Below are 44,622 nucleotides of genomic sequence, written 5' to 3'. Positions count from 1 at the left end.
ATGGTGCATCCGGGAGGATTCGAACCTCCGACCGCTCGGTTCGTAGCCGAGTACTCTATCCAGCTGAGCTACGGATGCAAATGGCGGTGAGGCGGGGATTCGAACCCCGGATGCAGCTTTTGACCGCATACTCCCTTAGCAGGGGAGCGCCTTCAGCCTCTCGGCCACCTCACCAACAACGCCTCTTGCGAGTGCTTCGAAGAACTTGTTTCTGCTCATCGTCGCTGCGTGGCGCACATATTACTTTCTGGGACTTATAAGTCAAACAATTTTTCCAGTGCTTTTATCGTTTGCACATTTCACGCGCAATTAGTCTGCAAAAACGGCAAAAAGAGTGTTTTATCAACAGATAAATTGGCATTTTCTCCAGACGATGAACAAACAGAAAAATCGTAGAGAAAGGGAATAAGAGGATAGAAGTAGAGAAACAGGAGAGAAACAGGAGAGAAATGAACAACAGGAGAGAAAAAGAAACCAACTAAATCAGGTTGCGCCTCACCTGAAAGGTGAGACGCGAAAACCTTAGTAACTGGACTGCTGGGATTTTTCAGCCTGGATACGCTGGTAGATCTCTTCACGATGGACAGATACTTCTTTCGGGGCGTTGACGCCAATGCGCACCTGGTTGCCCTTCACCCCTAAAACTGTCACGGTGACCTCATCGCCTATCATGAGGGTCTCACCAACTCGACGAGTCAGAATCAGCATTCTTTGCTCCTTGAAAGATTAAAAGAGTCGGGTCTCTCTGTATCCCGGCATTATCCATCATATAACGCCAAAAAGTAAGCGATGACAAACACCTAAGTGTAAGCAGTCACGGCATCACATTCTGTTAAACCTAAGTTTAGCCGATATACACAACTTCAACCTGACTTTATCATTGTCGATAGCATTGATTCGCATGCCGTAACCCAGGGCTACAGCATGCGCTAATGCTTATAGTTATTACAGTTTCGCGCTGACCCAGCCTTTCACACTGGCTAACGCTGCAGGCAGAGCCGCGGCATCCGTACCACCGGCTTGCGCCATGTCCGGACGACCACCACCCTTGCCGCCTACCTGCTGAGCGACCATCCCAATCAGCTCCCCTGCTTTCACGCGGTCTGTCACATCCTTAGACACGCCCGCAATCAGAGAAACCTTACCTTCTACTACCGTTGCCAGAACGACAACCGTAGATCCCAGTTGATTTTTCAGATCATCAACCATAGTACGCAACATTTTAGGTTCAACGTCCGTCAGCTCACTAACCAGCAGCTTCACGCCGTTGATATCAATCGCTTTACTGGAGAGATTTGCACTTTCCTGCGCCGCGGCCTGTTCCTTCAATTGCTGCAATTCTTTCTCGAGTTGACGTGTACGTTCCAGTACCGAACGCACTTTGTCACCCAGATTCTGGCTATCACCTTTTAGCAGTTGTGCAATATCGCTTAAGCGATCGCTCTCAGCATGCACGGTATTGATAGCGCCTTCACCGGTTACGGCTTCAATACGACGAACGCCCGCAGCAGTGCCGGATTCAGACACAATACGGAACAGACCGATATCACCGGTACGACTGGCGTGAGTACCGCCACACAATTCGGTTGAGAAATCGCCCATGCTCAGAACGCGTACATGGTCATCATACTTCTCACCAAACAGCGCCATTGCTCCTTTGGCTTTTGCCGTCTCAAGATCCATGACATTCGTTTCAATCGGCAGGTTGCGACGAATTTGCGCATTCACCAGATCTTCAACAGCACGAATTTCCGCCGGTTTCATCGCTTCAGTGTGAGAGAAGTCAAAACGCAGAACTTTATCGTTAACCAGTGAGCCTTTCTGTGACACGTGCGTGCCCAGAATCTGGCGTAACGCCGCATGCATCAGGTGTGTTGCGGAGTGGTTCAGACGAATACGCGCACGACGCGCTTCATCCACATCAGCCTGTACCGCATCGCCCACTTTCAGTGAACCCGCTGACAGCTTGCCAATGTGACCAATTGCCTGGCCATACTTTTGCGTGTCGCCCACTGCGAACGTAAAGCCAGCGCCTTTCAGCTCGCCTTTATCGCCAACCTGGCCACCGGATTCCGCATAGAACGGCGTCTGGTCCAGAACAACGACGGCATCCTGACCTGCGTTAATCGCATCTACCGCTTTACCATCCACAAACAGGGCGGTCACTTTGCCGTTCAGTTCCAGATGATCGTAGCCTTTAAATTCAGATGCACCATCAACGCGAATCATCGCGTTGTAATCTGCACCAAAACCGCTGGCTTCACGTGCACGACGGCGCTGCTCTTCCATCGCGGCTTCAAAACCAGCTTCGTCAACTTTGATGTTGCGCTCACGGCAAACGTCCGCCGTCAGGTCAACCGGGAAGCCGTAGGTGTCATACAGGCGGAATGCGGTTTCACCATCCAGCGTATCACCAGACAGTTTAGCCAGTTCTTCATCCAGCAGTGCCAGACCACGCTCCAGCGTACGAGCAAACTGCTCTTCTTCCGTCTTCAGAACCTGCTCAACCAGCGCCTGCTGACGTTTCAGCTCTTCACCCGCAGAGCCCATCACCTCTACCAGCGGACCAACCAGCTTGTAGAAGAAGGTATCTTTCGCACCGAGCATGTTGCCATGGCGTACCGCGCGACGAATGATACGACGCAGCACATAACCACGGTTTTCATTCGACGGAACAACGCCATCGGCGATCAGGAATGCGCAGGAACGAATATGGTCGGCTATTACGCGCAGTGATTTGTTGCTTAGATCGGTTGCACCGGTCACTTTCGCCACGGACTCAATCAGCGAGCGGAACAGGTCAATCTCGTAGTTGGAGTTAACATGCTGCAGCACTGCCGCAATACGCTCCAGCCCCATCCCCGTATCCACGGACGGTTTAGGCAGCGGTTCCATAGTACCGTCAGCCTGACGGTTGAACTGCATGAAGACGATGTTCCAGATCTCAATATAGCGATCGCCATCTTCTTCAGCACTTCCCGGAGGGCCTCCCCAAATGTGGTCGCCGTGATCGTAGAAAATTTCGGTACACGGACCACACGGACCGGTGTCGCCCATCTGCCAGAAGTTATCGGAAGCATATGCCGCACCTTTGTTATCACCAATACGGATGATACGTTCGCGCGGAATCCCGACTTCTTTTTCCCAGATTTCATAGGCTTCATCGTCAGTTTCATAGACGGTTACCCACAGACGCTCTTTCGGCAGGGCAAACCAGTTTTCACCGGTCAGCAGTTCCCATGCATATTGAATAGCATCGTGTTTAAAGTAGTCGCCGAAGCTGAAGTTACCCAGCATTTCGAAGAAGGTATGGTGACGTGCAGTGTAACCGACGTTTTCCAGGTCATTGTGTTTACCGCCCGCGCGTACGCAACGCTGCGAGGTGGTTGCGCGGGAATAATTACGCTTATCGAGGCCAAGGAATACATCCTTGAACTGGTTCATCCCGGCGTTGGTAAACAACAAAGTAGGGTCATTGTTTGGTACCAGGGAGCTGCTGGCAACTACCTGATGTCCTTTACTATGGAAAAAATCGAGAAACGCCTGACGGATCTCAGCGGTGCTCTTGCTCATAATTATCCTGAAGAAATCAAGCTAACGAAATGTCATTACCAGCATCGGCACGCGATCTGCGCCTCTGGCAATCGAAAAGTGGGAATAAGATAAGTTTTCTTTACTGGGAAGTAAAATCCCGTATGCGCTCAATCGTCAAAATTTCGCCATATCGCCTGAATATCTTCCATCAGATAACCACGATAGAGCAAAAAACGCTGAACCTTTACCTTTTCTGAAAAAGCCACAGGCAAAGGCTCACCGTATTTTCTGATTGCCTGTTCTCGCGCAAGCTGCGCCCAGTCAATTTCACATTCACGCATTGCGCGCTCAATGGATTCACGTTGGATCCCTTTTTGCCCCAGCTCCTGGCGCACACGCGCGGGGCCATAGCCTTTGCGGCTGCGGCTGGCGATAAACTGCCGAACGAATCGGTCATCATCCAGGTAGCGACTTTCAATACACCAGGCAATAACCTTGTCGTAATCCTCAGGCGTAGCATCAATTTCTTCCGGTCCATTTTTCCCCATGACCGGAGCAGCCAGTTTTCGTCTTAGCTCCTGCTCACTGTGATCGCGCATGGCAAGAATACGAACAGCGCGGTCAAGTAGTCGGGACCAGGCGGAACGGCGAGGAGTTGAATCTGTCATAGTGAGCCTTCAGAAATGGAAAAGGGCTGCATGATATGCAGCCCTTCTATGTGCGATAACGTCAGATTATCAGAAATCTTCGTTCGTTTCTTTTACATCTTCACCGCTGTCATCAACAGAGAAGTCTGGTTTTGAATCCGGGTTATTGAGCAGTAACTCGCGTACTTTCTTCTCAATTTCCTTCGCAGTTGCCGGGTTTTCCTTCAGCCAGTTAGTGGCATTCGCTTTACCCTGACCAATTTTCTCACCGTTGTAGCTGTACCATGCACCGGCTTTTTCAATCAGCTTCTCTTTAACGCCCAGATCAACCAGTTCGCCGTAGAAGTTGATACCCTCACCGTACAGGATCTGGAATTCAGCTTGTTTAAATGGCGCTGCAATTTTGTTTTTCACGACCTTAACGCGGGTTTCACTACCCACCACGTTATCGCCCTCTTTTACCGCGCCAATACGACGGATATCCAGACGGACAGAGGCGTAGAATTTCAGTGCGTTACCACCGGTGGTAGTTTCCGGGTTACCGAACATGACGCCAATTTTCATACGGATCTGGTTGATAAAAATCAGCAGCGTATTGGACTGTTTCAGGTTACCTGCCAGCTTACGCATTGCCTGGCTCATCATACGCGCCGCGAGGCCCATGTGAGAGTCACCGATCTCGCCTTCGATTTCAGCTTTTGGTGTCAGTGCAGCAACGGAATCGACAACGATAACATCGACTGCACCGGAACGCGCCAGCGCGTCACAGATTTCCAGCGCTTGTTCACCGGTATCCGGCTGAGAACAAAGCAGGTTGTCGATATCAACACCAAGTTTACGAGCATAGACAGGATCAAGCGCGTGCTCTGCATCGATGAACGCACAAGTTTTACCTTCACGCTGTGCGGCAGCAATAACCTGCAGTGTCAGGGTCGTTTTACCGGAGGATTCTGGCCCGTAGATTTCGACGATACGCCCCATCGGCAAACCGCCCGCACCCAATGCGATATCCAGAGAAAGCGAACCGGTGGAGATGGTTTCTACGTCCATAGAACGGTCTTCACCCAGGCGCATGATGGAGCCTTTACCGAATTGCTTTTCGATCTGGCCCAGCGCTGCCGCCAACGCTTTCTGTTTGTTTTCGTCGATAGCCATTAATTACTCCTGTCATGCCGCTTTCGGGTTAAACCGCGAAACGTGAAAGATGATGTTCTGTTGTCGCAATTATACTGTATGCTCATACAGTATCAAGTATTTTGTAGAAATTGTTGCCACAGGGTCTGTAACGCATAGGCGGTCGCCTGCCGACGTACTGCATCGCGGTTACCACTGAAGCATTCCCGACGGGTAACCCCCTCGCCGCTTGCGCTGGCAAAAGCAAACCACACGGTGCCGACGGGCTTATCTTCACTCCCGCCATCTGGCCCTGCAATACCGCTGATCGAGACAGCGAAATGCGCACGAGCAGCTTTCAGCGCACCAATCGCCATTTCGACGACTACCGGTTCACTCACCGCGCCATGCTGTACCAGCGTTTCTTCTCGCACACCGATCATCTGTGATTTAGCTTCATTACTGTAAGTCACAAACCCGCGTTCAAACCAGGCGGAGCTTCCGGCAATATCGGTAATGGCTTTCGCTACCCAACCGCCGGTACAGGATTCTGCGGTAGTCACCGTCGCACCGCGCGCTTTCAACGCCAGCCCAACCCGCTCACTTAACTGCATCAGTTCACTGTCAGTCATTTCAGCCTCTGTCAGTAAAAAAAATATGCCGGACAAGATAGCACTTTCATAACAAAGATGGGGATGAGGAGAGTAATTTACGAGGGGGATTCAGAAAATAGATAAGCTGACTTAAAAATAGAGCCGGATACGATGCCTGCACATCGTATCCGGCAAGAATGATTATTGCACCCGTGCCAGCGCCACCGCCTGACCTAACTGCCAGACAGCCATCGCGTAATGCGTGCTGTGGTTATAGCGGGTAATGGTGTAGAAGTTCGGCAGTCCATACCAGTACTGATAACCGGTGCCGATATCCAGACGCAGCAAACTGACCTGCTGGTGATTCCCTAACGGCTGCTGCGGCGTCAGACCTGCAGCAGCAAGCTGAGAAATGCTGTACTGGGTTTTAAAACCGTTCGCCAGCCCCGGTGCCTGGCCGTTTGCCGGGACAGCCACCATATCTCCTTTCACCCAGCCGTGGCCTTTGAAGTAATTTGCCACGCTACCGATGGCATCAACCGGATCCCACAGATTGATATGCCCATCGCCATTAAAATCGACAGCATATTCTTTGTAAGAGGACGGCATGAACTGCCCGTACCCCATTGCACCAGCGAAGGAACCTTTCAGATCCAGCGGGTCATCGCTTTCATCCCGTGCCATCAGCAGGAAAGTTTCCAGTTCACCGGAAAAGTATTCTGCCCGGCGCGGATAGTTAAATGACAGGGTCGCCAGCGCATCCAGAATACGCGTTTTACCCATCACGCGGCCCCAGCGAGTTTCCACCCCAATAATACCTACGATAATTTCCGGCGGCACGCCGTAAACCTGCCATGCACGCTTCAGAGCATCTTCATGCTGATTCCAGAATGCCACGCCGTTTTGCACGTTATCCGGGGTAATGAACTGCTTGCGATAGCGCAGCCAGGCTCCGTTAGGTCCGGCTGGCGGCTGAGTAGTCGGTGCCTGGCGGTCCATCAGACGCAGAACATAATCCAGACGCTTGGCCTGCGACAGGATCTCCTGCAACTGTTGACGGTCAAAACCGTGCTTGCTCACCATCTTCTCGATGAACTGCTGTGCGTTCGGATTATTGGCAAAGTCACCACCCGACAGCATGACATTGTGTTGCGGCTCAAGCAGGAAGCCGCCGGATGGCGTTCCCGTGGTCGTTTGAGTCTCTGAAGGTTTCGGTTTGCTGCTACAGGCAGCAAGCAACACACAAAGGGGAAGTAATGCTACATAACGACGCTTGAACATGGGACATCCATTAAACAGATTCAGCCTGGGAGAAGTATGGTAAAGCATCCCCCGCCAAACAAGGAAGCAGTCCTCACAGAATAAATACCATTCCCACTCATCTCATCAATCCCCTTTCTACAAACTTTCAAAATAAAATATTTATCTTTCATTTTGCGATCAAAATAACACTTTAAATTCTTTCATTGTGATTAAAATAAATCACCTTTTGGAAAGGTAACTAACCCCTACAGGAGAGAATAATGATCGAAACCATCACCCTGGGCGCAGAGTGGTTCATTGGGCTGTTCCAGAAAGGCGGGGAAGTATTCACCAGTATGGTGACCGGTATTCTTCCGCTCTTGATTAGTCTGCTGGTCATCATGAACGCGCTGATTAACTTCATTGGCCAGCAGCGCATTGAGCGATTTGCTCAGCGCTGTGCCGGAAATCCGTTATCCCGCTATCTGCTGCTACCTTGCATCGGTACTTTTGTATTTTGTAACCCCATGACCCTGAGCCTGGGTCGTTTTATGCCTGAAAGATACAAACCCAGCTACTACGCTGCAGCTTCTTATAGCTGCCACTCAATGAACGGATTATTCCCTCATATCAACCCCGGTGAGCTGTTTGTCTATCTGGGCATTGCCAGCGGCCTGACTACGCTTGGTCTCCCTCTCGGCCCGCTCGCGGTGAGCTATTTGCTGGTCGGTCTGGTCACGAACTTTTTCCGCGGCTGGGTAACCGACCTCACCACCTCCATCTTTGAGAAAAAAATGGGCATCCAACTTGAACAGAAAGTCCGTCTGTCTGGAGCGACATCATGATGCGTATTCGTATTGAAAAAGGCACTGGCGGTTGGGGTGGCCCACTCGAACTGGAGGCGACGCCTGGGAAGAAAATTGTCTATATCACTGCCGGAACACGCCCCGCGATTGTCGACAAATTGGCACAGTTAACCGGCTGGCAGGCGGTAGATGGGTTTAAAGAAGGCGAGCCACCTGAAGAGGAAATTGGTGCCGCGATCATTGACTGCGGCGGCACACTGCGCTGCGGGATCTATCCGAAGCGGCGCATACCAACGCTGAACATTCATGCCACGGGTAAATCCGGTCCGCTGGCCCAGTACATTGTCGAAGATATCTATGTCTCTGGCGTAAAAGAAGAAAACATTACCGTTGTCGGTGAAACATCTGCCGCACCTCAGTCCACAAACACCACTGCGGGCCGCGATTACGACACCAGCAAAAAGATTACCGAGCAGAGCGATGGCCTGCTGGCGAAAGTGGGTATGGGGATGGGATCCGCCGTAGCAGTGCTGTTCCAGTCCGGACGAGACACGATTGATACCGTGTTGAAAACCATTCTGCCCTTTATGGCATTCGTCTCGGCGCTGATCGGCATCATCATGGCTTCCGGTCTGGGCGACTGGATAGCTCACGGCCTCGCACCGCTGGCCAGCCATCCGTTAGGGCTGGTAACGCTGGCGCTGATCTGTTCTTTCCCACTGTTGTCCCCTTTCCTCGGCCCTGGCGCCGTAATCGCCCAGGTTATCGGGGTACTGATAGGTGTACAGATTGGTCTGGGTAATATCCCGCCACATCTGGCACTGCCTGCCTTATTCGCAATTAACGCCCAGGCGGCCTGCGACTTTATCCCGGTGGGTTTATCGCTGGCGGAAGCCCGTCAGGATACCGTGCGCGTTGGCGTGCCATCGGTGCTGGTGAGCCGCTTCCTGACCGGCGCCCCAACCGTACTCATTGCCTGGTTTGTTTCCGGCTTTATTTACCAATAAGAGGTTCCGAAGATGACCGTGATTTATCAGACCACCATCACCCGTATTGGCCAGAGCGCGCCGGATGCACTTTGCGATCAAATGCTGATTACCTTTCGTGAAGGCGCACCTGCGGATATCGAAGAATTTTGCTTCATTCATTGCCATGGAGAGCTGAACGGCTCTCTGCAAGCCGGCGTCCAGTTCGAGCTGGGACAGCATCACTATCCGGTCACGGCCGTTGGCAGCGTTGCGGAACAAAACTTACGTGAGCTGGGGCATATCACCCTGCGTTTTGACGGACTGAGTGAAGCGGAATTCCCCGGCACTGTACACGTTGCGGGACCAGTACCAGACGGTATCGCACCGGGCTGTATTTTGAAGTTTGTTGCTTAAGATTGAAGGAGATAAAAATGAATCAAGTTGCCGTTGTCATTGGTGGAGGCCAGACTCTGGGTGCATTCCTTTGCCGTGGGCTTGCTACAGAAGGATACCGCGTTGCGGTGGTGGATATTCAAAGCGATAAAGCAGCGAATGTGGCACAGGAGATTAATGCGGAGTTTGGTGAGGGTACCGCTTACGGCTTTGGTGCCGACGCCACCAGCGAACAGAGCGTACTGGCGTTATCACGCGGAGTGGATGAAATATTCGGCCGCGCTGATCTGCTGGTTTACAGCGCGGGCATCGCCAAAGCAGCGTTCATCAGTGACTTTGAGCTTGGAGATTTTGATCGCTCTTTACAGGTGAACCTGGTCGGTTACTTCCTTTGTGCACGTGAATTCTCACGTCTGATGATCCGTGACGGCATTCAGGGCCGTATTATCCAGATCAACTCGAAATCAGGCAAAGTAGGCAGTAAACATAACTCCGGTTACAGCGCCGCTAAATTTGGCGGCGTGGGTTTAACCCAGTCGCTGGCGCTGGATCTGGCGGAATATGGTATTACCGTACATTCACTGATGCTTGGTAACTTGTTGAAATCACCAATGTTCCAGTCTTTATTACCGCAATATGCGACCAAACTCGGCCTCAAGCCGGATGAAGTGGAGCAGTATTACATTGATAAGGTTCCCCTCAAACGCGGCTGCGATTATCAGGATGTGCTGAATATGCTGCTGTTTTATGCCAGCCCGAAAGCGTCTTACTGCACCGGACAGTCCATTAATGTGACCGGCGGTCAGGTGATGTTTTAATGTTGAATTGCCGGATGGCGGTTCCACCATATCCGTCCTACGCCCTCCCTGTAGGCCGGGTAAGCCCAGCGCCACCCGGCACATAAGCAAGGAGCAATAACATGGTTTCTGCACTGATAACCGTCGCCGCCATCGCCTGGTGCCTGCAGCTGGCGCTGGGGGGTTGGCAAATATCCCGTTTTAATCGCGCGTTCGATAAGCTCTGTCAGCAGGGACGAGTCGGCGTAGGTCGTTCCGGCGGGCGCTTTAAACCGCGTGTAGTTGTCGCCATTGCGCTGGATGAGCAACAACGGGTAACCGATACTTTATTTATGAAAGGACTTACCGTATTCGCTAAGCCAATAAAAATTGCCACGATAATGGGTAAACATCTTGATGAATTACAGCCTGATGTGATCTTTCCCCATGATCCGCTCTCGCAGAATGCACTATCATTGGCGCTTAAACTGAAACATGGATAATTTCGTTGTGAATGCTAATAGCTTGCGAAATTATCATTTCGCAACCTATACAGGGTGATCATGCCTATGAAACCTCGTCAGCGTCAGGCTGCAATACTGGAGCATCTGCAAAAACAGGGGAAATGCTCGGTTGAAGAACTGGCACAATACTTTGACACTACCGGCACGACCATTCGCAAAGACCTGGTCATTCTGGAAAATGCCGGAACCGTCATTCGTACCTATGGCGGTGTAGTATTAAACAAAGACGAATCCGACCCGCCTATCGATCACAAAACGCTAATCAACACGCATAAGAAAGAGCAAATTGCCGAAGCCGCCGTACGATATATTCACGATGGCGACTCTATCATTCTTGATGCAGGCAGCACCGTTTTACAGATGGTGCCAATGCTCACCCGCTTTAGCAATATCACCGTCATGACCAACAGTCTGCACATTGTTAACGCCCTTTCGGAGCTGGACAATGAGCAAACCATCCTGATGCCAGGCGGTACGTTTCGCAAAAAATCTGCGTCATTTCACGGTCAGTTGGCAGAAAACGCCTTTGAGCAGTTCAGCTTTGATAAACTCTTCATGGGTACCGATGGCATTGACCTTAATGCCGGAGTGACCACCTTTAATGAGGTCTACACCGTCAGTAAAGCGATGTGCAATGCCGCTCGCGAAGTGATTCTGATGGCGGACTCATCAAAATTCGGGCGTAAAAGCCCCAATGTTGTGTGCAGTCTGGAAAGCGTCGACAAGCTGATTACCGATGCAGGCATCGATCCTGTATTTCGTCAGGCGCTGGAAGCAAAAGGGATTGAAGTGATCATAACCGGAGAAACCAATGAGTGATGCACTACTGAACGCGGGCCGTCAGACGTTAATGCTGGAACTACAGGAAGCCAGCCGACTGCCAGAACGTCTGGGCGATGATTTTGTCCGCGCCGCCAATACCATTATCCACTGCGAAGGCAAAGTCATTGTTTCCGGTATTGGCAAGTCTGGTCATATTGGCAAAAAAATCGCGGCGACTCTCGCCAGCACCGGCACCCCGGCCTTTTTTGTGCATCCTGCGGAAGCGCTGCACGGCGACTTAGGGATGATTGAAAGTCGCGATGTGATGCTGTTCATCTCTTACTCCGGTGGTGCAAAAGAGTTGGATCTCATTATTCCGCGCCTGGAGGACAAATCCGTCGCCCTGCTGGCGATGACAGGAAAACCGACCTCACCGTTGGGCCTGGCGGCAAAAGCCGTACTGGATATTTCGGTGGAGCGCGAAGCCTGCCCGATGCGCCTGGCGCCGACATCCAGCACCGTCAACACCCTGATGATGGGCGATGCGCTGGCAATTGCCGTGATGCAGGCGCGTGGTTTTAACGAAGAAGATTTTGCCCGTTCCCATCCGGCCGGTGCGTTGGGTGCACGTTTGTTAAATAAGGTGCACCACCTGATGCGTCGCGACGATGCCGTACCACAGGTCACGCTCACCACCAGCGTCATGGATGCCATGCTGGAACTGAGCCGTACCGGTCTGGGCCTGGTGGCGGTCTGCGACGAACAAGCGTTAGTGAAAGGCGTATTTACCGACGGTGACCTGCGCCGCTGGCTGGTCGGTGGCGGCGCGCTCACTACTCAGGTTAGCGAAGCGATGACCCCCAATGGCATTACGCTGCAGGCGCAAAGCCGCGCAATTGATGCCAAAGAGATCCTGATGAAGCGCAAAATTACCGCCGCACCGGTGGTGGACGAAAACGGCAAACTCACCGGCGCTATCAACCTGCAGGATTTCTACCAGGCAGGAATTATCTAATCCTTCAGTCCCAGACGTTTCGCCAACCGGTGCAGGTTGGCGACGTCGGTTTCCAGCGCTCGCGCGCTTGCCGCCCAGCTGTGGTTATTCTGCGCCAGTGCCCGGCGGATCATCTCCCGCTGAAATGATTCTGTTGCCTCACGCAGGTTATGAGCCTGCGGCATCTCTGCGATGACTTCGGCCTGCGGCGAATGAACATCTTCCTGTAAAGCAAAATGCTGTGCTTCCAGTACCACTTCATCCCCTGCCCTTGTCGCCCTTGCCAGCACCACTGCACGATGAATAGCATGCTCGAGTTCACGGACGTTTCCGGGCCAGCCGTAGTTCAGCAGATGAGTTCGTGCCCCAGGGCTGAGCACCACACGAGAAAGCCCCAGTCTTAGCCGACACTGTTCGCAAAAATACCCTGCCAGCAACACGACATCGTCACCGCGCTCACGCAGCGGCGGTACGGAAAGCGGGAAGACGCTCAGGCGATGGAACAAATCGGCACGGAAATTTCCGGCCAGTACTTCTTCACGTAAATCACGGTTAGTGGCCGCCAGCACACGGACATCCACACGCAGACTGCGATCGTCCCCGACGCGTTGAATATCCCCATACTGCAACACGCGCAGCAGCTTGGCCTGTAGCGCCAGTGACAGCTCGCCAATCTCATCCAGAAACAGCGTGCCGTTGTCTGCCATTTCAAACTTGCCGCTACGATTGCTGATGGCTCCGGTAAATGCCCCCTTCACGTGACCAAACAGCTCGCTTTCCGCCACACTTTCCGGCAACGCGGCACAGTTCAGATACACCAGCGGATTCACCGCTCGCGGTGAGCCTTCATGGATGGCTTTCGCCACCAGCTCTTTGCCTGTCCCCGTTTCACCGCTGATAAGCACGTTGAGATCAGAGCCTGCCACAATCTCAATTTCTTTTTTCAACTGCATCATATTGGGCGACAGGCCAATCATCTGCGTTTCAGTGACCTGCTCAAAGGCAGTCGACGAACCCGGCAGCATATTCTGGCTTTCCAGTTGTTCAATCAACAATGCATTGCTCAGCGCGCCCGCCGCCAGAGCGGCAATCAGGCGTAGTTCTTCATCGCTGAACACATCGAACTGGTCAGGTTCCATACCATCAAGCGTCAGCGCGCCTATCAGATTTTGTCCGGCAAACAGCGGCAACCCGATGCAGGCATGAACCTTCAGGCTTTCCTGACCCGGAATCAGCCCGTCGTATGGGTCGGGTAAATCGCTGTCGGCAGGAAAGCGCACGACATCGCCTGCACGGGCGATCGCTTCCAGGCGCGGATGGCCCTCCAGCGTAAAACGCCTGCCGAGGACATCCTGTGCCAGCCCGTCAATTGCCAGGGGAATGAACTGTCGGGACTCGTAGCGCAGCAGCGCCGAAGCATCACACTCCAACACCTGGCGCAGGGTGGTAATCAGACGTTGAAAACGATCCTGATGCCCAATACCGCTTTGTAATTCAATGGCGATGCCCGCCAGGACATCAACTGAAAAGCTCATGACTACCTCATTGTCATTTTGACAATTCATATTGTCATATTGACAATAAATTAAATAGTCATTTTGACTACCATTTTTGGGGTATGAAAATTAAAACTTTATAAATCAAATAAATAAAAACTGGCACGCAATCTGCAATAAGCAAAACATCTTTTTTGAAAAACGCTGAATTAATTGAGGTTGCTATGTCTATTCTGGTTAAAAATAACATTCATTGGGTTGGCCAACGTGACTGGGAAGTTCGTGATTTCCATGGAACCGAATACAAAACGCTGCGCGGCAGCAGCTACAACAGCTATCTCATCCGTGAAGAAAAAAATGTCCTGATCGATACAGTAGACCACAAGTTTAGCCGTGAATTCGTGCAAAATCTGCGCAGTGAAATTGACCTGGCGGATATTGACTACATCATCATTAACCATGCAGAAGAAGATCATGCCGGTGCGCTGACCGAACTGATGTCCTGCATTCCGGATACCCCAATTTACTGCACCAATAACGCCATTGATTCCATTACCGGACATCATCATCACCCGGAATGGAACTTCAACGTGGTTAAAACCGGTGACTCACTGGATATTGGTAACGGTAAGCAGTTGATCTTCGTAGAAACCCCGATGCTGCACTGGCCTGACAGCATGATGACCTACATGACCGGCGACGCCGTCCTGTTCAGTAACGACGCCTTCGGTCAGCATTACTGTGACGAACGTCTGTTTAACGACGAAGTGGACCAGACTGAACTGTTTGAACAGTGCCAACGCTACTATGCCAACATCCTGACGCCATTCAGCCGTCTGGTGACACCGAAAATCACCGAGATCCTCGGCTTTAATTTGCCGGTCGATATGATTGCCACCTCTCACGGTGTGGTATGGCGTGACAACCCAACACAGATCGTTGAACTGTATCTGAAATGGGCGGCAGATTATCAGGAAGATCGCATCACGATTTTCTACGACACCATGTCCAACAACACTCGCATGATGGCAGATGCTATTGCGCAAGGGATCAACGAAGTTGACCCGAATGTGGCGGTCAAAATCTTTAACGTCGCCCGTAGCGATAAGAACGAAATCCTGACCAACGTCTTCCGCTCCAAAGGCGTGCTGGTCGGTACATCTACCATGAACAACGTGATGATGCCGAAAATCGCGGGTCTGGTTGAAGAGATGACAGGTCTGCGTTTTCGTAACAAACGCGCCAGCGCCTTTGGTTCACACGGCTGGAGCGGCGGCGCGGTAGACCGTCTGTCTACCCGTCTGCAGGACGCTGGTTTCGAAATGTCTCTGAGCCTGAAAGCGAAATGGCGTCCGGACCTGGATGCGCTGGAACTGTGCCGTCAGCACGGTCGTGAAATTGCACGTCAGTGGGCGCTTGCTCCGCTGCCGGAAACCAATGTGAAAGCAACAACTAAAGAAGAAGAGTGCGCCTGTGCCGCCGCCGCTGCCGCCGATCTCGGACCTTGCATGCAGTGCAGCGTCTGCCAGTGGATCTACGATCCCGCTAAAGGCGAACCTTTACAAGATGTCGCACCGGGTACTCCGTGGAGCGACGTGCCGGATAACTTCCTGTGCCCGGAATGTTCATTAGGTAAAGATGTCTTCGACGTACTGGCAACGGAGGCAAAATGAGCCACGGAATTGTCATCATTGGTTCGGGCTTCGCCGCCCGCCAGTTAGTCAAAAATATCCGTAAACAGGATGCTACAGTCCCGCTGACGCTGATTGCCGCTGACAGCATGGACGAGTACAACAAACCCGATCTCAGCCACGTTATCAGCCAGGCACAACGTGCCGATGACCTCACCCGCCAGTCGGCGGGGGAGTTCGCCGAACAGTTTACATTACGCTTATTCCCGCACACCTGGGTTACCGATATTGATGCCGACGCCCACGTAGTGAAAAGCCAGGACAAACAGTGGCAGTATGACAAACTGGTGCTGGCAACCGGGGCGTCAGCCTTTGTACCTCCGGTTACCGGACGTGAGTTAATGCTTACTCTTAACAGCCAACAGGAGTATCGCGCCTGTGAAACACAACTTCGTGACGCCCGGCGTGTTCTGATTGTCGGCGGTGGCTTAATTGGCAGCGAACTGGCAATGGATTTCTGTCGCGCCGGTAAAGCGGTGACGCTTATCGATAACGCCGCCAGTATTCTGGCTTCGTTAATGCCGCCGGAAGTGAGCAGCCGCTTGCAGCATCGCCTGACCGACATGGGTGTGCATTTGCTGCTGAAATCGCAATTACTGGAGCTGGAGAAAACCAGCACCGGTATTCGCGCCACGCTCGATCGTCACCGTAGCGTAGAAGTTGATGCGGTGATTGCGGCAACAGGTTTACGTCCTGAAACGGCGCTGGCGCGACGTGCTGGATTAACCATCAGCCGTGGTGTTTGCGTCGACAGCTACCTGCAAACCAGTCATCCGGATATTTACGCCCTTGGCGACTGTGCGGAAATCAATGGTCAGGTGTTGCCGTTCCTGCAACCCATTCAGCTTAGCGCGATGTATCTGGCGAAAAATCTGCTCGGCGGCAACGCCCCGCTGAAACTGCCAGCCATGCTGGTAAAAATCAAAACGCCGGAGCTGCCATTACATCTGGCAGGGGAAACCCAGCGCCGGGATCTGAACTGGCACATTGCAGCGGAAGCACAAGGTATGGTCGCCAGAGGAACGAACAGCGAAGGCCAGTTATGCGCCTTCGTGGTCAGTGAGGACAGAATGAAGGAGGCTTTCGCTCTGTTGAAAACGCTGCCCGTGTAAACAATGTAGTGCCATCGCTTGATTTATTAACCTCACGCACACGGATGTGCGCTGCCACTTGTCGGTATGCCCCGACCTGTTTTTCTTGCCCCGCCAGTCCCGGGGCTTTTTTTATTTTTGTGTAAGCACCCGCGCCGCAGCAATTACGCCTTGTCCCAGCGATAATCCCCCATCTCCTGCCGGTAAACGCTGCGGAAACAGTAACGTAAAATCGGCCAGATAAAATGCCAGCCGCGACGACAGTAACCGGTTATGCATCACACCACCGCTGAATGCCAGCGTATTAATACCGCGAGAGACCGCCTGCTCGCGCATCAGCGTGGCAAACCCACGCGCCAGTGCATCATGGAAGGCCCAGGCGCGTTCCGGCGCTGTCGCCTGCCAGTTCAGCCACTGCTGCCAAAAAACAGCCAAATCGAGTTGATTAGCACTTACTGGAATCTTCACCGGATGCTCAACGCCCGCGCATTGTGAGGCCAGTGCCTCCAGCGTACAGGCGGCCTCACCTTCATAACTCAGCGATTCCGGCGCGCAATGGAGCGCTGCCGCAACGGCATCAAACAACCGCCCGCATGATGACGCCAGCGGAGCATTAATTCCCCGCTCAATGGCACGTGCCAGCACGCTCCAGTTTTGTTGTTGCAGTAACGCCGTTTCCGGGTAACGTTGCCAGTCAGGAACAAAACGCAGACACTGCGCCAACAGATTACGCCACGGCTGTTTAGCCGCGAGATCGCCACCAACCAGCGCTACGGGAGGCAAACCGCCGAGGTGTTCGCACTCACGATAATTGACCAGCAGACACTCACCTCCCCACAACGCACCGTTTTCGCCCATACCGATACCATCCAGCGTCAGGGCAATAACATCCCCTCCATCCAGCGGCCAGCCGTGCTCGGCAAGACTTGCAGCGGCGTGAGCATGATGATGCAGTACCGTTTCGGTTGGCAGGTTCATCTCACTGGCCCACTGGCTGGAAACGTAGCCAGGGTGCGCATCGCAGACGATACGCTGTGGCGTGAAATCATAAATGTTCTGGATCAGGTGCAGCGCATCACGCCACTGGTTTTGAATGCCATCATCGCTGAGATCTCCCAGATGCTGGCTGATAACCGCCTGTTCGCCTCGCACCAGGCAGAAGGTATTTTTCAGATCAGCGCCTAAGCACAGTATGGGTGGCACATCGCGAAAACCTGGCGGTAGCGCCACAGCATCCGGTACGTAACCCCTGGAACGGCGCAGCATTTCCCCGCTATCACGCACGACGGAATCATCCATACGCTGGACGATTTCACGGTTATGCAGCAGAAAACCATCGGCAATCTCGCGCAAATCTTCCAGCGCTTGCGCATTGGTAATCGCAGGTGGTCTGCCGCTGAGGTTGCCGGAGGTCATCACCAGCGGGCCATTCATTTCCTGTAAAAGCAAATGCTGTAGCGGGTTGGCTGGCAGCATAACGCCGACTTCCATCAGCCCTGGCGCAATCCCCTCGCTCAGCGAAACCACATATTGCTTATTCACCAGCACTATTGGCGCTGCGGGGGTGGCCAGTAAACGACGCGCAGACTCTGGTAGTCCATCATCACCAGGCAGCATTACCGCCAGCGGTTTGGCCGGGCGGTGTTTGCGCGTCCTGAGCATCGCCACAGCCTTGTCGTTGCGCGCGTCGCAAACCAGATGGAATCCACCAATCCCTTTGACGGCCACAATGCCACCTGCTTTCAGCAGTGTCACTGCCGACTGCAACGCGTCTTCTTTTTCCGCCCGAACGCCTGCGCTCAACCACTCAAGATGTGGACCGCACGCCGGACAGGCAACCGGCTGTGCATGGAAGCGGCGGTCATAGGGATCGCGGTATTCTTTATCGCACTGGAGACAAAGCGGGAATGACGCCATCACGGTAAATGGACGATCATATGGCATTGCACGAATAATCGTAAAACGCGGGCCGCAGTGGGTACAGTTGATAAAGGGGTAGCGATAGCGGCGTTCGCCGGGCGTATTCATTTCAACAAGACAGGCCGGACAAGTTGCGGCATCGGGCACGATTTGCGTATTCATCGTCCCGCCTGCGCTTTGACGTATCGAGAAATCAGCAGGCTGCTGCGGCCAGGCAAACGGCTCGCTCTCAACGCTGTCAATGCGAGCCAGCGGCGGGCAGTGTTGGTGCAGTTGGGCAATAAATACCGCCGGATCTTCCAGCATTCGCACAACCACACCATCACCGTCGTTACAGACGTCGCCATGCAATTCTAGCCGCTGCGCCAGTTGCCAGACAAAGGGACGAAATCCAACGCCCTGTACCTTACCGCGAATACGTAGCTGTACGCCGGAGTGGCGGTTTATTGTCATGATGAATTCCCGCGGTCATGTTTCCCTGAAATGCCCGTTTGCCGGATAAGCGAAACGCTATCCGGCAAAAATATCGCCTTATTTTACGCGGATTTTCGGGGATCAGAACAGCAAAGATGCGGTGGAATCCAGCGCCGCACGACGGCGTTTTTCTGCACTCAGTTGTTCAAGCTTATTGCGATCCACATAAATCAGGGCGTGAGTCGGGCAAACTTCCATACAGGCGGGGCCAGCTTCGCGATGGTGGCACAGGTCGCACTTGTTGGCTTCGGCTTTCTCTGCACGTACGTTCAGACCCGCGCCGCTGTTGCGAACAACGGGACGAACAACGACTTCCATTGCGCCGTAAGGACAGGCCACTACGCAAGTTTTGCAACCAATGCAGCGTTCCTGCATTACGTGGACAAAACCTTTATCGCGGCTGATTGCACCGTTCGGGCAGACGTTAGCGCACGGCGCATCTTCACACTGACGGCACAGCGTCGCAGTGGAGACGTTAACGCCTTTGATCACGTGAATACGCGGTAAAAAGGTTTCAGGGGTCAGCGATGCGCAGTCCTGGTTATCCTGATGGGATACCACGCAGGCCACTTCACAGGTACGGCAACCAATGCATTTATTGGCGTCTGCAATGATGAAACGGTTCATCAATTTCTCCAGCAATGACAGAATATCAGCCGAAGCATTCACAAATCGTGCCAGATTTTAATTCATTGTTATAAAAGGATTTTTATTTCCCAGTACGTGAAGGATATGTGTCATCGTCACTAGTGACGATGACTAACGACAGCGATCAACGCAAAACTGACGGCGCAACAGAGTCGCGAGGAATCAGCTCACCGGTGAAGATTTTCGGTGGCACAAAGTCCCCGCCGTCCAGCATAAAGATGAGGCGTCCAATCGTCTCCTGGATCATCTCAGTTACCGGTATTTTGACACTGGAAAGTGCCGGGATCGTGTATGGCGCAAGAGCGATATCATCAAAGCCGATAACCGACACCTGCGCAGGAACGTTAACACCCTGCTCGTGTAGTTGCTTCATGGCACCGATTGCCATGTCATCATTACTGGCCACCAGCGCGGTAAAATTCACGTTGCGTGAAAGCAAAGTATCTACCCCTGCAGCACCGCAAGCTGGAGTCCATTTTCCTTTAACAATCAGATCATTATTTAAGGAAATACCATGATGCGCCAGTGCGTCTTTGTAGCCTGAAAGACGCTCCACGCCGGTGGGAGAATCCATTGAACCAGTAATAAAACCAATTTCCTTATGCCCGGCGGCGATAAGCTGCGTTACGGCATTAAAGCTGGTTTGCTTTTGATCGCACCAGACACAGTGGCTGCTGTTTTTGCGCAGTCGTCGGTTAAGCACCATAATCGGCTGCGAGTGCGCATCAATAATATCGTCAATTTCATCGACGCTGAGAAAACGTGGGTAGATCATAATCGCATCACAACGCAGGTCGAGCAGGTACTGAATCGCCTGACGCTCTTCTTCAGCACTGTGTTTACCATCGGCAAGCAAAAGCTGGCGTCCCCTGTCCTCTGCCATCCGTGCGGTGTGAAACAACAATTCGCTAAAATAAACGCCATGATACAGGGTGTTGGTCACCACCAGCCCCAGCGTCTGAGTACTTTTCGCCGCCAGGTTTCGCGCCAGCAAATTGGGGCGATAACCGCTTTCTTCAATGGCCTGAAACACGCGATCTTTGGTCTCCTGGCTGACGTAGCCGTTCCCTGAAAGCACCCGGGAAACCGTCGCTTTCGACACGCCGGCACGCTTCGCCACCTCCAGCATCGTGGTCATATTACTCATCCCTTATCACTCAATGTGACGCAGTGTACTGCACCGTTTGGCTACTGTCCCCGCTGCTCAACCGCAGTACCCCATATCTGGTGATCGTAATCACATTTATAATAACCGATCAAAATTAAATCTTGCTCATATTACAAAAAATAAACATGCTTTTATGAAACCGGTTTCCTAACACTGTTTCACCGACACAGAAATGAGACCAGAGTAAACGGCAAGACATAACGTACCCTACTGATAAAACAGGATTAAATTCGATGTCTAAGAATTATGCAGCGCTGGCGCGCTCCGTTGTGACGGCTCTGGGCGGCGTCGGGAATATCACCGCAGTGACGCACTGCATGACCCGATTACGTTTCGTTCTCAAAGATGACTCACTGGTCGACAGCGCCACACTGAAAACACTCCCTGGCGTACTCGGTGTGGTGCGTAACGACAATCAATGTCAGGTGATCATTGGTAACACCGTTTCGCAAGCGTACCGCGAAGTCGTCAACCTGCTGCCTGGTGATATGCAACCTGCCGAGTCGGAAGTAAAACCTAAGCTGAGCCTGAAGCGTATTGGCGCAGGGATCCTCGATGCGCTGATCGGTACCATGTCGCCGCTGATCCCGGCGATTATTGGTGGATCGATGCTGAAATTGCTGGCGATGATCCTTGAGATGACCGGCATTCTGGAAAAAGGCTCCTCAACGCTGACCATCCTGACGGTGATAGGTGACGGCGCATTCTTCTTCCTGCCGCTGATGGTCGCTGCCTCGGCAGCCATTAAATTCAAAACCAATATGTCGCTGGCCATCGCCATTGCGGGCGTACTGGTGCATCCAAGCTTTATCGAGCTGATGGCTAAGGCCGCACAGGGTGAACACGTTGAGTTTGCGCTGATCCCTGTCACTGCGGTGAAATATACGTATACGGTGATCCCGGCGCTGGTCATGACCTGGTGCCTGTCGTATATCGAGCGTTGGGTGGATCGCATCACTCCGGCGGTGACGAAAAACTTCCTTAAACCGATGCTGATCGTTCTGATCGCCGCCCCACTCGCCATCGTACTCATTGGCCCGATCGGGATCTGGATCGGCAGCGCGATTTCGGCTCTGGTTTACACCATTCACGGTTATCTGGGCTGGCTCTCAGTCGCCATTATGGGTGCGCTGTGGCCGTTGCTGGTAATGACCGGCATGCATCGCGTCTTTACACCAACCATTATTCAGACCATCGCCGAGACCGGTAAAGAAGGCATGGTCATGCCATCTGAAATCGGCGCCAACCTGTCGCTTGGCGGCTCATCTTTAGCTGTGGCATGGAAAACCAAAAACCCTGAGCTGCGCCAGACGGCGCTGGCGGCGGCAGCCTCCGCGATTATGGCGGGCATTTCCGAACCCGCGCTGTACGGTGTGGCAGTACGCCTGAAACGTCCACTGATTGCGAGTCTTATCAGTGGCTTTATCTGTGGAGCCGTTGCCGGAATGGCCGGGCTGGCAAGCCACTCGATGGCAGCACCAGGGCTATTCACCAGTGTACAGTTTTTCGATCCGGCCAATCCAATGACTATCGTCTGGGTATTTGGCGTAATGGCGCTGGCAGTTGTGCTGTCCTTTGTATTAACGCTACTTCTCGGCTTTGAGGATATTCCCGTCGAAGATGCAGCCGCACAGGCCAGAAAAAACCAGGCTGCGCAACCGGGCAATATCAATGGAGCCAGCATCTGACTGGCCATAACTGAGGTTTACTATGTCTGTTTTTCCGCAAGGATTTTTATGGGGCGGCGCACTGGCCGCCAACCAGTCTGAAGGGGCATATCGGGAAGGCGGCAAAGGGCTGACTACCGTGGATATGATCCCACACGGCGCGCACCGGATGCCCGTCAAACTGGGTCAGGAAAAGCGCTTTCAGCTGCGGGATGACGAGTTTTATCCCAGCCATGATGCGATAGATTTCTATCATCGTTATCAGGAAGATATCGCCCTGATGGCGGAAATGGGATTTACGGTTTTTCGCACCTCAATTGCATGGAGCCGCCTCTACCCGAATGGGGACGAACTCACGCCGAATGAAGAAGGTATCGCTTTTTATCGCGCGGTATTCGCTGAATGCAAAAAATACGGTATTGAACCATTAGTTACCCTGTGTCACTTCGATGTACCAATGCACCTGGTGACCGAGTACGGCTCCTGGCGTAACCGCAAAATGGTGGAGTTCTTTACCCGTTACGCCCGTACCTGCTTCGAAGCCTTCGACGGTCTGGTGAAATACTGGCTGACGTTTAATGAAATCAACATCATGTTACACAGCCCTTTCTCAGGCGCGGGACTGGTGTTTGAAGACGGTGAAAATCAGGATCAGGTGAAATATCAGTCCGCGCACCACGAACTGATTGCCAGTGCACTGGCAACCAAAATTGCTCATGAAATCAACCCGCACAACCAGGTTGGTTGCATGCTGGCTGGCGGAAATTTTTATCCTTATTCATGCAAACCGGAAGATGTGTGGACCGCGCTGGAAAAAGACCGCGAAAACCTGTTTTTCATTGATGTCCAGGCGCGCGGGGCTTATCCCGCTTATTCAGCCCGGGTGTTTCGTGAAAAAGGCGTAGTGATAGAGAAAGCCCCGGAAGATGACGAGATCCTGAAAAATACCGTCGATTTTGTCTCTTTCAGCTATTACGCATCACGTTGCGCTTCGGCGGAAATGAATGCCGGCAATACCAGCGCCGCCAACGTAGTGAAATCGCTACGCAATCCCTACATTGAGGCCAGCGAATGGGGCTGGGGCATAGACCCGCTGGGTCTGCGTATCACCATGAACATGATGTATGACCGCTACCAGAAACCGCTATTTCTGGTGGAGAACGGGCTTGGGGCAAAAGATGAGATGGATGCCAGTGGCAACATCAATGATGACTATCGCATAAGCTATTTACGCGAACATATTCGCGCCATGTCTGACGCTATTGAAGATGGCGTACCGCTAATGGGTTATACCACCTGGGGGTGTATCGATCTGGTCTCCGCCTCAACCGGCGAGATGAGCAAACGCTACGGTTTTGTCTATGTGGACCGGGATGATGCAGGTAACGGGACGCTCGCACGGACACGTAAGAAGTCATTCTGGTGGTACAAAAAGGTCATAGCCAGCAATGGGGCAGACCTGGAGTAATCTACCTGCCGGAGGGTTCTGCCACCTTCCGGCATTGCTTTACATCTTCATTTCATTCATTGCATTTCAAATGTGGAATCATCCTTCCAGTTTCAGGTTTGCCCCCGCGCTTTTTTACTGTCATTTTATTCAGTAGTTTTTAATCTTAACCCTCCGCCACAAGGAATGGCTCATGTCTGATGAAAATGGCAAAACAGCAGTGGTTATCACCAAACCCGTACGTCGTTTAAAAGTAGGTTATGTCAGAAAGCGGTACGAGGATCGTCACACCGGGTTCACGCTACGTATCAGCAGGCATGCCTCATTAACGCTGAACGGTGACTGGCTTGAACAGGCAGGGTTCCCTACCGGCACAGCGGTAAATGTTTCGGTAATGCAGGGGAAATTAATTATTGAGCAGGCAACGGAGTAACAACCGGCGCAGGCGAGATAAACAGGCCGGATGCGGCAAACATCCGGCACTGATACGGTTTACTCTTCAGGTGCTTCTAACTCCGAAAATCCACCATGGCCTTCCCACCCGGCTAATCGTTGATAGACGGTTTCAACCGCCTCTTTGATCGGCTGCGTCATCGGGTAATAAAAGCCAACGATGTCCGGCTGAATACCGAGGAAAATCACCTCGCCGACATCCTCTTTCAGTTGATCAACCAGGTAGTTCAGCGGCATGTTGTGCGTGGTCATCATGAACATCTCGGCAATATCATCAGGATCGATAATGCGGATTTCACCAGGATTCAGCCCCATATCGGTAGCATCGACAATCAGCAAACGCGCCGGGCGCAGCTCGCGGATTGCCACAATATCATTCTCCGGGGCACTGCCACCGTCGATAACCACCCAGCTACCTTTAGGTTCCGCAGCACACATTTCCGCCAGCAGCGGACCCGCGCCATCATCCCCCATCATGCTATTACCGACACACAATAAAACGTCAGTCACGGTGTCTCCTCACCATCAGATAGATGGCGCTTTCCTGATGAATATCATGGAGCATACTGAGCATGAGCTTGCTCCATTCCTGCTGCTGTGGAGTTTGTACGGCGCGCGCGTCATCAAACGCACGCGCCAGCATCTGTACATGGTTAAAATCGATGACGATCTCGCCGTACTTCGGCACGCCTTCCATTTTGCGGCGGGCTTCGCTTCCTTCGGCAAGCGTCGCAATCCACGCCAGATACTCATCCCACGGACAGGTTAACGCCGCTTCCAGGCAATCGATGATGCCTAAGTGATGGCCAATCGCCAGGCTGTAATAGACAACCTGCTGCGCCTCGGCGGGCGTCGCATCGTTCTCATCAATAAACTTACGGCTCAGTTGACTGAACACCACCGTTTCACTCATCGGATACGCGCCTCTTCAACTACATGGTTAAGATGAGTAACGATCTCGGTCAGACGCGGATCGTTTTCCGTTTCCAGCCAGCGCGCCACCTGATTTTCGCCCTGCCCTAACTGCGTCATATAATCATCGGCAATCTGGCGACCATAGCGATAACCCGCCAGACGACGCGCTTCACGATCCACCTTCACACGCAGAGGCTGTATCATATCCGGGTGCAGAATTTCAGCTGGTTGTTCGTCCAGTTCACCCGGTGCACGCGCGTGAATTTTCTGCTCCAGCAGGCCCAGCGCCATCGCAAAGCCGTACAGCGTCGCCGCAGGCGTCGGCGGACAACCTGGGATGTAAACATCCACTGGTACGATTTTGTCGGTGCCGCCCCATACGCAGTATAAGTCGTGGAAGATGCCACCACTGTTACCGCAGGCTCCGTAGGAGATACAGATTTTCGGATCTGGCGCTGATTGCCAGGCACGCAGCGCCGGAGAGCGCATCGCGCGGGTTACCGCGCCGGTAAACAACAGGATATCCGCATGGCGCGGTGACGGAACAACTTTGATACCGAAACGTTCGGCATCAAACAGCGGGGACAAGGTAGCAAAAATTTCGATTTCGCAACCGTTGCAGCCACCGCAGTCAACACGATAGACGTAAGCAGAACGCTTGATGCTTTTCAGCAGCGACGCTTTCATGCTGGCAATAGATTCATCTACCGTCATCGGTACCGGAATACCGTTGGCATCACGTGGGCCTAATAAATTGCTCATCAGCTGGCCTCTTTCATATGGCGAGTCAGTTCAATACGGTCAGACGGCACCAGGCATTTCTGGCGTTTACAGTCCGGGCAGGTCTCAAAGCTTTCACGGTGATTTTCCGCACGGCTATCACCGTTATGCTTCAGCAGTGCAATGGCGTAATCAATCTCTTTTTGCACCGCAAAAGGACGGTTACATACGCGGCAATTGCACAGCGCAAAGCGAGACTGCTGCAGGAAATCTTCTTTCTTCCACACCGCCAGCTCATATTCCTGAGACAGTTTGATCGCCGCCGTCGGGCAGACTTCTTCACAACGGCCACAGAAGATGCAGCGACCAAGGTTGAATTGCCAGGCCAGTTCATTGGTGACCAGATCGGTTTCAACCGTCAGCGCGTTTGACGGGCACGCATTCACACAGGCTGCGCAGCCAATACACTGCTGCGGATTATGCTCCGGCTTACCACGGAAGTTTTTATCGACCGCGATCGGCTCCAGCGGATACGACGACGTCGGTGCACCGGTTTTGATGACTTTTTTGATAAAGGTAAACATGGCGATTCCTTATTTCAGCGGCGAGTTTTTACGCTCGATGCTGTAGCGCTCAAGTTCTTTGTACGGCACGACTTTGCTTTTCTTCTTACGCACATCAACCACGGTCATACGGTCAGTACAGGAGTAGCAAGGATCGAGGCTACCGATAATCAGCGGGGCATCGGAAACAGTGTTACCACGCAGCATATAACGCAGCGTCGGCCAGTTAGCGTAGGTGGCCGCACGGCAACGCCAGCGGTACAGTTTCTGGTTGTCGCCGGTCATGCTCCAGTGGATATCATCCCCACGCGGCGCTTCCGCAAAGCCCAGCGCGAAACGGTGTGGAATATAGGTAAAGCCTTCCACCATCAGCGGACCGCCAGGCAGGTTATCCAGACCAAAGTCGATCATATTCAGCGCGGTATAGACTTCATTGATGCGGACTTTCAGACGAGAAATGACGTCACAGCCCTGCTCGCTGTGAACTTCCATCGGCAGCAGGCCGTAACCCACAAACGGGTGATCTGCGCGGGTATCACGCGCGTGACCGCTGGCGCGAACCATCGGGCCAACGTTACTGAAGTCACGGGCAATTTCCGGATCCAGACGGCCAATCCCGACGGTACGCTGTTCCATGTTCGGCGTACTCAACAGCATATCAACCAGTTCCTGCACGTCACGACGCATCTGTTGCGCCAGTTGACGAGTCTGGATCATGTCCTCTTTCAGCAGGTCGCGACGGATCCCTCCGATCAGGTTCAGACCGTAAGTTTTACGCGCACCGGTGAGGATCTCTGCCATTTTCATTGACGTTTCACGTACGCGGAAGAACTGCATAAAGCCGGAGTCGAAACCGGTGAAGTGGCACGCCAGCCCCAGGTTCAGCAGGTGAGAGTGCAGACGCTCAACTTCCAGCAGAATAGCGCGGATCATCTGCGCACGCTCCGGTACTACGATACCCATCGCATTCTCAACGGAGGTGGTGTACGCGGTGCTGTGGGCAAAACCACAGATGCCGCACACGCGATCCGACAGGAAAGTCACTTCGTTATAACCCATGCGGGTTTCTGCCAGTTTTTCCATGCCACGGTGGACATAGAACAAGCGGTAGTCGGCGTCGATAATGTTTTCGCCGTCAACGAACAGACGGAAGTGACCCGGTTCATCGGAGGTCACGTGCAGCGGGCCAATAGGCACTACATTATTTTTCTTGTCGCCCAGTTCGTTGATGAACTCATAGGTTTCAGCATCGGTAGTCGGCGCCGGACGTTGACGGTAATCCATGCTGTCTTTACGCAGCGGATAGAGTTCATCCGGCCAGTCATCCGGTAGCACCAGACGACGTTCGTCCGGCAGCCCCACCGGGATCAAACCGTACATGTCACGCACTTCACGTTCGCCCCAGACGGCAGCCGGTACGCGTGGCGTGACAGACGGGAATTCCAGTTTATTGGCGTCAACTTCTACGCGAACGGTTATCCAGCATTTAGTGCCCTGCTCCATCGACAAGACATAATACACCGCGTAATGGCCGCACAGCTGGCGTTCGTCGTTACCAAACAACACGGACAACCATCCGCCCTGTTTGTAATAAAGGAACTCCACCACTTCCGGCAGGTAGTTTACCTTCACGGTGATGGTCAGCTGATCTTTGGTCTGCCAGGCTTCGTCCAGTACGACGCCAGGGAAAGCCTGGTGCAGTGCAGCAAGGTATTGTTGACCTAATTTTTCTTCAGACATGCTCAAACTCTCTTAAATCACGCCACCAGCAAGGAGACGAACGCTAAAAACGCAAACCCAAAACCGGCCCAGGTCACGCGTGAAGTGGCGCAAAAACGCAGACGCGCCATGCTGTTTTCAAACAGGGCGATGACCAGCACGCCGAGGATCAGCTTGACGACGGCTATCACCAGTGCCAGCAGCAGTCCACCCGCAGTAAAGGTTTCCATCTGTCCCCACGGCAGGAACACGCCGACAAACATTTGCAAAACGACCAGTTGTTTGAGGCTGATACCCCATTTCAGCACCGCAAAACCGCTGCCGCTGTATTCAGTCAGCGGACCTTCCTGTAACTCCTGCTCGGCTTCTGCCAGGTCGAACGGCAGTTTGCCCATTTCGATAAAGGTGGCGAAAGCACAGGCGCACAGCGCCAGAATCAGCGGGATGCTGCGCGCCGCAGGCCAGTGATAAACGGTGTCAGCGATATTGCTGATATGGGTTGAACCGGCAACCTGCGCTGCGACCCACAAACCCAGCAGCAGAATCGGCTCAACCAGTACGCCGAGCATCGCTTCACGGCTGGCGCCGATCGCGGTGAACGGGCTACCGGTATCCAGCCCCGCAATAGAGAAGAAGAAACGGGCGATGGCGAACAAGTAAATTAACGTGATCAAATCACCCAGTTGCGGCAGCGGAGAACCTACCGTCACTACCGGCAATGCGGTAGCGATAGTCAGCATGACGCCGACCATCACAAATGGTGTCAGGCGAAAGACCCAACTGGAATCCGCAGGCGCAATGCTCTGACGCCCCAGCAGTTTGATAATGTCACGGTACTCCTGCAAAACACCCGGACCACGGCGATTGTGCAAACGTGCACGCGCCACGCGGGTAATGCCGGACAGCAGCGGCGCAACGGCAAACAGCACCAGCGCCTGAATTAACGGATATAAAACACTCATTCTCAGGCTCCTCGTGAAACCACAATCACCACCAGCACCGCCAGCTCAATCAATGCCAGGCGACGGAACAGAACCGGTGCAGCCGCATTCTGCCAGCCCGGAACCAGTGACACCGGGTTAAGCCATTTACGCAGTTTCAGTACCGGAGCAAAGGCTTCTTTAACCGGCATAGCAAAGCCATGCGCGGTGATCACCATTGACTGCTCATGATCGTAACCACATACCCAGGCGGAACCGCGCGAACGCGACGGCAGACGGTTGCCTTTGAAAATCGCCATGATAATGAACGGCAGCAGCGGACAGGCAATCAGCAACAGGGTGATCATTGGTTGGGAAACGGTCGTGTTCGCGGTTTCCAGCGGCAGTGGCACAGCTGAAGAGATAAGTGGCAGCAACCATGGTGCGGCAACGCCGCCAATCACACAGCAGACTGCCAGCGCAACCACGCTCACCCCCATCAGGATCGGTGCGCAACAGGCGTTTTCAGCTTCCTTCGTACGCGGTGCGCCAAGGAACGTTACGCCATAGACTTTCGCCATACACATCACAGCCAGCGCGCCGGTAATCGCCAGCCCGACCGCCAGCAACGGACCTAACAGACGGCCGATAAACGCTCCGCTGTTACCCAGCTTGAAGAAGGATTGATAGATAACCCATTCACCGGCAAACCCGTTCAGTGGCGGCAGCGCGGCCATCGCCATCAGACCAACCAGCATCGCCAGGGAAATCACCGGCATGCGCTTACCGATACCGCCCAGTTTTTCGATATCACGATGACCAGTACGGAACCAGATGCTGCCGGCCCCCAGGAACAGGACGCTTTTGAACAGACTGTGGTTCACCAGATGATACAAACCGCCGGTCAGACCAAGTGCAATCAGCGCCGGTTGATTAAGGGAAATGCCGGTCACACCGGCACCCAGCCCCAGCAGAATAATGCCGATGTTTTCCAGCGTGTGGTACGCCAGCAGACGTTGAATGTTGTGCTCCATCAACGCATACAGACCGCCAACAAATGCAGTGATCATCCCCAGTACCAACAGGGTAATGCCCCACCACAGCGGTGCATTACCGCCCAGCAGCGACAGGGACAGAATGCCCAACAGGCCAACCTTCATTACCACGGTAGAGAACAGCGCCGCAGCAGGTGCGCTGGCGTTGGCATGTGCCTGTGGCACCCAACCGTGCAGCGGGATAATCCCGGCCAGCAAACCAAAACCGGCAACGCCCAGCAGCCAGATGTCAGAGCCGAGCGGCAATTCCTGGGTGCGAAGGTCGAGCAGACGCAGTTCGAGCGTGCCGTAGCGTTGCCATACCAGATAGCAAGCGACCGCCAGCAGCAGCGTACCGATACGACCCAGAGCAAACCACAGCTTGCCCTCTTTGCTGCAACCGGTCAGGAACACCGCACACAACGCCATGATTTCAGCCATCACCACCAGCGTACCGAGGTTGCTGGCAACCACTGCACACACGGCCGCAGCCATCAGCAGATTCACCAACAAACCGTTGGCTTTAACCTGTGGATGACGATGCCAGTCGATGTTGTACAGGCTGACAAACAGGCCGCACAGACCCAGTGTGATAAGCCAGATTGCGTTCAGTGGAGTTATTTGCATGCTGTGACCGATAAACGGTATCACGCTGCTGACCGCCAGCGCATTGGTCAGCACGGTGAAACCCGCTGCCGCCGTACACAGGCTGCCGACTGCTCCACCAACGCCGGCAATCCAGCCGCTTAGCGCTTTATGAAATGAAAACAGAAATGCCAGAACCGCCGCAGCCGTAAACCAGGCCACGCCGCTGTTAATCAGTGAAATTGCGCTCATTTTGCATCCCCACTCTGAGCCTGCTGAAACAAGGTGAGATCGCCGAAATCGGTATTAAAAGTCAGCTCACGCTTACGTTTGCTGGCGCGAGCGATATCTGTATTGCTCACCAGGTGCAGGGCTTTCGTCGGGCACATACGTACACAAGCCGGACCTTGTTCATCAAAGCTACACAGGTCGCATTTCACCGCAATGGCACGAATACCTGGAACCCAGTCCAGCAGCGTGCTGACGCGAGCCGGTGCTGGTGGAGCCGGAGGGGCCTTTGAGGTATTCGCGTTCGCCGGGATGTGCAGCGGACGACTGCCGGAAAACTCAATGGCGCCAAACGGACAGGCGATCCCACACAATTTGCAGCTTACGCACAGGCTTTCATTTAGCTGTACGGCGCCGTCGACACGGTTAATCGCATTGACCGGGCAAACGGTGGCACAAGGTGCATCTTCACAATGGTGGCAAAGCTGCGGTGCAGATTCTTTTTCATTTAGCATCACTTTCAGGCGCGGCATTGACTGCAGGCCATGCTGGCGATGCGTCTCTGAGCAGGCGGCTTCACAGGTGTGGCAGCCAATACAAAGAGTGGAGTCAGCAATTACAAAACGATTCACCAGGCATTCCTCAGGTGATAGTCATTTTTGACGAAAACATGTTTATCAAATGTCATTTTCGACATTTTTCGACATGTCCATTCCCTAAAATGTCGTGATACAGCGTAAAAATCTCATCACGACTCAAGCGAGCATCACCCGAGGCTTATGCCGGGTTATGTCCTTCTACCAGTTGGCTTAAATTTACCGGCATATTGTTTTCAACCGCGGTGTACAGGCTGTCGTAGACTCTGGCGATTTTTTCGAGATAGTGCTCCAGCACCTGCTCGCGATCGCGGTTGCTAATGCGGTCATCAACTTTGCCGTCAATGGTCAACTGTGCCTGTGCAATCAGTTGCTTATCATCACCGTCTTTGGTTTCAACGTAGTACTCGATGGTATGGCTGTTAAAGCCGTCCGCCAGCGTGACGTAGATAGTGAAGTGTTCAAAAAGGACAAAGCACAGATCTTTGTCCGGCGCACAGCTCATTGCATGATGCAAACGCGCTTTCGACAGGGTGATCCCCTGTACCAGCGAGTTGCAGTAAATACGCCACTGGTCCTGTAGGCGACGGTGCCGTTCAGCGATGTAATCGGCTTTTTCGCTTATTTCCCAAATAGTCATGTCAGGTTACCCGTTTAGCAGAGACTAACTGCCTTAAGCATATTTCATGCCAACATTAAAATTCTTTATTTTCATTAAGATACAAAAACAAGCATGCATGACGACATGTCATTTCGTCATCGTCGTCATTGTCACGAGAGGAAAAATTCAACCTGGCATGTTTATTGCTTTTGAAACGACAACAACATGGGAGGCGATATGCACGAAATAACCCTCTGCCAACGGGCACTGGAATTGATTGAACAACAGGCCGCACAGCACGGTGCTCACCGGGTAACTGGGGTCTGGCTCAAAATTGGCGCATTTTCTTGCGTAGAAACCAGCGCTCTCGCCTTTTGTTTTGATCTGGTATGCCGTGGCACCCTTGCAGAAGGTTGTAAACTCCACCTCGAAGAACAAGAAGCCGAATGTTGGTGCGAGTCCTGTCAGCAATACGTCACGTTACTGACGCAACGCGTTCGTCGCTGTCCACAATGCAATAGCGACATGCTGAGAATTGTGGCCGATGACGGGTTACAGATTCGACGAATAGAAATAGACCAGACTCCAGCGCCGGATGGCGACGCTTAAGCCTCTTATCCAGTCTACAGAAAGAGCACGTTTGTAGGTCGGAAAAGGCGAGATGCTGTCCGGCAACAGATTTACCGAAAGTGAAAAGATCAGGAGTGAGCGATGTGTACGACATGTGGTTGCGCGGAAGGCAACCTTTATATAGAGGGTGATGAACATAACCCCCACTCAGCGTTTCGCAGCGCGCCATTTGCTCCGGCGGCTCGTCCGGCGCTAAACATTACCGGTGTGAAGACCTCCAGTTTCACGCCGAGCCAGACCGCAGAAGGCGATTTACATTACGGTCACGGCGAAGCAGGTACCCATGCTCCAGGCATGAGCCAGCGCCGTATGCTGGAAGTGGAAATTGACGTGCTGGACAAAAACAACCGTCTGGCCGAGCGCAATCGCGCCCGCTTCGCTGCCCGCCAGCATCTGGTACTCAATCTCGTATCAAGTCCAGGTTCCGGTAAAACGACGCTGCTGACCGAAACACTGATGAAGCTGAAAGACAGCGTGCCGTGCGCGGTCATTGAAGGCGACCAGCAGACGGTCAACGACGCAGCGCGTATTCGCGCCACCGGAACACCAGCAATCCAGGTTAATACGGGTAAAGGCTGCCACCTTGATGCGCAAATGATTGCCGATGCAGCACCACGCCTGCCTTTAGCCGATAACGGTATTTTGTTTATCGAAAACGTCGGTAACCTGGTTTGCCCGGCAAGCTTCGACCTCGGCGAACGTCATAAAGTGGCGGTGCTTTCCGTCACCGAAGGCGAAGACAAGCCGCTGAAATATCCCCATATGTTTGCTGCTGCATCGCTGATGCTGCTCAACAAAGTGGATCTGCTGCCGTATCTCAATTTTGATGTTGAAAAGTGCATCGCCAGCGCCCGGGAAGTGAACCCGGAAATTGAGATAATCCTGATTTCCGCCACCAGCGGCGAAGGGATGGATCAATGGCTGTCGTGGCTGGAGAATCAGCGATGTGCATAGGTGTTCCGGGTCAAATCCGCACCATTGATGGTAACCAGGCTAAGGTCGATGTTTGCGGTATTCAGCGCGACGTCGACCTGACGCTGGTCGGTAGCTGTGATGAAAATGGTCAACCGCGTCTGGGCCAGTGGGTACTGGTCCACGTAGGTTTTGCCATGAGCATCATTAACGAAGCCGAAGCGCGCGACACACTCGAGGCGCTGCAAAATATGTTTGACGTTGAGCCGGATGTCGGCGCGTTACTGTATGGCGAGGAGAAATAATGCGTTTTGTTGACGAATATCGGGCACCGGAACAGGTGATGCAGTTGATAGACCACCTGTGTGAACGTGCCGCTCACCTCCCCTACACCGCTGAACGCCCACTGCGCATTATGGAAGTTTGTGGAGGCCACACCCACGCAATCTTCAAATTCGGCCTTGACCAGTTGCTGCCCGAAAACGTGGAGTTTATTCACGGTCCAGGCTGCCCGGTTTGCGTTCTGCCGATGGGCAGAATTGACAGTTGTGTGGAAATTGCCAGCCATCCGGAAGTGATTTTTTGTACCTTCGGCGACGCCATGCGCGTGCCAGGTAAACAGGGTTCACTGCTGCAAGCCAAAGCACGCGGCGCGGATATCCGCATTGTCTATTCTCCGATGGATGCGCTGAAGCTGGCGCAGGAAAATCCAACCCGTAAGGTCGTGTTCTTTGGTCTGGGTTTTGAAACCACCATGCCGACGACCGCCATCACTCTCCAGCAGGCAAAACAACGCGATGTGCAGAATTTTTACTTTTTCTGCCAGCACATCACGCTTATCCCAACGCTGCGTAGCCTGTTGGAACAACCGGACAACGGTATCGACGCATTTTTGGCACCAGGCCATGTCAGTATGGTTATAGGCACCGATGCCTATAATTTTATCGCCTCTGATTTTCATCGCCCGCTGGTGGTCGCTGGTTTCGAACCGCTTGATCTACTGCAAGGCGTCGTGATGCTAATCGAGCAGAAAATAGCGGCCCACAGCCAGGTGGAGAACCAGTATCGCCGCGTAGTGCCGGATGCCGGTAACACACTGGCGCAACAGGCGATTGCCGACGTGTTCTGCGTCAATGGCGACAGTGAATGGCGCGGTCTGGGCGTTATCGAATCCTCCGGCGTTCACCTGACGCCTGAGTATCAGCGTTTTGATGCAGAAGCGCATTTCAAACCAGCGCCGCAGCAGGTGTATGACGATCCGCGTGCGCGCTGCGGAGAAGTACTGACCGGCAGATGTAAGCCGCATCAGTGCCCATTGTTTGGTAAAACCTGTAACCCGGAGACCGCATTTGGCGCCTTAATGGTCTCCTCCGAAGGCGCATGTGCCGCCTGGTATCAGTATCGTCAGCAGGAGTGTGAAGCATGAACAGCGTACAACTCGCCCACGGTAGCGGCGGTCAGGCTATGCAGCAGTTGATCAACAGTCTGTTTATGGAAGCTTTTGCTAATCCGTGGCTGGCAGAACAGGAAGATCAGGCCCGACTGGACCTGGCGCAACTGGTCGCCGAAGGCGATCGTCTGGCGTTTTCGACCGACAGCTACGTTATCGATCCGCTGTTTTTCCCCGGCGGTAATATTGGCAAGCTGGCAATCTGCGGCACAGCCAACGACGTTGCGGTCAGTGGCGCTATCCCTCGCTACCTCTCCTGCGGTTTTATCCTCGAAGAGGGCCTGCCGATGGAAACGCTGAAAAGCGTCGTCAACAGCATGGCAGCAACAGCTCGCGAAGCGGGAATTGCTATCGTGACCGGCGACACCAAGGTTGTACAGCGTGGCGCAGCGGACAAACTGTTCATTAACACCGCCGGAATGGGCGCGATCCCCGCCAATATTCACTGGGGCGCACAGACTCTGGGCGTGGGCGATGTGCTGCTGGTTAGCGGTACGCTTGGCGATCACGGTGCAACCATCCTTAACCTGCGTGAGCAACTGGGACTGGACGGTGAACTGATCAGCGACTGCGCAGTGTTAACACCGCTGATCCAGACGCTACGCGACATTCCTGGCGTGAAGGCGCTGCGCGATGCCACCCGTGGCGGCGTGAATGCGGTGACGCATGAGTTCGCCGCGGCATGTGGCTATGGCATTGAGTTATCTGAAGCAGCCCTGCCTGTGAAGCCCGCAGTGCGTGGTGTCTGTGAACTTCTGGGTCTGGATGCGCTCAATTTTGCCAACGAAGGAAAACTGGTCATTGCCGTTGAACGTCAGGCCGCTGAAGCCGTACTCGCCGCACTGCGCGCACATCCGTTAGGGTGCGATGCAGCGCTGATTGGCGAAGTGGTCGAACGTAAAGGCGTTCGCCTTGCCGGACTTTACGGCGTGAAACGAACTCTTGATTTACCACACGCAGAGCCGCTGCCGCGGATATGCTGATATATTGCCCGGTACGCTACGCTTACCGGGCCTACAGTCAATGAATTACCCGTAGACCGGATAAGGTGAAACCGCCACCCGGCAATAATTTACAACTTATACCTATAATTCATTTACCGTTTTTGCACCGCGCTACGGTGCTTCCTGGAAAAGCAATATGTCGTATACACCGATGAGCGACCTCGGACAGCAAGGCCTGTTCGATATCACTCGTACATTATTACAGCAGCCCGATCTTCAGTCTCTCAGTGAGGCGCTTTCGCAGTTGGTCAAGCGTTCGGCGCTGGCCGATTGCGCGGCTATTGTGTTATGGCAGGCGCAGACGCAGCGTGCGCGTTATTTCGCGACACGTGAAAATGGTAAACCCATCGATTATGAAGACGAAACGGTGCTGGCTCACGGACCGGTGCGCCGCATTCTGTCTCGTCCCGATGCGCTGCACTGTAACTACCATGAGTTCACAGAAACCTGGCCGCAGTTAGCATCCGGTGCGCTGTACTCAGAATTTGGACATTACTGCCTGCTGCCGCTGGCGGCTGATGGACGGATCTTTGGCGGTTGTGAATTTATCCGCAACGAAGACCGTCCTTGGAGTGAAAAAGAGTACAACCGCCTGCAGACCTTCACCCAGATAGTCGGCGTCGTCGCCGAGCAAATTCAGAGCCGGGTCAGCAATAATGTCGATTACGACCTCTTGTGTCGCGAGCGTGACAACTTCCGTATCCTTGTCGCCATCACCAATGCGGTGCTCTCCCGTCTGGATATTGATGAGCTGGTCAGCGAAGTCGCCAAAGAAATCCACCATTACTTCAATATCGATGACATCAGCATCGTACTGCGCAGCGATCGCAAAAATAAGCTGAGCATATACTCCACTCACTATCTGGATGAACACCATCCGGCGCACGAACAGAGTGAAGTGGATGAAGCAGGTACGCTCTCTGAACGGGTATTCAAAAGCAAAGAGATGCTGCTGATTAACCTGAACGAACGCGATGCCCTTGCACCTTATGAACGCATGCTGTTCGAGACCTGGGGCAACCAGATACAAACCCTGTGCCTGCTACCACTAATGTCAGGCAATACGATGCTTGGCGTCCTCAAGCTGGCGCAGTGTGAAGAGAAAGTCTTCACGACCGCAAACCTCAAACTGTTACGCCAGATTGCCGAGCGCGTGGCGATTGCTGTTGATAACGCTCTCGCCTATCAGGAAATCCACCGCCTGAAAGAACGTCTGGTCGATGAGAACCTGGCACTGACCGAACAGCTCAACAATGTGGACAGCGAGTTTGGTGAAATCATTGGCCGCAGTGAAGCAATGTACAGCGTACTCAAGCAGGTCGAGATGGTGGCGCAAAGCGACAGCACTGTTCTGATTCTGGGTGAGACAGGTACGGGCAAAGAGTTGATCGCCAGAGCGATTCATAATCTGAGTGGACGCAATGCCCGCCGGATGGTGAAGATGAACTGCGCGGCAATGCCTGCCGGGTTGCTGGAAAGCGATCTGTTTGGTCATGAACGCGGTGCGTTTACCGGAGCCAGCACACAGCGCATTGGTCGCTTCGAACTGGCAGATAAAAGCTCGTTATTCCTCGACGAAGTCGGCGACATGCCGCTGGAGCTACAGCCGAAACTGCTGCGCGTCCTCCAGGAGCAGGAGTTTGAACGCCTGGGTAGTAATAAGCTGATCCAGACCGATGTCCGCCTGATCGCCGCCACCAACCGCGATCTAAAAAAAATGGTGGCCGATCGCGAGTTCCGTAACGATCTGTACTATCGACTGAATGTCTTCCCGATCCATCTCCCCCCACTGCGCGAGCGTCCGGAAGATATTCCGCTGCTGGTCAAGGCCTTCACCTTTAAAATTGCCCGTCGGATGGGGCGCAATATTGACAGTATCCCCGCTGAGGCGCTGCGCACTCTGAGCAACATGGAGTGGCCGGGCAACGTGCGTGAACTGGAAAACGTGGTCGAACGCGCGGTTCTGCTGACCCGAGGCAATGTACTGCAACTGTCCCTGCCAGATGTCACTACGCTGCCCCCTTCCACACCGCCAGTGGCGACAGAAGTTGCGCAGGATGGAGAAGATGAATATCAGCTGATTATGCGCGTACTGAAAGAGACTAACGGCGTCGTAGCCGGTCCTAAGGGAGCTGCGCAACGGCTGGGTCTGAAACGCACCACCTTGCTCTCACGTATGAAGCGTTTAGGCATTGATAAGGATGCGTTGGTTTAGCCATTGTGGCTATACTGGGTGATAACTCAACGAAAGGAGGCAGTATGGCGGTATCAGCACGTAATCAATTAACCGGTACAGTAAGTGCAGTTGCAACTGGCGCCGTGAATGATGAAGTTGAACTGACGCTGGCAGGCGGCGCAAAGCTGGTCGCTATTGTGACTCATAGCAGCCAGCAGGCGCTGGGGCTGGCGAAAGGAAAAGAAGCAATTGCCCTGATCAAAGCCCCTTGGGTCACGCTGGCGACAGAAGACTGCGGCCTGAAATTCTCCGCCCGCAACCAGTTTGCCGGTAGCGTTTCACAGGTAACCGAAGGCGCAGTCAACGCCACGGTACATATCAAAACTGACGCTGGTTTTGACATAGTTGCCGTCGTGACTAACGAAAGTCAGCAAGAGATGAAGCTAAGCCAGGGAAGTCGTGTCATTGCGCTGATCAAGGCCTCAGCAATTCTGATTGCCACCAAAGCGTAATTTATTGCCCGACGGAGCTTTGCCTGTCGGGCCAGTATCGCCGCCGCTATCCGGCAAAAAATCTATTTCTTCCGCTGGTATTTTTCGGGTAATTCCGGGACCGGGCGTTTATCGTCAATCAGGTGGCGCACTGTCAGGATCGGATGACGCCAGAGCATTCTTGGTCCAGCCCAGCGCATGATTTGCTTCATCTCTTCACGCTTTGCGGGTTGATAACAGTGCACCGGACACTGTTTGCAAGCCGGTTTTTCCTCACCAAAGACGCACTTATCCAGCCGCTTTTGCGCATAGGCAAACAGCGCATCGTAATGCCCCTGTTCGTTCGAAGCCTGTGGACACTGACTCTCGTACAGCGAGATCATTTTCTGGATCGTCATTTTTTCACGTGCAATACGCTTGCCGGACATAATGCCTCCGTATTTAAGGTGCATATATAATATACCTTAACCATACACAGGACTATTACCTGAAGGTGATACATCCTTAGCATCCTACGCAAATAAGAATTATTTTCATTTATCTATGCCATGTGCTATATAACATAGCAAAGGCTATATTCGACGATAAATTAACCACTTTCTTGTGAGGGATACTATGCCGCACCTGCCCCGTCTGAAGTCGTTTCTCCTTGCCAGCGTTCTTACGGCACTTACACTTTCGCCGGCCTGGGCAAAAGAGAAGTTTAAGGTGATTACCACCTTTACAGTTATTGCCGATATGGCGAGCAACGTGGCGGGTGACGCGGCGGAGGTCAGCTCAATAACTAAACCCGGCGCAGAAATTCATGAATACCAGCCCACTCCAGGGGATATTAAACGGGCGCAGGGCGCGCAGCTTATTCTCTCCAACGGCCTTAACCTGGAACTGTGGTTTGCCCGTTTCTACCAAAACTTATCCGGCGTACCTGAAATAATGGTCTCAGACGGAGTAAAACCGATGGGCATCAGCGAAGGCCCCTATAACGGAAAACCGAATCCACATGCCTGGATGTCGGCAGAGAACGCGCTTATCTACGTAGATAATATTCGCGATGCATTGAGCAAGTACGATCCGGACAATGCCGCCACCTATCAGAAAAACGCCGAGAGCTATAAAACGAAAATTCGTCAGACGCTCGATCCCCTGCGCGCGGCGCTGGCCAAAATCCCTGCCGATAAACGCTGGCTGGTCACCAGTGAAGGCGCCTTCTCCTATCTGGCCCGCGATAACGATCTGAAAGAGCTGTATCTGTGGCCAATCAATGCCGATCAGCAGGGCACGCCGAAACAGGTGCGCAAAGTGATCGACGCGATAAGAGAACATCAGATCCCAACAGTATTCAGTGAAAGCACGGTTTCTGACAAACCTGCGCGTCAGGTGGCACGTGAGTCCGGCGCACATTACGGCGGTGTATTGTACGTCGATTCCCTGAGTGCAGCCGACGGGCCGGTACCAACCTACCTGGATCTGCTGCGCGTCACGACCGAAACCATCGTCAGCGGTATCAACGACGGTCTGAGGAGCCAAAAATGAGTCAATCTGCGATTACCGTGAATCAGGTTACGGTGACGTATCGCAACGGTCACACCGCTCTGCGGGATGCCACTTTTCAGATCCCCGGCGGCTCTATTGCCGCCCTGGTGGGGGTGAATGGTTCAGGAAAATCAACGCTCTTTAAAGCACTTATGGGTTTTGTCCGCCTGGCGCAGGGAGACATATCCATCCTGCAACAGCCAGTCAGCAAAGCGCTGAAGCAGAATCTGATTTCTTATGTTCCGCAATCGGAAGAGGTGGACTGGTCATTTCCGGTGCTGGTGGAAGATGTAGTGATGATGGGGCGCTATGGTCATATGGGCTGGCTGCGTCGGCCAAAAGCACGTGACTATGAATGCGTCGATGCGGCGCTGGCACGGGTCGACATGCTGGAATACCGCCACCGTCAGATCGGCGAACTCTCCGGTGGACAGAAAAAACGTGTCTTTCTGGCAAGGGCTATCGCGCAGGACGGACAGGTCATTTTACTGGATGAACCCTTCACAGGCGTAGACGTAAAAACCGAGGCCCGCATCATCGACCTGCTGCGCGAACTGCGCGATGAGGGGCGAACCATGCTGGTCTCCACTCATAATCTGGGTTCAGTCACCGAGTTTTGTGATTACACCGTGATGATTAAAGGCACTGTACTGGCGAGCGGTCCGACCGAAACGACATTTACCGCGGAGAATCTCGAGCTGGCCTTCAGCGGCGTCTTGCGCCATGTCGCGCTAAGCGGCGGTGAGCAGCATGTTATTACCGACGATGAGCGCCCATTTATTTCGCGACGCACGGTTAACGAGGGGGAATAATCATGAACTGGCTGACAGAACCGTTTGGCTACCAGTACATGCTCAACGCCATGTGGGTCTCCGCGATGGTCGGCGGGCTGTGTGCGTTCCTCTCATGCTATTTGATGCTCAAAGGCTGGTCGTTAATTGGTGATGCGCTGTCGCACTCCATCGTGCCGGGCGTTGCCGGTGCCTGGATGTTAGGGCTTCCTTTCGCGCTCGGCGCATTTCTTTCCGGGGGGCTGGCTGCGGGCAGTATGCTGTTTCTTAACCAGCGTTCGCGCCTGAAAGAAGATGCGATCATTGGACTGATTTTTTCTTCTTTCTTCGGTATCGGGCTGTTTATGGTGTCGCTTAACCCGATGTCAGTAAACATTCAAACCATTATTCTCGGTAACGTACTGGCGATTGCCCCGGAAGATATTTTGCAACTGGCGATTATTGGTGTGATCTCGCTGACCATTTTGCTGCTGAAGTGGAAAGATCTGATGGTGGTGTTTTTCGATGAAAATCACGCGCGCTCGATTGGTCTGAATCCGGGCCGTCTGAAGCTACTGTTCTTCACACTGCTCTCAGTTTCCACAGTTGCAGCGCTACAAACCGTTGGCGCATTTTTGGTTATTTGCCTGGTAGTAACACCTGGCGCTACCGCGTGGTTATTAACCGATCGCTTTCCCCGCCTGCTGACCATCGCCGTCGCCATCGGCAGCCTGACCAGCTTTTTTGGCGCCTGGCTAAGTTACTGGCTGGACGGTGCGACCGGCGGGATTATTGTCGTCCTGCAAACGCTGTTGTTCCTGCTGGCATTTGTCTTCGCTCCTAAGCACGGTCTGTTAGCGAATCGCCGCCGCGCCCGTCAGGTGAACAAGGAGTCCACATGCTCTTAACCACGTTGCTGGAACCCTTTCAGTTCAGCTTTATGGTCAATGCACTGACCATCTCCACTGTTGTCGCCATACCCTGCGCGTTGCTGTCGGTGTTTTTGGTGCTTAAAGGCTGGGCGCTGATGGGCGACGCCATGAGTCATGCCGTGTTTCCGGGGATAGTACTGGCCTACATTGCGGGCATTCCTCTGGCGATTGGTGCGTTTGTCGCCGGGCTGTTCTGTGCGGTGGCTACCGGGTATCTCGATGATAACAGTCGTATCAAGCGCGACACCCTGATGGGCATTGTCTTCTCTGGGATGTTTGGCGCGGGGCTGGTGTTGTATGTTTCGATCCAGTCTGAAATCCATCTGGATCATATTTTGTTCGGTGACATGCTGGGCGTATCACCTGGCGATATCGCGCAGACGGCAGCGATTGCGCTGGGGATCGCGCTTATCATCGGGTTAAAGTGGAAAGATCTTCTGCTGCATGCGTTTGATCCGCATCAGGCAAAAGCCAGCGGGCTGAACACCACGCTATTGCACTACGGTCTGCTGTGTATGATCGCCCTGACCATTGTGGCCACGCTAAAATCGGTAGGCATTATTTTGTCGATCTCACTCTTAATTGCCCCCGGCGCTATTGCGATATTAATTACGCGAAAGTTTTCCCATGCGTTGTTACTGGCTGTCTTCATGTCACTTGTGACCTCGTTTATGGGAGTGTACCTGTCATTTTTCATCGACAGTGCACCCGCGCCAACGATTGTCGTCTTATTTTCCCTGCTATTTGTTATCACTTTTATTTATTCAACGCTACGCGATCGCCGTTTAGAACGGCGACGTCAGCAATATGATATATAAGAGATACTAAATAATATAGCCTCGCACGCGAGGCTATATTAATTGATGATTACAACATGGTAATGATGCGTTTTAATAAACGAATCCGTGGTTCGATTGAGGCAATATCCAGCCATTCATCCGAACTGTGGAAGCCTGCGCCGATCGGACCCAATCCGTCCAGCGTAGGAATACCTAACGCTGCCGTGTGGTTTGCGTCGCTTCCTCCTCCCACAGCCTGCCATGTCACCGTAATCCCCTCTTCCAGACCCGCGCGCTCGACCAGCGCCATCAGCCGTTGAGTCTCTTCGCTCGCCGCCATTGCAGGTTTATGGCTTACACGGGTGAGCGTGGTGGTCACACCATCCAGGAAACCTTGCTGGCAGAGCGACTCCAGCGCGTGATGAACACGTTCATATTCCTCGTTTTCCCAGAACCGTACATCCACTTCCGCGTGCAGCTTTGCCGCTACCACGTTCGCCGCACTTCCGCCCTGCACCACGCCGACATTAAGTGTGGTGCCGCGCGCCACGTCGGTTAACGCGTTAATCGCCAGTACGCTATTGGCAAATGCGGTAATAGCGGACCGCCCTTTTTCCGGCTCATTACCAGCATGTGCAGCAACACCGTCAAACGTCAGCTGATACCCGCCTACGCCTTTTCGCGCTTTTACCAGCGAGCCGTCAGCCCGGGCAGCCTCACATACCAGTACGTAGCGTGATTGCTTCGCCAGTTCCCCAATCCACTGGCTGGAGTGAACACTACCGGTCTCTTCATCCGGGTTCATTGCCACTGCGATAGATAAGCGATCCAGATGCTCCGCTGGCAATGTACGCATTGCCCAGACAATATTCAGTAAGCCACTTTTCATATCGGAGACACCCGGTCCGTACAGACGACTGGCATCACGGCTCATCGGGCGTTCAGCCACCGTCCCCTGTGGAAATACCGTGTCCAGATGCCCAATCAGCAGCACATCGTAATGTGTCGCTGCAGGTTTATTGGTCGCCAGCAACGCCGGACCTACCGCACTGCCTAAATCGACCTGTTCCGTGTGCCAGCCTTCCTGCTGCCAGAGTTCGCGCATCACCTCAGCCACCCTGGCAACGCCATCTAACGTCTGCGTACCGCAATCCACGTTGACCAGCGTTTGCAGTTCATCAATATACTTTTCCAAATCCATGGTAATTCCTTATCAGAGAATAACGCGCATCAGCAGCATCGCTAAAAAAGCGTTCAGAACGGAGATAACAATCATCAGGGGAATACGTTTCGCACTGGTGCCAATAACCCCTAGAATGCGGCCAAGATACTGCACTTGAGAGCCCATCAGATAAATTGCCGGAGCGAGGATAGCCAGGTGCTCTCCCGTCAGGATGCCTTTGTCGAACAGGCCAATCGCCACGCCGATACCCCCACCCATCGACATCCAGCCGCCAATGAGTACTGCGGCAGCTTCGCCAGGCAAACCAAACAGCCCCATTAGCGGGGCAAATATCATGCCCAGCCCTTTCAGCGCACCGGTAATCTCCAGCGCTTTGATGATGACAAAAGCCATGACCACGTTTGGCAGAGTGCTGGTTGTCGCAATGTTCCAGCCTTTACGGGCACCTTCTACAAAGACATCGGTAATAACTGG

Annotated in this window: 45 protein-coding genes and 2 tRNA genes (1 of these 47 cut by a window edge); 23 read left to right on the top strand and 24 right to left on the bottom strand. The window is 53.3% G+C overall.

Annotated features, from left to right (window positions below):
* Position 1: 1 nt before the first annotated feature.
* The 8 genes from OGY01_RS16625 to mltB all read right to left on the bottom strand — a co-directional run bounded on the left by OGY01_RS16625 (position 2) and on the right by mltB (position 7,168).
* A tRNA-Arg gene (locus OGY01_RS16625) sits at positions 2 to 78 on the bottom strand.
* A 3-nt stretch (positions 79 to 81) separates the two neighbouring features.
* Positions 82 to 174 (bottom strand) — tRNA-Ser (locus OGY01_RS16620).
* Positions 175 to 522: 348 nt separating this feature from the next.
* Complete coding sequence (gene csrA / locus OGY01_RS16615; protein ID WP_000906486.1) at positions 523 to 708, bottom strand: carbon storage regulator CsrA; 186 nt, start codon at positions 706 to 708, stop codon at positions 523 to 525.
* Between the two features lie 237 nt (positions 709 to 945).
* Complete coding sequence (alaS, locus tag OGY01_RS16610; protein WP_286493382.1) at positions 946 to 3,573, bottom strand: alanine--tRNA ligase; 2,628 nt, start codon at positions 3,571 to 3,573, stop codon at positions 946 to 948.
* A 128-nt stretch (positions 3,574 to 3,701) separates the two neighbouring features.
* A complete protein-coding gene (gene recX, locus OGY01_RS16605) occupies positions 3,702 to 4,202 on the bottom strand; it encodes a recombination regulator RecX (RefSeq protein ID WP_045446616.1) in 501 nt (166 codons plus the stop codon).
* Between the two features lie 69 nt (positions 4,203 to 4,271).
* Entirely contained in the window at positions 4,272 to 5,336 is a 1,065-nt protein-coding gene (recA, locus tag OGY01_RS16600; protein ID WP_016154166.1) for a recombinase RecA, read from the bottom strand.
* Between the two features lie 92 nt (positions 5,337 to 5,428).
* A complete protein-coding gene (pncC, locus tag OGY01_RS16595) occupies positions 5,429 to 5,926 on the bottom strand; it encodes a nicotinamide-nucleotide amidase (RefSeq protein WP_045446621.1) in 498 nt (165 codons plus the stop codon).
* A 162-nt stretch (positions 5,927 to 6,088) separates the two neighbouring features.
* Positions 6,089 to 7,168, bottom strand: a complete 1,080-nt coding sequence (gene mltB, locus OGY01_RS16590; protein WP_045446624.1) for a lytic murein transglycosylase B — start codon at positions 7,166 to 7,168, stop codon at positions 6,089 to 6,091.
* Between the two features lie 242 nt (positions 7,169 to 7,410).
* On the opposite strand from mltB, the gene srlA reads away from it, so the two are divergent.
* The 7 genes from srlA (at position 7,411) to gutQ (ending at position 12,373) form a co-directional block, all read left to right on the top strand.
* The gene (gene srlA / locus OGY01_RS16585) at positions 7,411 to 7,974 is read left to right on the top strand and encodes a PTS glucitol/sorbitol transporter subunit IIC (protein ID WP_045446627.1); all 564 of its coding nucleotides are present in this window, start codon (positions 7,411 to 7,413) and stop codon (positions 7,972 to 7,974) included.
* The gene (srlE, locus tag OGY01_RS16580; RefSeq protein ID WP_045446629.1) at positions 7,971 to 8,942 is read left to right on the top strand and encodes a PTS glucitol/sorbitol transporter subunit IIB; all 972 of its coding nucleotides are present in this window, start codon (positions 7,971 to 7,973) and stop codon (positions 8,940 to 8,942) included. The genes srlA and srlE overlap by 4 nt, the downstream gene beginning before the upstream one ends.
* A 12-nt stretch (positions 8,943 to 8,954) precedes the next feature.
* Positions 8,955 to 9,317, top strand: a complete 363-nt coding sequence (gene srlB / locus OGY01_RS16575) for a PTS glucitol/sorbitol transporter subunit IIA (RefSeq protein ID WP_045446632.1) — start codon at positions 8,955 to 8,957, stop codon at positions 9,315 to 9,317.
* A 17-nt stretch (positions 9,318 to 9,334) separates the two neighbouring features.
* Complete coding sequence (gene srlD, locus OGY01_RS16570) at positions 9,335 to 10,114, top strand: sorbitol-6-phosphate dehydrogenase (protein WP_045446635.1); 780 nt, start codon at positions 9,335 to 9,337, stop codon at positions 10,112 to 10,114.
* A 101-nt stretch (positions 10,115 to 10,215) separates the two neighbouring features.
* Positions 10,216 to 10,575, top strand: coding sequence for a transcriptional regulator GutM (gutM, locus tag OGY01_RS16565; protein WP_045446638.1), 360 nt, complete (start codon positions 10,216 to 10,218; stop codon positions 10,573 to 10,575).
* 66 nt (positions 10,576 to 10,641) lie between these two features.
* The gene (gene srlR, locus OGY01_RS16560) at positions 10,642 to 11,415 is read left to right on the top strand and encodes a glucitol operon DNA-binding transcriptional repressor SrlR (RefSeq protein ID WP_045449764.1); all 774 of its coding nucleotides are present in this window, start codon (positions 10,642 to 10,644) and stop codon (positions 11,413 to 11,415) included.
* The gene (gene gutQ, locus OGY01_RS16555) at positions 11,408 to 12,373 is read left to right on the top strand and encodes an arabinose-5-phosphate isomerase GutQ (protein WP_045446641.1); all 966 of its coding nucleotides are present in this window, start codon (positions 11,408 to 11,410) and stop codon (positions 12,371 to 12,373) included. The genes srlR and gutQ overlap by 8 nt, the downstream gene beginning before the upstream one ends.
* Here the strand turns inward: gutQ and norR are convergent.
* Positions 12,370 to 13,887: a nitric oxide reductase transcriptional regulator NorR gene (norR, locus tag OGY01_RS16550; protein WP_048220695.1), complete on the bottom strand. Its 1,518-nt coding sequence runs from the start codon at positions 13,885 to 13,887 to the stop codon at positions 12,370 to 12,372. The genes gutQ and norR overlap by 4 nt on opposite strands.
* 185 nt (positions 13,888 to 14,072) lie before the next feature.
* Here norR and norV point away from each other — a divergent pair, with 185 nt between their 5' ends.
* Positions 14,073 to 15,521 (top strand): anaerobic nitric oxide reductase flavorubredoxin, encoded by a 1,449-nt coding sequence (gene norV, locus OGY01_RS16545; protein ID WP_200012366.1) that lies wholly within the window; start codon positions 14,073 to 14,075, stop codon positions 15,519 to 15,521.
* Entirely contained in the window at positions 15,518 to 16,651 is a 1,134-nt protein-coding gene (gene norW / locus OGY01_RS16540) for an NADH:flavorubredoxin reductase NorW (protein WP_286493379.1), read from the top strand. The genes norV and norW overlap by 4 nt, the downstream gene beginning before the upstream one ends.
* 111 nt (positions 16,652 to 16,762) lie before the next feature.
* On the opposite strand, the gene hypF is transcribed toward norW, so the two are convergent.
* From hypF to OGY01_RS16525, 3 genes are all read right to left on the bottom strand, one after another.
* Positions 16,763 to 19,003, bottom strand: coding sequence for a carbamoyltransferase HypF (gene hypF / locus OGY01_RS16535; protein ID WP_286493378.1), 2,241 nt, complete (start codon positions 19,001 to 19,003; stop codon positions 16,763 to 16,765).
* A 102-nt stretch (positions 19,004 to 19,105) separates the two neighbouring features.
* Positions 19,106 to 19,651 (bottom strand): electron transport protein HydN, encoded by a 546-nt coding sequence (gene hydN / locus OGY01_RS16530; RefSeq protein WP_003037366.1) that lies wholly within the window; start codon positions 19,649 to 19,651, stop codon positions 19,106 to 19,108.
* Positions 19,652 to 19,796: 145 nt separating this feature from the next.
* Positions 19,797 to 20,810, bottom strand: coding sequence for a LacI family DNA-binding transcriptional regulator (locus OGY01_RS16525; RefSeq protein ID WP_286493377.1), 1,014 nt, complete (start codon positions 20,808 to 20,810; stop codon positions 19,797 to 19,799).
* Positions 20,811 to 21,073: 263 nt separating this feature from the next.
* Here OGY01_RS16525 and ascF point away from each other — a divergent pair, with 263 nt between their 5' ends.
* The 3 genes from ascF (at position 21,074) to OGY01_RS16510 (ending at position 24,387) form a co-directional block, all read left to right on the top strand.
* Positions 21,074 to 22,528 (top strand): PTS cellobiose/arbutin/salicin transporter subunit IIBC, encoded by a 1,455-nt coding sequence (gene ascF / locus OGY01_RS16520; protein WP_200012377.1) that lies wholly within the window; start codon positions 21,074 to 21,076, stop codon positions 22,526 to 22,528.
* A gap of 22 nt (positions 22,529 to 22,550) precedes the next feature.
* Entirely contained in the window at positions 22,551 to 23,975 is a 1,425-nt protein-coding gene (locus tag OGY01_RS16515) for a 6-phospho-beta-glucosidase (protein ID WP_200012380.1), read from the top strand.
* 172 nt (positions 23,976 to 24,147) lie between these two features.
* Positions 24,148 to 24,387, top strand: coding sequence for a SymE family type I addiction module toxin (locus OGY01_RS16510; RefSeq protein ID WP_045446659.1), 240 nt, complete (start codon positions 24,148 to 24,150; stop codon positions 24,385 to 24,387).
* Between the two features lie 59 nt (positions 24,388 to 24,446).
* Here OGY01_RS16510 and hycI read toward each other — a convergent pair whose 3' ends face one another.
* From hycI to hycA, 9 genes are all read right to left on the bottom strand, one after another.
* Positions 24,447 to 24,917, bottom strand: coding sequence for a hydrogenase maturation peptidase HycI (hycI, locus tag OGY01_RS16505; protein WP_048220690.1), 471 nt, complete (start codon positions 24,915 to 24,917; stop codon positions 24,447 to 24,449).
* The gene (locus tag OGY01_RS16500) at positions 24,910 to 25,320 is read right to left on the bottom strand and encodes a formate hydrogenlyase maturation HycH family protein (protein ID WP_003037385.1); all 411 of its coding nucleotides are present in this window, start codon (positions 25,318 to 25,320) and stop codon (positions 24,910 to 24,912) included. Before OGY01_RS16500 ends, hycI begins: the two co-directional genes overlap by 8 nt.
* Positions 25,317 to 26,084 (bottom strand): formate hydrogenlyase subunit HycG, encoded by a 768-nt coding sequence (gene hycG, locus OGY01_RS16495; protein WP_284096911.1) that lies wholly within the window; start codon positions 26,082 to 26,084, stop codon positions 25,317 to 25,319. The genes OGY01_RS16500 and hycG overlap by 4 nt, the downstream gene beginning before the upstream one ends.
* The gene (gene hycF, locus OGY01_RS16490; RefSeq protein ID WP_045446668.1) at positions 26,084 to 26,626 is read right to left on the bottom strand and encodes a formate hydrogenlyase subunit HycF; all 543 of its coding nucleotides are present in this window, start codon (positions 26,624 to 26,626) and stop codon (positions 26,084 to 26,086) included. Before hycF ends, hycG begins: the two co-directional genes overlap by 1 nt.
* Before the next feature lie 9 nt (positions 26,627 to 26,635).
* A complete protein-coding gene (gene hycE, locus OGY01_RS16485) occupies positions 26,636 to 28,345 on the bottom strand; it encodes a formate hydrogenlyase subunit HycE (protein WP_045446672.1) in 1,710 nt (569 codons plus the stop codon).
* A 17-nt stretch (positions 28,346 to 28,362) separates the two neighbouring features.
* A complete protein-coding gene (locus tag OGY01_RS16480; RefSeq protein WP_045446675.1) occupies positions 28,363 to 29,286 on the bottom strand; it encodes a respiratory chain complex I subunit 1 family protein in 924 nt (307 codons plus the stop codon).
* A 2-nt stretch (positions 29,287 to 29,288) separates the two neighbouring features.
* A complete protein-coding gene (gene hycC, locus OGY01_RS16475) occupies positions 29,289 to 31,115 on the bottom strand; it encodes a formate hydrogenlyase subunit 3 (protein ID WP_045446678.1) in 1,827 nt (608 codons plus the stop codon).
* On the bottom strand, positions 31,112 to 31,723 hold the full coding sequence (gene hycB, locus OGY01_RS16470) for a formate hydrogenlyase subunit HycB (RefSeq protein WP_045446680.1): 612 nt from the start codon (positions 31,721 to 31,723) through the stop codon (positions 31,112 to 31,114). Before hycB ends, hycC begins: the two co-directional genes overlap by 4 nt.
* Before the next feature lie 145 nt (positions 31,724 to 31,868).
* Positions 31,869 to 32,327, bottom strand: a complete 459-nt coding sequence (hycA, locus tag OGY01_RS16465; RefSeq protein ID WP_045446683.1) for a formate hydrogenlyase regulator HycA — start codon at positions 32,325 to 32,327, stop codon at positions 31,869 to 31,871.
* A 198-nt stretch (positions 32,328 to 32,525) separates the two neighbouring features.
* Between hycA and hypA the strand changes: the two genes are divergently transcribed.
* From hypA to OGY01_RS16430, 7 genes are all read left to right on the top strand, one after another.
* Complete coding sequence (gene hypA / locus OGY01_RS16460) at positions 32,526 to 32,897, top strand: hydrogenase maturation nickel metallochaperone HypA (protein WP_045446686.1); 372 nt, start codon at positions 32,526 to 32,528, stop codon at positions 32,895 to 32,897.
* A 102-nt stretch (positions 32,898 to 32,999) separates the two neighbouring features.
* Positions 33,000 to 33,872, top strand: a complete 873-nt coding sequence (gene hypB / locus OGY01_RS16455) for a hydrogenase nickel incorporation protein HypB (RefSeq protein ID WP_045446689.1) — start codon at positions 33,000 to 33,002, stop codon at positions 33,870 to 33,872.
* Positions 33,863 to 34,135, top strand: a complete 273-nt coding sequence (gene hypC / locus OGY01_RS16450; protein WP_045446692.1) for a hydrogenase 3 maturation protein HypC — start codon at positions 33,863 to 33,865, stop codon at positions 34,133 to 34,135. The genes hypB and hypC overlap by 10 nt, the downstream gene beginning before the upstream one ends.
* Complete coding sequence (hypD, locus tag OGY01_RS16445) at positions 34,135 to 35,256, top strand: hydrogenase formation protein HypD (protein WP_045446696.1); 1,122 nt, start codon at positions 34,135 to 34,137, stop codon at positions 35,254 to 35,256. Before hypC ends, hypD begins: the two co-directional genes overlap by 1 nt.
* Positions 35,253 to 36,263 (top strand): hydrogenase maturation carbamoyl dehydratase HypE, encoded by a 1,011-nt coding sequence (gene hypE / locus OGY01_RS16440; protein ID WP_045446699.1) that lies wholly within the window; start codon positions 35,253 to 35,255, stop codon positions 36,261 to 36,263. The genes hypD and hypE overlap by 4 nt, the downstream gene beginning before the upstream one ends.
* Before the next feature lie 157 nt (positions 36,264 to 36,420).
* Positions 36,421 to 38,499, top strand: a complete 2,079-nt coding sequence (flhA, locus tag OGY01_RS16435) for a formate hydrogenlyase transcriptional activator FlhA (protein WP_045446702.1) — start codon at positions 36,421 to 36,423, stop codon at positions 38,497 to 38,499.
* 44 nt (positions 38,500 to 38,543) lie between these two features.
* Positions 38,544 to 38,972, top strand: a complete 429-nt coding sequence (locus tag OGY01_RS16430; protein WP_003037421.1) for a TOBE domain-containing protein — start codon at positions 38,544 to 38,546, stop codon at positions 38,970 to 38,972.
* Between the two features lie 62 nt (positions 38,973 to 39,034).
* Here OGY01_RS16430 and OGY01_RS16425 read toward each other — a convergent pair whose 3' ends face one another.
* Positions 39,035 to 39,379 carry a nitrous oxide-stimulated promoter family protein gene (locus OGY01_RS16425; protein WP_048220686.1) on the bottom strand — a complete coding sequence of 115 codons (345 nt, stop codon included), beginning with the start codon at positions 39,377 to 39,379 and terminating at the stop codon, positions 39,035 to 39,037.
* A 187-nt stretch (positions 39,380 to 39,566) separates the two neighbouring features.
* On the opposite strand from OGY01_RS16425, the gene sitA reads away from it, so the two are divergent.
* From sitA to sitD, 4 genes are read left to right on the top strand one after another with little or no spacing between them, the layout of a single operon-like run.
* Positions 39,567 to 40,484 (top strand): iron/manganese ABC transporter substrate-binding protein SitA, encoded by a 918-nt coding sequence (gene sitA / locus OGY01_RS16420; RefSeq protein WP_200041872.1) that lies wholly within the window; start codon positions 39,567 to 39,569, stop codon positions 40,482 to 40,484.
* The gene (gene sitB / locus OGY01_RS16415; protein ID WP_045446710.1) at positions 40,481 to 41,296 is read left to right on the top strand and encodes an iron/manganese ABC transporter ATP-binding protein SitB; all 816 of its coding nucleotides are present in this window, start codon (positions 40,481 to 40,483) and stop codon (positions 41,294 to 41,296) included. Before sitA ends, sitB begins: the two co-directional genes overlap by 4 nt.
* A gap of 2 nt (positions 41,297 to 41,298) precedes the next feature.
* The gene (gene sitC, locus OGY01_RS16410; protein ID WP_045446713.1) at positions 41,299 to 42,162 is read left to right on the top strand and encodes an iron/manganese ABC transporter permease subunit SitC; all 864 of its coding nucleotides are present in this window, start codon (positions 41,299 to 41,301) and stop codon (positions 42,160 to 42,162) included.
* Complete coding sequence (gene sitD / locus OGY01_RS16405) at positions 42,153 to 43,004, top strand: iron/manganese ABC transporter permease subunit SitD (RefSeq protein WP_286493375.1); 852 nt, start codon at positions 42,153 to 42,155, stop codon at positions 43,002 to 43,004. Before sitC ends, sitD begins: the two co-directional genes overlap by 10 nt.
* Positions 43,005 to 43,053: 49 nt before the next feature.
* Here sitD and OGY01_RS16400 read toward each other — a convergent pair whose 3' ends face one another.
* Together OGY01_RS16400 and OGY01_RS16395 are read right to left on the bottom strand one after the other, a co-directional pair.
* Entirely contained in the window at positions 43,054 to 44,166 is a 1,113-nt protein-coding gene (locus tag OGY01_RS16400) for a M20 family metallopeptidase (RefSeq protein ID WP_200012407.1), read from the bottom strand.
* A gap of 12 nt (positions 44,167 to 44,178) precedes the next feature.
* Positions 44,179 to 44,622: the 3' portion of a YjiG family protein gene (locus tag OGY01_RS16395; RefSeq protein WP_045446722.1), read on the bottom strand. Its footprint extends 21 nt past the window's final position; only the last 444 of its 465 coding nucleotides appear in the window; the start codon falls outside the window, past its right edge; it ends in the stop codon at positions 44,179 to 44,181.

Source organism: Citrobacter sp. Cm038 (assembly GCF_030333105.1).
In the GTDB taxonomy this organism is placed as follows: domain Bacteria; phylum Pseudomonadota; class Gammaproteobacteria; order Enterobacterales; family Enterobacteriaceae; genus Citrobacter; species Citrobacter murliniae.
Note: the sequence above shows the minus strand (reverse complement) of the source record. Positions and strands in the feature narration are given on the sequence as shown.

Coding starts and splice junctions, on each gene's coding strand:
- ascF (WP_200012377.1), top strand. CDS start 21,074: ATGTCTAAGAATTATGCAGCGCTGGCGCGCTCCGTTGTGACGGCTCTG.
- flhA (WP_045446702.1), top strand. CDS start 36,421: ATGTCGTATACACCGATGAGCGACCTCGGACAGCAAGGCCTGTTCGAT.
- srlR (WP_045449764.1), top strand. CDS start 10,642: ATGAAACCTCGTCAGCGTCAGGCTGCAATACTGGAGCATCTGCAAAAA.
- hypC (WP_045446692.1), top strand. CDS start 33,863: ATGTGCATAGGTGTTCCGGGTCAAATCCGCACCATTGATGGTAACCAG.
- srlB (WP_045446632.1), top strand. CDS start 8,955: ATGACCGTGATTTATCAGACCACCATCACCCGTATTGGCCAGAGCGCG.
- OGY01_RS16400 (WP_200012407.1), bottom strand. CDS start 44,166: ATGGATTTGGAAAAGTATATTGATGAACTGCAAACGCTGGTCAACGTG.
- srlD (WP_045446635.1), top strand. CDS start 9,335: ATGAATCAAGTTGCCGTTGTCATTGGTGGAGGCCAGACTCTGGGTGCA.
- sitD (WP_286493375.1), top strand. CDS start 42,153: ATGCTCTTAACCACGTTGCTGGAACCCTTTCAGTTCAGCTTTATGGTC.
- OGY01_RS16480 (WP_045446675.1), bottom strand. CDS start 29,286: ATGAGTGTTTTATATCCGTTAATTCAGGCGCTGGTGCTGTTTGCCGTT.
- hycF (WP_045446668.1), bottom strand. CDS start 26,626: ATGTTTACCTTTATCAAAAAAGTCATCAAAACCGGTGCACCGACGTCG.
- srlE (WP_045446629.1), top strand. CDS start 7,971: ATGATGCGTATTCGTATTGAAAAAGGCACTGGCGGTTGGGGTGGCCCA.
- norW (WP_286493379.1), top strand. CDS start 15,518: ATGAGCCACGGAATTGTCATCATTGGTTCGGGCTTCGCCGCCCGCCAG.
- pncC (WP_045446621.1), bottom strand. CDS start 5,926: ATGACTGACAGTGAACTGATGCAGTTAAGTGAGCGGGTTGGGCTGGCG.
- hycC (WP_045446678.1), bottom strand. CDS start 31,115: ATGAGCGCAATTTCACTGATTAACAGCGGCGTGGCCTGGTTTACGGCT.
- sitC (WP_045446713.1), top strand. CDS start 41,299: ATGAACTGGCTGACAGAACCGTTTGGCTACCAGTACATGCTCAACGCC.
- recX (WP_045446616.1), bottom strand. CDS start 4,202: ATGACAGATTCAACTCCTCGCCGTTCCGCCTGGTCCCGACTACTTGAC.
- OGY01_RS16430 (WP_003037421.1), top strand. CDS start 38,544: ATGGCGGTATCAGCACGTAATCAATTAACCGGTACAGTAAGTGCAGTT.
- hypF (WP_286493378.1), bottom strand. CDS start 19,003: ATGACAATAAACCGCCACTCCGGCGTACAGCTACGTATTCGCGGTAAG.
- srlA (WP_045446627.1), top strand. CDS start 7,411: ATGATCGAAACCATCACCCTGGGCGCAGAGTGGTTCATTGGGCTGTTC.
- csrA (WP_000906486.1), bottom strand. CDS start 708: ATGCTGATTCTGACTCGTCGAGTTGGTGAGACCCTCATGATAGGCGAT.
- OGY01_RS16500 (WP_003037385.1), bottom strand. CDS start 25,320: ATGAGTGAAACGGTGGTGTTCAGTCAACTGAGCCGTAAGTTTATTGAT.
- gutQ (WP_045446641.1), top strand. CDS start 11,408: ATGAGTGATGCACTACTGAACGCGGGCCGTCAGACGTTAATGCTGGAA.
- hycE (WP_045446672.1), bottom strand. CDS start 28,345: ATGTCTGAAGAAAAATTAGGTCAACAATACCTTGCTGCACTGCACCAG.
- sitA (WP_200041872.1), top strand. CDS start 39,567: ATGCCGCACCTGCCCCGTCTGAAGTCGTTTCTCCTTGCCAGCGTTCTT.
- recA (WP_016154166.1), bottom strand. CDS start 5,336: ATGGCTATCGACGAAAACAAACAGAAAGCGTTGGCGGCAGCGCTGGGC.
- norV (WP_200012366.1), top strand. CDS start 14,073: ATGTCTATTCTGGTTAAAAATAACATTCATTGGGTTGGCCAACGTGAC.
- hycA (WP_045446683.1), bottom strand. CDS start 32,327: ATGACTATTTGGGAAATAAGCGAAAAAGCCGATTACATCGCTGAACGG.
- alaS (WP_286493382.1), bottom strand. CDS start 3,573: ATGAGCAAGAGCACCGCTGAGATCCGTCAGGCGTTTCTCGATTTTTTC.
- hydN (WP_003037366.1), bottom strand. CDS start 19,651: ATGAACCGTTTCATCATTGCAGACGCCAATAAATGCATTGGTTGCCGT.
- hypD (WP_045446696.1), top strand. CDS start 34,135: ATGCGTTTTGTTGACGAATATCGGGCACCGGAACAGGTGATGCAGTTG.
- OGY01_RS16425 (WP_048220686.1), bottom strand. CDS start 39,379: ATGTCCGGCAAGCGTATTGCACGTGAAAAAATGACGATCCAGAAAATG.
- hypA (WP_045446686.1), top strand. CDS start 32,526: ATGCACGAAATAACCCTCTGCCAACGGGCACTGGAATTGATTGAACAA.
- sitB (WP_045446710.1), top strand. CDS start 40,481: ATGAGTCAATCTGCGATTACCGTGAATCAGGTTACGGTGACGTATCGC.
- OGY01_RS16515 (WP_200012380.1), top strand. CDS start 22,551: ATGTCTGTTTTTCCGCAAGGATTTTTATGGGGCGGCGCACTGGCCGCC.
- hypB (WP_045446689.1), top strand. CDS start 33,000: ATGTGTACGACATGTGGTTGCGCGGAAGGCAACCTTTATATAGAGGGT.
- norR (WP_048220695.1), bottom strand. CDS start 13,887: ATGAGCTTTTCAGTTGATGTCCTGGCGGGCATCGCCATTGAATTACAA.
- hypE (WP_045446699.1), top strand. CDS start 35,253: ATGAACAGCGTACAACTCGCCCACGGTAGCGGCGGTCAGGCTATGCAG.
- hycG (WP_284096911.1), bottom strand. CDS start 26,084: ATGAGCAATTTATTAGGCCCACGTGATGCCAACGGTATTCCGGTACCG.
- mltB (WP_045446624.1), bottom strand. CDS start 7,168: ATGTTCAAGCGTCGTTATGTAGCATTACTTCCCCTTTGTGTGTTGCTT.
- OGY01_RS16510 (WP_045446659.1), top strand. CDS start 24,148: ATGTCTGATGAAAATGGCAAAACAGCAGTGGTTATCACCAAACCCGTA.
- gutM (WP_045446638.1), top strand. CDS start 10,216: ATGGTTTCTGCACTGATAACCGTCGCCGCCATCGCCTGGTGCCTGCAG.
- OGY01_RS16525 (WP_286493377.1), bottom strand. CDS start 20,810: ATGACCACGATGCTGGAGGTGGCGAAGCGTGCCGGCGTGTCGAAAGCG.